Source organism: Ruficoccus amylovorans (genome assembly GCF_014230085.1).
In the GTDB taxonomy this organism is placed as follows: domain Bacteria; phylum Verrucomicrobiota; class Verrucomicrobiia; order Opitutales; family Cerasicoccaceae; genus Ruficoccus; species Ruficoccus amylovorans.
Map to the genome: position 1 here is coordinate 230,687 of NZ_JACHVB010000020.1, position 57,671 is coordinate 288,357.

The window sequence follows — 57,671 nt, forward strand, 5'->3', positions numbered from 1 at the left end:
GCCACGATCTCGCGGTCAATTTCATCAATGCGGGTGCGGACTTTTTCCAGATCCATAGAGGGTTTTGTCTTTTACAGGAGGAAAGGGTGAAAGCAGAGACTTTTTTAGCCTGAAATGCGCGGGTCGCTCACCAGCACGGCGCAAGCGGTCAAAGGCGCAGGGTTTACTGGCCGGGGGTTTCCAGTTGCTCCGCGCCGGAGCGGGGCTCTTCGGGCAGGCCCACGTCCTTGTCGGTCAGTTCCTCGTCCTCCTGGGTGGAGCGCCGGAACCACTCGGTGATCTGGCTGGGGGAAAGCACGTCGGAGGCGGGCAACTCCTCAATAGAGCGCACGCCGATGAATTCGAGAAACTTGTCCGTGGTCCCGTACTGGATGGGACGGCCCGGCAGGTCGGCCCGGCCCGTGACGAGGACCAGCTCCAGTTCCAGCAGCTTGCTCACGGCGCTGTCCACGGAGACGCCGCGAATGGCCTCCATCTCGGCACGGGTGACGGGCTGGCGGTAGGCGATGATGGAAAGGGTCTCCAGCGCGGCCTGGGAGAGCCGGGTTGGTTTGGCCTCATTGCGCAGGAGGCGCACCCATTCGGCGTAGTCGGGCGAGGTGGCTATGCGGTACCCGGCTGGCCCCTGCAGCAACCGGTAAACCTCGCGCTCCTCCTCCAGTTCGTGCGCGATGGCGTCCATGGCGTCGCGGATCTGGGTGGCGGTCAGGAGCGAGGGCACCTGCTCCATGATCGGCTCGATCACCCCCTGCCCGTCGGGGCCGGTGGCGGGCTCGTCGGCCTCCGGCTCGGGCGGCTCGGCCTCGGCCTGCTCGTGGTAACGCGTGATGACGGCCTGAATGTCACGGATGGACAAGGGCTCGGAGTTCGAGAGCAGCAGCGCCTTGAGGATCTTTTTCAGGTTGAATTCCATTGTGTCAAAGCCGCCATTTGAAGCACTTCCCCGCCCGATGGCAACGCGCAAACACGCCCGGCAACGCTCCCGTTGGACCGCAATTCCCGGTGGACGGCGATTTCAGGCCTGTCCCGAAAAAAATCGACCTTACTTTGCCGGCTTGGCCGGCGGCAGCGTGTCGAGCGGAACGGTCTTGATCTCTCCGGCGGCGCGACGCTTGGCATAGGCGGCTTCCGCGGCCTGGAGGCGGGCGTACTGCTCGTCGGATACGGCCTTCCAGGCGTCCCAGGCGGTGATGATCCGGGTCTTGTCCGGCAGCAGGTAATCCACGTCGCCGTAATAAAAATCGAGGGCCGAGAGGTTGCGCTCCTGTCCCGGCTCCGTGCCGTGGGCGGGCGTCACGATCAGCAGGTGCTGGTGCGAGAGCCGGGTCAGGCCCCCACCCTTGCGGATGGCCTCAAACAGCGTGGCCTCCTCGGGGCGAAGTTCGACCGCAGTCCGGTTCCTGAACGCGCCGTGCAGGTAGATGGTCACTTTGCCGTGGGCGGCGGAGTTGGTCGTGGTCTGCGCGGCGGGCGTGGCGGCTGCCGGGCCGGAAGCGGGAATTTCCCGCGTCGAGCCGCTGGCCACGTCTCCGGCCAACCCCGAAGAACTCCCGGCGATGAACATGAAAAAGGCGACAAGGACGGGGGCGGCAAACGGTTTCATCAGCGGGGGAGATTTAAACAGGGCTAAAAACATACAGACTGCCGCGCCCGGCGGATGTTCTCAAAAAACAACCGCCGCCCCTTTTTTCCGAAGCGACAAGGCCCCGGCCCAGCCTGCCCCTCTCACGCGATCAGGACCGGCTCCGGCCCGCCGATGAAGTCCTGTACCGCCCGGGTGAAGGCGGCGGGGGCTTCCCAGGGGGCACGGTGCCCCCCGCCGGGGAGCACGCGGTGTGTCCACCCCGGACAGAGCCCGGCCAGCTCCTCCCCCAGGGCGCGGAATTTCGCGTCGTACTCGCCCGAGAGAAAGAGCACCGGCGGCGCGGGGGGCGTTTTTTCCACCCGGTAAAGCTCTGCCAGCACCGGGCGCAGGTCATCCTGCCGCCCGAGCGAAAAGGTGTCGAAAAGCCGGGCCACCTGCCCTTTGAAAAAATCGCCTTCGCGCGGCGGACAGGGATTTTTGACCGGCTCGCCCGCATGCTGGAAAACCGGCTGCGCGTCCCAGTCGCGAACAACGCGCTCCCAGGGTTCGGACCGGAAACGCCCGGCCCAATTCTGGTCGTTTTTCAGGCGGGCGGCTTTTTCGGAACTGTTGGACAGGCCGGGGTTGGCGCCGGCCACGATGACACCGCACCACAGATCGGGCCGCTTCAGCAGCGCGTGCAGCGCCAGCCGTCCCCCGAGTGAGTAGCCCAGCAGCCAGGGGCGCGGGCGGCCTTTGGTTTCAAACTCCACCTGCCCGCAAAAATCCTCCGTCCAGTCGGAGAAATCCAGCTGGAGCGCCCCGCGCAAGTCCTCCATCTCCCAGTGCACGGGCCGCCCTGCCCTGTCGCGCAACTGCTCGCGGAATTTGTCCCAGACGGTCGGTGTCTGAAGGTTTCCGTGCAGGGCGTAGAGGGTGGATTCGGGCATCAAAAAAAGCTGCCGTCAGATGAGGCTTTGCACAAGAACCGAAAAATTCGCCGTAGAATTTTGGGCTTACGCTCACCAAAAATAAGTGAACATTTTTTCACTAAAACAACTTGCGCCCATTCCCGAATCAGCCAAAGTTTAAAGACATCAGAGGGATGTCGTTTCCCTTCGCCAACCCGAGAGAAGCCATGCCGCTGCGTTACGTTTTCGTCGATCTGGACAGCTACTTCGCCTCCTGCGAGCAGCAGTTACAGCCGCGCCTGCGCGGACGGCCCGTCGGCGTCGTCCCCTCGCTGAACGAGGGCACCTGCTGCATTGCCGCCAGCTACGAGGCCAAGGCTTGCGGCGTCAAAACCGGCACCGGCGTGCGCGAGGCGCGTTTCTTGTGCCCCCAGATCGAGCTCGTCGAATCGCACCCGCGCGAGTACGTGGAGATCCACCACCGGATCAAGGACGCCGTCGAGCGGCATCTGCACGTGATCGAAGCCCGTTCCATCGATGAGATGTACGGCGAACTTCCCTCCCACCACCGCAATGAAACCGACGCGCGCCGCATCGTGGAGGCCATCCGCGCGGACATCGCGGCCAATGTGGGCGCGTCGCTGACCTGCTCCTTCGGCATCGGCCCGAACATCCTCCTGAGCAAAGTCGCCAGCGGGATGAACAAACCCAGTGGCACAACCTTTATCCACGATCACAGTTGGCCGGAGTGTTTTTCCACCCTCGAACTGCGTGACTGGTACGGCATCGGCCGGAACATGGAACGCCGCCTGGCCGCGCACGGCATCCGCAGCATTGCCCAGCTCTACGCCGCCTCCTGCCGCGAACTGCGCAAGATCTGGGGCGGAATCGAGGGCGAACGCCTTTTCGCCGAACTGCGCGGGGCCGAGGTCGAGCGCCCGCCCACCCGGCGGCGGCACCTGAGCCATTCGCACATCCTTCCGCCCCGCAAGCGCACCCGCTCGGGCGCCTTCGCCGTCATCAACCGCCTCACCCAGAAGGCCGCCACCCGCCTGCGCCACGAGGGCTACTTTGCCGCGACCCTGGAGATGGGCGTGCGCTACGACTTCAGCACGAAGTGGACTGCCGAGACGCATTTTTTCGAGACCCAGGAGACGGCGGTCTTTCTGAAAATGCTCCGCAAACTCTGGGACAGCATGCCCGCCGGACTTGGCGACCCGACGCAGGTCTGGGTCGTGCTCGGGGGGCTGGTCGATGCCGAGCACGACGCCCCGCCGCTGTTTGCCGACTGGCGGGACGAGCGTCGCCTGCGGCTCGACCAGACGATGGACGCCCTCAACCGTCGCTACGGCACGCGCTGCCTCTACTATGCCGCCGCCCACAAGGGCCGCTCCGAAGCCCCCATGCGCATTTCCTTCACCCACGTGCCCGACCTGGAAGTCGAACGCGACTGATAGCGCTTATAAGTAGATTTGAGGGGTATGCGAGAGGGTGTTTTTTAAAAAAAACACCCTCTCGCGCTCTCCCTGAAAAACTTTTGAAACGGAACTTCGTTCCTGCGCGAGAACGGTGCTCGAGGATATTTTAGCCAAGTTCCTGGCATAAATTGAGAGTGCAACTCAGTTTGGAGGCTCCTCTGGGATTGCTGCATTCAGCGACGCTGAAAGCAGCAATCCCAGACGCGATGCGATAGCATCGAAAGTGCAGACTTCGTCTGCCGCAGGGTTTGGGGGCGCGGAGCCCCCAAAAAAGTTTTTAAAACATGCGCTAGTGTCCCGTTAGCTTAGTTCCTGATAAAAATATTTTCACCGCAGAGGCGCAAAGACGCAGAGCGAACTCTGTATCCACGAAGTTTTCTGTGCTTCTTGTGCCTTTTTGTGGCCATTAACATTTGTTAAGAACTTAGCTAACACGACACTAGTGTCCCGTTAGCTTAGTTCCTGATAAAAATATTTTCACCGCAGAGGCGCAAAGACGCAGAGCAACCTCTGTATCCACGAAGTTTTCTGTGCTTCTTGTGCCTTTTTGTGGCCATTAACATTTAGCAAGAACTTAGCTAACACAACACTAGAAATGCCAGAACAGCGGGATGAGGATCATGCTGCCGATGAAGTAGAGCACGTTTAAGGGGATGCCGACGCGGGCGAAATCCCCGAAGCGATAGCCGCCGACGCCATAGACGTAGGTATTCGTCTGGTAGCCGATGGGGGTGGCAAAGCTGGCTGAGGAGCCGATACAGGCCGCGATGATAAAGGGCCGGGGATCTACGCCGAGCATTTCCCCCAAGGCCAATGCCACCGGGGCCATCAGCACGACGGTGGCATTATTGGAAAGCACTTCGGTCATGATGCTCGTGGCCAGGTAAACAAAAGCCAGCATGACAATCGGCTGCCACGCCTGCGGAAAGCCGTCCACCAGGTGTACAAGCTGGGCCGAAGCCAGCTCGGTGGCCCCGGAGTCCTGCAAGGCCAGGCCGAGGCCAAGCATCCCGTAAATGAGGATGAGGATGCGCCACTCGATAGCGGAATAGGCGTCCTTGGGCTTGATCGTGCCGGTGACAAAGAGGATGGCCACGGCCAGCACCGCCATGGCGAAAATCGGCACGTCCAGAAAGGTCACCGCGCCGATCATCCCGGCGATCACGGCGATGACGAGCGGCATCCGGCGGCGCATGTCCTGGGCGGGGAGCTGCGGACGGTCGAGCAGGATGATGTCGTCGGTGTTGTGCATGTTCTCGATCGCCTTGTCCGTGCCCATCATCAGCAGCGTGTCACCGAAGTCCAACGGCAGGGTTTCGAGCTTTTCGCGCACATTGCGCCCGCGCCGGTGCACGGCCAGGATAATCATGCGGTAGCGCTGCCGGAAGTTGATCTCGCGGATGGTCTTGCCGACGATGGTGGACATCGGGCCGATCACGCCCTCGACGATGGCCCCCTCGTGCGCGGAGATCGGTTCCAGGTCCAGGCCGCGTTCGCCCACGAAGTCGATGCCGGTGTTTTCGCGGGCCTGAATGATGGCCGTCGGGCGGCAGGCCAGCACGAGCCGGTCCCCGGCCTGAAGGCTCTGATGCGGCAGGTCGCCGCCGAGGGCCACCCCGTCGCGGATGATTTCCAGCAGCCGGATGCCGCGCGTGCGCTTGAGCCCGGACTCGCTGAAGCTCTGCCCGTCCAGCTCGGTGCCCTGCTTGACGTAGGCTTCGGTGATGTACTCCTTGCGCTCCTCCTCGGAGAGGATGGCGGTCAGGGTTTCGCGCACGGGCAGGATTTTTTTACCGAAAAAAGCCAGGTAGGCGGTCCCCAGCACCATCAGGGGTATGCCGACCAGCGCCAGCTCAAACATGCCCAACGGGGGTTGGCCGTGGTCCTTGATAATACCGCTCATGAGGATGTTTGTGCTCGTGCCCATGAGCGTACACACGCCCCCGAAAATCGACAGGTACGAGAGCGGGATCAGCAGTTGGGAGGCGGGGGTCTTCATCTGCCGGGCCAGCGAAATGATGACCGGCATGAACACCACCACGACGGGCGTGTTATTGATAAAGGCCGAAATCCCGCCCACGCCGATGGCCAGCGCAACGATAAAAACCCCGTAGGGAAGCGCCGTCAGCTTCCCCAGTTTTTGTGCCATCAACTCGATGGCCCCGCATTTTTCCAGCGCCACGCTGATGATGAACATCGCCCCGATGGTCAAGGGGGCCGAGTTGGCAAAGACATTAACCAGCTCTCCGACCTCGGGCCAATGGTCCGAACCGCTGACCATGCTGACAACCAGCAGGACGGCAAAGACACAGACAGCCGTCACATCGACGGAGACCTTTTCGGCGATGAAACTGGCCAGCGCGGCCAGAAGAATGAACAGGACGGCTATGATTTCCCAAGTCATGACAGCAGGCGAAAGGCAGAACATGCGCCGATCCGCCCAAAAGCCAAGGTTTCTTTTTCTCGCGGGCGTGTTGTCCCCGCCTCCCTCTTCTTTCTGCTCGCCTGCATTTTAGTAAGGCCGCGCCGGGAGCGTGTTGAGCACAAACGCCGCTTAGCAGTTGTGTCCGCCAGGGAAAGCCGTTAGCGTCCATCACTTTCTCCGGTTATGAAAATCCTCAGTCTGCTTTTGCTGGGCCTGCTGGCGGTCACCGCCCGGGCCGAAACGCTTATCTCCGAAGTCACCGCCGTGGACGACGACGCCCTGACTTTTACCCTGGCCGACGGCAAGGAGGTCAAGGTCTCGCGCGGAGACGCCCGCATCGGCTACGTCGGGCGCAGAATCCAGGGCCAGTTCGAAGCGGGCGACCCGCTCCCCACCCTGACCCGGATCTGGCCCGCCACGCCCGCCGACCTGGCCCGGCTCATCTCCATCGATGGCGAACTGCGCGCCGACACCAAGGCACGGGGTCGCAAGGCCTTCCGCCGCATCGGGGAACAAATGCCGCCCTTCGCCCTCTGGGACCAGGACGGGCAACTGGTCACGGACGCCTCGTTTAAGGGGCACCCGCTGGTCCTGTCGTTTATTTTCACCCGCTGCAAAATGGCCAACATGTGCCCGGCCACGACGGCCAAGATGGTCTCGCTCCAGCGTCAGGCAACCGAAGCCGGACTCGACAACGCCCGCTTTGCGCTCATCACCTTCGACCCCGAGTACGACACGCCCGGCGTCCTCAACGAGTACGGCACCCAGCGCGGGGCGGATTTCGCCACCTTTTCCCTGCTGACCGGCCCGAAGATCGCCACTGACGACCTCATGAAGCAGTTTGGCATCCTCACCATCGAGGAGGACGGTACGATCAACCACACCGCCGCGACCATCCTCGTCGGCCCCGACGGGAGCATCCTTTACCGCAGCGAGGGGCCGGGCTGGACCGCCCAGGAGTTTCTCGACAAGCTCAAGGCCGAGTAAACACATAGACGTGCCCGGTCGGCGAATTTTTTGTTGGCAGGGGCGCGGGGGGTGGCCGATACTCGCGGGCTTTTATGGCCAAGGCATCGAAAGAAACCCCCATGATGCAGCAGTACTGGAAGTACCGCGAAGAGATTCCCGAGGACGCGCTGCTGCTGTTCCGGCTGGGGGATTTTTATGAGATGTTCCATGCCGACGCCGAGGAAGGCGCGCGGCTGCTGGGGATCACCCTGACCAAGCGCAGCAACTACCCGATGGCGGGCATCCCCTACCACGCCAAGGACAACTACCTGCCCAAGCTCCTGGCCGCCGGGAAAAAGGTCGCTATCGTGGACCAGATCGAGACGCCCCAGCCGGGCAAGCTCGTCAAGCGCGCCCTGACGCAGATCCTCACCCCTGGCACCCTGCTGGAGGAGAACCAGCTCGACGCGCACAAGAACCATTACCTGCTCGCGCTCAGTTCGACCAAAAAGGGCTTCCACGCCGCCTGGCTCGACCTCTCGACCGGCGATTTTCAGCTCGCCAGCGACACCGACCCGCGCCGCCTGCTGCCGATTTTCAACGCCCTCGACCCCCGCGAAATCGTCCTCCCCGAAACCATTTCCCCCGGCTGGGCGCACCGCGAAGACCTCCGCGACTGGCACGAGCAGTTTGACCGCTTTTGCCTGGAGCACCCCGTCACCTTCGTGCCCGATTTCCAGTTCGAGGGCGAGGATGGGGCCCGCGTCGTCATCGAGACGCTCGGTGTGCACAACCTCAACGGCTTTGGCCTGGACAAGGACCACCCCGCGCTCGGAGCAGCCGGGGCGCTCATTACCTACGCCACGGACAACCTCTGCGCCCCGCCGAAAAACCTGCGCCGTATCCGCGAGTACCGCAGCGGGGGCACGCTCCTGCTCGACCCGGCCACCATGCGCAACCTGGAGATTTTCAAGTCCGCCCAGGGCACCCGCAAAGGCTCGCTGTTGGCCGCGCTCGACCGCACCGTGACCGCCGCCGGGGCCCGCCTGCTGGAGCAGTGGCTGGCTGCGCCGATCCTCGATCTGGAGGAGTTGAACCGCCGTCAGTTGACCGTGAAGGCCTTTATCGAGTCGCCCGGCGTGGCCTCGCAGCTTCAGGAAAGCTTAAAACAGGTCCGCGACATCGCCCGCATCCTCGGCCGTCTGCAGAACCGCCTGCGCAACCCCCGCGAACTGGGCGGCGTGCGCGATACACTGGACCAGCTCCCGGCCATCCGCGAATTTTTAGGCAAAATCGACGAGCCGCCCGTCACACAGTTGCTGGGCAGCGTCGGGGCTTTTGACGAGTTGCGGGACTTTCTCTCCGCCTCGCTCAACGATGAACTCCCCGGCAACCTGACCGACGGCGGCATCATCCGCAACGGCTTCGACGCCGAGTTGGACCGCCTGCGCGGCCTGACCACAGACAACAAAACCTGGATCAGCGACCTCGAACGCGACGAGCAGGAAAAAACCGGGATCAAAAACCTCAAGGTCAAGTACAACGGCGCGTTCGGCTACTTTATCGAGATCACCAAGTCGAACCTCCCGAACGTCCCCGAGCACTACATCCGCCGCCAGACGATGGTCAACGCCGAGCGCTTCGTGACCGAGGAGCTGCGCCAGAAGGAAAAGGAAATCGTCCACGCCGAGGAAAAGGCCCTCGCCCGCGAAGAGGAGCTTTTCAAGGCCGTGGTGGCGCGGATTTTGGCTGAGTCCGACGCGCTCGGCTCCACCGCGCTCGCGTTGGCCGAGATCGACTTGTTCGTGGGCTGGGCGCAGCTTGCCCGCGAGTGGGACTACTGCCGCCCCACCCTCGACGAGGGCGACCAACTCGACATTCGCCAGGGACGCCACCCCGTGGTCGAACAGATGCTCAAGGCCGACTTACGCGGTTTTTCCACCACCCAGAGCTTCGTCCCCAACGACACCCGCCTCTCCGCTTCGGGGGAGCAGATCGCCCTCATTACCGGCCCCAACATGGCGGGTAAGTCCACTTATATCCGCCAGGTCTCCCTCATCGCGCTGATGGCGCAGGTCGGCTGCTGGGTACCTGCCGCCTCGTGCCAACTCGGGCTGGTGGACCGGATATTTTCCCGCGTCGGGGCCAGCGACGAACTGGCCCGGGGGAACTCGACCTTCATGGTCGAGATGAACGAAACGGCCAACATTCTCAACAACGCCACCCCGCGCAGCCTCATCATCCTCGATGAGATCGGCCGGGGCACCAGCACCTACGACGGGTTGAGCATCGCCTGGAGCGTAATCGAGTTCCTCCACGGCGAGTCCGAGGCTGGCCCGCGCACGCTTTTTGCCACGCACTACCACGAGATCACTCAGCTTGAGCGCACCCTTCCGCGCCTGCGCAACTACTCGGTCAGCGTAAAGGAGTGGGCCGATGAAATTCGCTTCCTCCACACTGTGACCGAGGGCGCGGCGGACCGCAGCTACGGCATCCAGGTGGCGCGGCTGGCGGGCCTTCCTCCCAAGGTGATCGACCGCGCCCGCACCATCCTCAACGAGTTGGAAAACGAGGGCAACGTCCTCCAGCAAACCCTCCGCGAGCCCAACGCCCGCCCCGCCCCGAAGCCAAAACGCAAGCCTGCTGCCGACCCCGTGGCGGGCGACGACGGCGCCGGGCAGCTTGACCTGTTCTGAGTCGTCACCGGCTGAATTAAGGGGAATTTTTCCTGCATCGGGGGGAAATCCGGTTTGCCCAGCAGACGGTTTCCCTGCTAGCAAAGCGTCATGAAAGCTCTGCTCGCGCTCGCGTTTCTGCTCAACATCTCCCCCTTTCAGGAAGCGGAGATGACCCAGTACTCCACCATCGACGCCTTTCTCTCCGGCGTTTACACCGGCGAACTCACCGTGGGCGAGTTGCGCCAGCACGGCGATTTTGGTATCGGGACTTTCGACTACATCGACGGCGAGCTTTTCATGCTGAACGGAGAGGTCTTCCAAATCCCGGCCTTGGGCAATGCACATAAAGCCGCGGATGAAATGACCATCCCCTTCGCCAGCTTCTGCACCTTTAAGCCGACCAAAACCGCCGGCCTTAACGGTCCCGCCGATGCCAAAGCTGTCCGCCAGATGATCGAACAGCGGATGTTTTCCAGGACGAACATTTTCTACGCGGTCAAGATCGACGGTACGTTTAGCGAAGTCGTCGCCCGCGCACCGCGCAAGCTCAGCTCTCCCAACGCGGCCATCAGCGAGATTACGGACAAGCAGTCGGTCTTCACCTTCCAAAACATCGAAGGCACCATGATCGGCTTCTGGTGCCCCAAATACATCAACGGGATCAACGTCGGCGGCTGGCACATGCATTTTCTCTCCCGCGACAAGACGCGCGGCGGCCACGTGCTCGATTACAAGATCGGCCAGGTCGATGTCGCCGTGATGGACATGATGAACTTTAAGGTCATCCTCCCGCGCGAGGCCAGCTACTACCAGGCCGACCTCAACCTCGACCGGGCCGAAATCCGCACCCGTCTGGAAACCTCCGGCTACGGCCCCCGCCAGCACGAATAGCCCCCCGCTCGCAAGTTTTCCGTCGCAGCGGAGATTTTTGTTTTTCACCGCAGAGGCGCAAAGACGCAGAGCGCAAACGTGGGCAAATTTCGTCCCTGGATGGGAGCATCAATAAGAAGAGGTTGCCCGCGAAGTCACGCGAAGGAGCGCGAAGTAAGGCCACTGGCAAGCCCACAAAAGATTCCCCCCCTCGCAAGACCTTTGCGTCTTTGCGCCTTTGTGGTAAATCCAGCTCTTCACCTCCGGGGACAGGCCAGCCGCAGCCAATGCCTCCGCCCGCGCACCGGAAGCCTGGCCCGGCAAAGATAGCTTGCGCCGGGGGCCGTGCGCGGCTTGCCTCTTGGCGTGAATCCCACCCACTATCCGGAAACCGTCCGCGACTGGCTGCTGAGCCTCCAGAACCGCGTCTGCCATGCGCTGGAGCAGGAGGACGGCAGCGCCCGCTTTCGCGCCGATGCGTGGACCCGCGACGAGGGCGGCGGCGGGGAATCCCGCGTGCTGGCCGACGGCCCCGTGCTGGAAAAGGCGGGGGTGAATTTTTCCGACGTGCGCGGGAAAGGGCTTCCTCCCTCGGCCACCGAACGCCGCCCCGCGCTGGCGGGCAAGCCCTTCCGGGCCATGGGCGTGTCTGTCGTCGTCCACCCGCGCAACCCCTACGCCCCCACCTCGCACATGAACGTGCGTTTCCTGAGCGCGGGCGCGCCCGGTGAGGAGCCGATCTGGTGGTTCGGCGGGGGCTTCGACCTGACCCCGTACTACGGCTTCATCGAGGACGCCCGGCACTGGCACGCCTGCGCCCGCGACGCCTGCGTCCCCTTCGGCGATGGGGGGTATGACGAGTTCAAGGAGTGGTGCGACCGGTATTTTTACCTCCCCCACCGCCGCGAAACCCGCGGTATCGGCGGGCTCTTTTTCGACGACTTCAACGCGGGCGGCTTCGAGCAGGCGTTCGGTTTCGCGCAGGCCGTGGGCGAGGCCTACCTGAGCGCCTACATCCCCATCCTCGCCCGCCGCAAGCACATGCCCGCCACCGAGCGCGAACGCACCTGGCAACTCATCCGCCGGGGCCGTTACGCGGAGTTCAACCTCGTCTATGACCGCGGCACGCACTTCGGGCTCCAGTCCGGCGGACGCACCGAGTCGATCCTCATGTCCCTACCCCCGCTGGCCCGCTGGGAGTACGACCACCACCCTGCCCCCGGCAGCCCCGAAGCCGACCTGCTGGAGCATTTTTTAAAACCCCGCGACTGGCTGGCCGAGGAGTAAGCACCATCAACAATCGTCCGCATGAAAATACCCGCATTAATGTTTGGTTTCGGTGCCCTCTATTTCGCTCTCACCGTCTATTGTGCCTACATCGGCGATTATGGCAGAGCTATCCTCATCTCAATTCCCACCAACGTGTTCCTGACTGTAGGGCTGGTGGTAATCTATGTTGATCGAAAGCTTAAGAAGCCCCAACAGGACTAAACTACTCATACCTAAAGACCTTCAAAACAACCACCAACACAGCTGCCGCTCGTCCTTTTCCCCCTCTGCGTCTTTGCGCCTCTGCGGTAAAAACACCTCTTTCCACTTCGTATCCATTTTCCACGACACCATGACCTCACGCGAACGTTTTCTCGCCGCCGTCCGGGGCGAAGTCCTCGACCGCCCGCCCATGTGGCTGATGCGCCAGGCCGGGCGTTACCTGCCCGAGTACCGCGCGCTCAAGCAGAAGCACGACTTCCTCACGCTGGCCAAGACGCCCGCGCTCGCCACCGAAGTCACGCTCCAGCCGATCCGTCGCTACGGCTTCGACGCGGCCATTATTTTTTCCGACATCCTCGTCATCCCCGAAGCCATGGGGCAGCCCTACCATTTCCGCGATCAGGGCGGGATCGGGATGGACTACGCGTTGGAGACCGCCGCGCAGATCGACGCCCTCACCCCCGAGGCCGTGCGCGAACGCCTCAACTACGTGGCTCAGGCCCTGCGCCAGACCCGCGCCGAACTCGGCCCCGACCACGCGCTGCTGGGCTTCGGCGGCTCGCCCTGGACCCTGGCCGCGTACATGATCGAGGGCGGCTCGGCCGAGGGCTTCCCGAAGCTGCTCGCCCTCTTGGAGCACGAGCCCGTGCTCTTTGGCCGCCTGATGGAAAAGCTCTGCGCCGCGCTCGCCGAGTATTTCCAGATGCAGATCGAAGCCGGAGCCGACGCGATCCAGATTTTTGACAGTTGGGCGGCGCTGGCCCCGCAGGGGCGTTACGAGGAGGTATCCGTGCGGTGGATATGCGAGTTGATCCGGGCGCTGCCGGCGGACTTCCCCGTCATCCTCTACGCCAAGGGCCGGGCGCACGAGCGCGACGCCCTCGTCTCCAGCGGGGCCGCCGTGCTCAGCCTGGACTGGACGGTGAACCTGCCCCGCTACCGCGACGGCCTGGCAAACCCGCCCGCGCTTCAGGGGAATCTCGACCCGGCCATCCTTGACACGACGGAGGAGGCCACCCGCTCCGCCGTGGGCGCGTTGCTGGAGTCGATGCGCGGTCAGGGCGGCTACATTTTTAACCTCGGGCACGGCATCCACCCGCAGGCAAAGGTTGAAAACGTGGCCGCGCTCGTCGATACTGTAAAATCCTTCCGATGAGCACGACCGCCTTTCCCGCCGACGACCTGATCCGTAAATACAACCGGCCCGGCCCCCGCTACACCTCCTACCCGCCCGCCACACAGTTCTCGCCGGAGGTTTCGCGGGAGGCCCTGCTCGACGAAGTCCGCTCCGGCACCGGCCCCCTCTCGCTCTACCTGCACCTGCCCTTTTGCGAAAGCCTGTGCTGGTTCTGCGGCTGCCACACGATCACGACGACGAACAACTCCCGTGCCGATGCCTATCTGGACGACCTGGAGCGCGAGCTGGCACTGTTCACGCCGCTGTTGCAAGCGGGCCGACGCGCCGGGCAACTCCACTTCGGCGGGGGCACCCCGAACTTTCTCACCCCGGCGCAACTTGACCGCCTCGGGCAAATACTGCGGGCGCGTTTTGAGTTCGAGCCGCAGGCCGAGTGCAGCGTGGAGCTTGACCCGCGCCGCCTGACCCGCGAGCACGTCGAGGCGTTTGCCCGCATGGGCGTGCGCCGGGCCTCCTTTGGCGTGCAGGACTGCGACCCGCAGGTGCAGGAGGCCATCCACCGCGTCCAGTCCGTTGGGACAAACCGCCAGTGCGTCGGCTTTCTGCGCGAGGCCGGGTTTACCTCGCTCAATATCGACCTCATCTACGGCCTGCCGCACCAGAGCCCCGAATCCTTTAAAAAGACCCTCGACGAAGTGCTTGCGCTGGAGCCGGAGCGCTTCGCTATCTTCAACTACGCGCACGTTCCCTGGATCAAGCCCGCGCAGAAGCTCCTCGAACGCGCCGGGCTGCCCTCTCCGCAGACCAAGCTCGCCCTGCTGCGCCTGATCGTGGAGACACTGACCGGGGCCGGGTACGTCTATATCGGGATGGACCACTTCGCCCGCGCTGACGACGAACTGGCCGTGGCCCAGCGCGCGGGCACGCTCCAGCGGAATTTCCAGGGCTACAGCACCCGCGCCGGGCTCGACATCTGCGGCTTCGGGCTGTCCTCGATTTCCCAGACCGCGGGCAGTTACCGCCAGAACCTCAAGGCGATGGCCGATTATTCCGCCAAACTAGCCGCCGGGGAACTGCCGCTGGAGCGCGGCTACCTGCTGAGCGGCGAGGACCGGCTGCGGCGCGAAGTCATCACCCGCCTGATGTGCGACATGGGGCTCGACTTCACCACCTTCGGGGAAAGGCACGGCGTGTGTTTTACCGAAAAATTCGCTGACGCGCTGGCGCAACTCGCCCCCATGCAGGCCGACGGGCTGGTCGAGCTTGGGCCGGACTCCCTGCGGGTTACACCGACCGGGCGCTTTTTCATCCGTAACCTCGCGATGTGCTTCGACGCCACGTTACAGTCCTGTGAAAATCGTTACTCAAAGACGGTTTAGCCGAAGCCGGGGCTTCCCATTTGGATAAACACAGCCTAGACTCCCTCCCTATGAAGTCTGCCGTTGTGATTGGAGCCGGTGTCACCGGTCTCGCCGCCGCCACCACCCTGAAAAAGGCCGGATACGAAGTCGTCCTGCTGGAAAAGCACGACCGCACCGGAGGCTGCATCCACACCGTCCACCAGGACGGCTACCTGGTCGAGACGGGACCGAATTCGATGATGGTTAACAATCTGCAGGCCGCCATGCTGATGGGCGAAATCGGCCTGGCCGACGAACTTCTCCTCCCTTCCGACCTCTCTAAAAATCGCTATATCTTCAAGGAAGGCGACATGGTGACTGTCCCCGGCGGCCCCATGAAGTTCATGAAAAGCGCCCTGCTCTCCGGCGGCGGCAAGCTGCGGCTACTCAAGGAACCCTTTATCAAAAAGCCGGACAACCTGGCCGAGGAGTCGCTGGCCAACTTCATCCTGCGCCGACTGGGCAAGGAAGTGCTCGACTTCGTCGCCGAGCCGCTGGTTTCGGGGATTTTCGCGGGCGACCCCAAGCGCCTCTCCGCCAAGCACGCCTTTCCGCAGGTGACAGAGCTTGAGCAACAACACGGTTCACTCCTGCGGGGCGCGATCAAGGGTGCCAAGGCCAAACCGCCCGGCAGCTTCAAGGCCGTCATGGCCACCTTCCGCAACGGGATGCAGTCGCTCACAGACAAGCTCGCCGCGCAACTCGGCGACTCGCTCGTGCTCAACGCAACCGTGAAAGAAATCTCCCACCGGGGCCGCTGGCAAGTCTCCTGGGAGGCCAACGGCGAGATCCGCACCACCGAGGCTAACACCGTCGTCATCGCCGTCCCGGCCTATGTCGTACGCGACCTTCCTCTGCCCCGCGACGTGCTCGACACCCTTTTCGACCTCCATGAGATCCCCTACCCGCCGCTGACCTCGATCTCCGTCGGCTACCGCCGCGAGCAGATCCAGCACTCGCTGGAGGGCTTCGGCGTGCTCGTGCCCGGCGTCGAAGAGCGCAAGGTGCTCGGCGTGCTTTTCCCCTCCTCGGTCTATGCCGGGCGCGCCCCCGAAGGCCATGTCCTGCTGACTGTCTTCATCGGCGGTATGCGCCAGCCGGCCCTGGCCACCCTCGACGAGCAGGAACACCTTGACCTGGTTAAATCCGAACTCAAGGCCATCCTCGGCGCCACCGGCGACCCGGCCTTTGTCCATCGCACGCTCTGGCGCAAGGCCATCCCGCAGTACAATGTCGGGCATGGCGACTTCCTGGCCATGATCGAAAAGGCTGAGGGCGACCATCCTGGCCTCCACCTGGCGGGCAACTACCGCAGCGGTATCTCTGTCGGCCAGTGCCTCGCCAACGGCATCGAGTTGGCGAAGAAAATCGCCAGCGCCTGAGCCGGCCTCCTGCTCCGCACCGGCGCCCTTTCTGACCGCACGGAGCGCCTCTTCGCAGTCGGTGAACCCCTGTGCAGGCACACCCTGATACGGTTCGCCCGGCGGCAGCTTTTCCTTTTCCAGAGTTGTCTTGGCGGCTAAAATGGGCTTTTGTATCCCATTAGCCCCTTTCAAAAATGCCAGCATACAGATCCCGTACCACCACCCACGGTCGCAACATGGCCGGAGCCCGCGCCCTGTGGCGCGCCACCGGCGTCAAGAACGAAGACTTTGGCAAGCCGATCATTGCCATTGCCAACTCGTTCACCCAGTTCGTGCCCGGACACGTCCACCTGAAGGATCTCGGCCAGCTCGTCGCCTCGGAAATCGCCAAGGCCGGCGGCATCGGACGCGAGTTCAACACCATTGCCGTGGACGACGGCATCGCCATGGGCCACGACGGCATGCTCTACAGCCTGCCCAGCCGCGAAATCATCGCCGATGCGGTCGAGTACATGGTCAATGCCCACCGCGCGGACGCCCTGGTGTGTATTTCCAATTGCGATAAAATCACCCCCGGCATGCTCATGGCCGCGCTGCGCCTGAACATTCCCACGATCTTTGTCTCCGGAGGCCCGATGGAGGCCGGCGTCACCGTCATCAACGGCGAGACACGCAAGCTCGACCTGGTGGACAGCATGGTGGCAGCCGCCGACGCCAATGTCAGCGACGCCGAGATTGACGCCATCGAGCAGAACGCCTGCCCGACTTGCGGCTCGTGCTCGGGCATGTTCACCGCCAACAGCATGAACTGCCTGACCGAGGCCCTCGGCCTGAGCCTCCCCGGCAACGGCACCGTCGTGGCCACCCACAAGGACCGCGAAGGGCTTTTCCGCGAGGCCGGACGCCGTATCGTCGAACTGGCCAAGGCCTACTACGAGCACGACGACGAGAACGCCCTGCCGCGCAACATCGCCACCTTTGAGGCTTTCGAGAACGCCATGAGCCTCGACATCGCCATGGGCGGCTCCACCAACACCGTGCTTCACCTGCTGGCCAGCGCCCAGAGCGCGGAGGTGGACTTCACGATGGACGACATCGACCGGCTCTCGCGCAAGGTGCCGTGCCTGTGCAAAGTCGCCCCCAACACCCAGAAGTACCACATTGAGGACGTTCACCGTGCCGGGGGCATTATGCGCCTGCTCGGGGAACTCGACCGCGGCGGCCTCCTGCACCGCGACATCCCCACCGTCCACTCGGCCAGCATCGGCCAGGCGATTGACTACTGGGACCTGCGCAGCAAGGCCACCGAGAGCGCGAAGAAATTCTACTCCGCCGCCCCCGGCCGCAAACGCACCACGAGCGCCTTTTCACAGGAAGCCCGCTGGGAATCCCTCGACACGGATCCGGCAAACGGCTGCGTGCGCGACGTGGAGCACGCCTACTCCAAGGACGGCGGGCTCGCCGTGCTCAAGGGCAACATAGCTCTCAACGGCTGCATCGTCAAAACCGCCGGGGTGGATGAATCCATTCTCAAGTTCACCGGGCGTGCCCGCGTCTTTGAAAGCCAGGACGCCGCCGTCGAGTCTATCCTCACCGATCAGGTCGTGGCCGGTGATGTCGTCGTCATCCGCTACGAAGGTCCCAAGGGCGGCCCCGGCATGCAGGAGATGCTTTACCCGACCAGCTATCTGAAGTCCAAGGGCCTCGGCAAGCAGTGCGCGCTCATCACCGACGGACGCTTCTCCGGCGGCACGAGCGGACTCTCTATCGGCCACGCCAGCCCCGAAGCCGCCGCCGGTGGTGCCATCGGGCTGATTCGCGAAGGCGACACCATCGTGATCGACATCCCGGCCCGCACGATCAACGTCGCCATCAGCGACGAGGAACTGGCCCAACGCCGCGCCGCCGAAGACGCCAAAGGCCCCGAAGGCTGGAAGCCCAAGCGCAACCGCGTCGTCAGCACCGCGCTGCAAGCCTACGCCCTCCTGACCACCAGCGCCGACCGCGGCGGTGTGCGCGACCTCAACCAGCCCGGCCTCTCCCGGTAGTCATACCGTTTTTTAAAGAGTAGTTATGAGGTTTATGCGAGAGGGCGTTTTTTGGAAAAAACACCCTCTCGCGCTCTCCCCAAAAAACTTTTAAGACGGAACTTCGTTCCTTCAGAAGGACGGCAAGCCTCAAGGTCCTCGCATAAGTGCTTGGGGCAACTCTCTTTAGATGCTCTCTGGGATTGCTGCTTTCAGCACTGCTGAAAGCAGCAATCCCAGACGCGATGCGGTAGCATCGAAAGTGCAGACTTCGTCTGCCGCAGGGTTTGGGGGCGCGGAGCCCCCAAAATATCTAGCAAGGACTCTGGGAAGGGAGGGCACTAATTGCCGGTGGGCTCGTCCATGTAGTGGCCTTCGATGAGGGCGTTGTAGGCCGCGTACTTGTAGAGTTCGTGGAGGGTCGGGGTATTATAGACCCGGCTGACGATGCGCCCGAGCGTGTCCTCGTTCTGTACGAGGTCCATGCCGTAGTGGATCAGCTCGGTGGCGATTTTCCCAAAAATGTGCACGCCGAGCACCTTGCGGGTCGGGCGGTCAACGACGAGCTTGAGCAGGCCTTCCTTGGCCCCGATGATGCGGCCCCGGGGCATGTCGCGGTAGCGTGCGCGTCCGATGCAGTAGTCGATTTTTTTCTTCTGGGCCTCGTCCTCGGTCATGCCATAGACGCTGACTTCGGGGATGGTGTAAATGCCGTAGGGGAACTGCTCGCTGATCTTTTCGTCGCCCCAGAAGTTGAACATGTGCGTCACGGCCACACGGCCCTGGTCCATGCTGGTGGAGGCCAGCGCGGGGAAGCCGATCACGTCACCGGCGGCGTAAATGCTCGGCACCTTGGTGCTGTACTTCTCATCGACCACGATGTTCTGGCGGTTGTCAATCTCGACGCCGAGGGCTTCCAGCCCGAGGTTGTGCGAAGCGCCACTGCGCCCGGCGGCATAGAGGAACATGTCCGCCTCGATGGGAGCGCCGTTGGTCAGTTTGGCGTGGACGTTGGAGGTGTGCTCTTCGGGGAGGATTTCGACCTGCTCGATACGGCTGCCGAAGACGAACTCGATGCCTATCTTTTCCATGTCGGCCGTCAGTTCGCGGCAGATCTCGCGGTCGAGGAAGCCAAGGATTTCCTCGTGGCTGTTAACGAGCTTCACCTTCGTACCCATGACGGCGAAAATGGTCGCGTATTCACAACCAATGACACCGGCCCCAACGATGACGATGCTGCGGGGGATGCGGTTGATATTCAGGATGGTGTCCGAGTCGTGGACAAACTTGCCGTCAAAGGGGATGCCCGGAGGCTGGAAGGGATAGGAACCGGTCGCCACGAGGATAAACTCACCCTCGATCTCGGCGGCATCCTTGCCCTCAATCACCACTGTGTGCGGGTCCTTGACTGTAGCGGTGCCGATGTAGGTGTCGATGTTGTGCAGCTTGAAGTTGGCGGCTATGCCCTGTTCCTGCTGTTCGACGACCTGGTTCTTGCGGAAAAAGAAGTCGCGCACATTGGCGGCGCGTTCCAGCTCCTTGTCCACCCCGAAGAGACCCCGTTCGTTCAGGCCCGAGTAGTACAGCGCGGTTTCCTTGAGCGTTTTGGAAGGCAGCGTGCCGGTGTTGGTACCCGCGCCGCCCAGGTCGGCCCGCTTTTCGACGACCGCGACCTGCTTGCCATAGTAGGCGGCCTTGACCGCCGCTTTCTCCCCGGCCGGACCGGAGCCGATGATAATCAAATCGTATTTTTTCATGAGAGAAGTAATCAAAGGGAAAGAAGTGAACGTGACCGATACACTTGCCTAATCTCAGGCTCGCTTGCAACCCTTTAAGCTTACGGCGGAGCAATCCCCGGAAAGCCTCATGGTCAAAAAACGAAATCAAGAAATCGCGGTGGCAAAGGCGCTACCCACGGGTAAACATCAGGCGAATTTCCGAAGCTGACGGTCGGGGACGCTCAACAAAACAAGCGTCAACGGCCTGATTGATATTCGCATGCAGTTCGCGCAGGTCGGCTCCGTTCGCCTGGATGAACTCGGTCAGGCAGACGGCTTCGTAGCCGCCGCTTTCCTGAGCCATAACTTCAAATATCAATCCCATACACCCTCTCTTAACCACCAGTACCGGGCAAACCCACCGTTATACGTCCTTTGCCGTGAAGAGCCGACAGCCTGCCAGATTTTGGTAAAAAAAGCCAGCCTGAAAAAATGTCTCACCTTGGGAGTTGGTAAAAAGCCCCGTCTATTTCAGATCTTTCCGTTCTGTAATTTTTATGGGAAAAGTGTTTGGCTTAATTCCCGCAACTCTATAACAGCTAAAAACTTGCCGATGAGTTCGCACGAACGCCCGCCAAAACCAACCATCATCACCGTCCTGCGGTTGCTAATCGGGATCGGTGTCATTCTGGCTGTTGTGCTGGCCGGAAAGGAGCTCGCCCCGCATTTACCCGTAGCTGAGAAGTGGATCGAAGAGCAGGGCATGCTGGCACCGGTCTATTATATTCTGCTGTTGAGTGTGCTCACGTTCTTGTGTGTTCCGCTGGACCTGATGCTAATTGCCGCCGGCATGATGTTTTCGCTCGGAAAGGGATTTTTATACATCGTCACCGGGCTGTATCTCAGTCAGAGCCTGATCTTCTGGGTGTCGCGGCTGTTTCTGCACAAGCACGTCCAGCGCCTGGTAGCCCGCAAGCCCAAGCTGCGCAAGCTCAACGCCGTACTCGACCAGCAAGGAATCAAGCTGCTGGTGCTGATCCGCCTGGCACCGATCCCGGCCTCCCCTGTCAGTTATCTGATGGGGGCGAGCCCGATGAGTTTCCGGCACTTCAGCATTGCCAATCTGGGACTGCTTCCGATGGCCTTTGTCTCGCAATACCTGGGCTACGCGGCCATCCATGCCACCCGCACGACATATTCTCCCCACCACGTTTTCAATCTCCACGATGCCGTTACCTACGGCGGATTGCTTATCGCCGTCGCCGTCGTTGGCTTCATCGGCCACCTCGCTCATAAAACTCTTAATGATGTTGAAGAGAATGCTTAAATAGCATTCACTAAATAATACTTTCCATAAAGCCTTCTTATGGAAATATTCCGTCACTCCCTCCAGATGAACCGAATATTTGCCCTGATATTCGGCTTGGTGGCTGTTATGCTATCGAGTTGCAGCCGACCGGACATGCCAGTCGTCAAGCTGGCTATCAATCATTGGCCCGGATACGAGTTCCTGTTTCTGGCGAAGGAAAAACACTATTTCGAGAAAGAGGGTGTCCGGGTGCAACTGGTGGAGTTTACTTCGCTGCCGGATGTACTGGAGGCGTATCAGTCCGGCGATGTGGATGGGATGGCTTGCACACTGGTCGAGACCCTGGCTGCGGCCGGGCAGGCCAGACGGCAGCCGCAGATTTTTCTGGTGACCGATTATTCAAACGGGGGCGATGTCATTCTGGCCCGAAACGAGATCCGCATTCCGGACGGACTTTCCGGGCTGGCCGTTGCCTGTGAGAGCAACCATCTCGGAGGCTATATGCTCTATCGAGCCTTGCAGAAATACAATCGCACCCTGGCTGACGTGAAGCTTGTCAATCTCGACCAGACCGAGATGGAAAAAGCCTTCCGCAAAGGCGAGGTCGATGCGGTGGTTGCCTATCCCCCTGTCTCGACCAGCCTCCTGCGCGACGGACAGGCGCAAGTCATCTTTTCCAGCGCGAATATACCTGGTGAAGTACTCGACGTGCTCGTGGCCGATAAATCTCTCATTGATGGCAAGCCGGACGCGGTCAGGGCCATCATTCGCGCCTGGGGCCGGGCCCACAAGTTCCATACGCGTAACCGCGAAGATTCCCACCAGATCATGGGACGTCACATGGGGCTGATGCCAGAGGAGTTTGCCCAGATATTGGACAAACTGAAGCTCATTGCTCCCGACGAGCAAGTCCCTTACTTCGAGCCTGAGAACGGACGCTTACTTGAAATCGCTCGCAACACTCACGGCATTCTGCGGCAGATGGGATCATTGAGCGGAGACTTGGATATTTCAGTCCTGATCGCTCCCGCCTCCCTTCATCCAACCCCATGAAGTCAAAGTCCTCCAGCCGTCCCCGGGGCCTGACGCTCTGGTCGAAGCTCCTCATACCGCTCGTGTTGATCGGTGTCATCGGGGGCCTCATTGGCATCGCCTGGAACAAGCTTTTCATCCGCGAACACCTCGGGGAAGGTACTGCCTATCAGGCGTCAGTCATGGCCTCCGCCGTCCGGCAGAATTTTTATCTGGAGAGCAGCGCAGAGAAACGGATTCGCGCGGTCAACCGCTTTGCCGCCGAAGATGGTGTGGACCGTATTGTCGTCGTTGCCGGGAGCCCGGCAGTCATCGTCGCTTCCTCCGAACTCTCACTGATCGGCAAGTCCATTAACGAACTGGAACCCCAGGCTGTGGATATCCTCAGGAAAACCATGAACTCGGGACTGGGCCAGCAGAGCCACCCCGAGGAGGAACGGCGTTGGGGCTTCACCGAGGCCTTTGCCACCTCCCTGCCCGGTCGCGATGAACTGGTGCCAGCCGCCGTCCTCGTGGATATCGACTCGATGGCGATCAAGGCGCAGCTTGTCGCCCTAACCAGCAAGATGATTCTCCTGTGGTACGGCGCGATGACGCTGGTCATTGTGCTGACCTTCATCGCGGTGGACCTGATCGTCCTGCGCCCGACCAAGCAGATCACTGAAGCCATCGACCGGCAGGCCGAAGGGGACAGCCATGCCAAGGCTCCCGTACTCGCCAACGATGAAATCGGCGAAATGGCCCGTCGGCTCAACCGTATGCTTGAAAGCCTCTACGAGGCCCAGCATCTCACGCGCCGCCTTTCCATGGTTGCCGCGCGCACCATTAACGGCGTAGCCATCACGGACGCCGAAGGACGGATCGAATGGGTCAACGAAGGTTTTACCCGGATCACCGGCTACACCTTGCATGAGTGTCGAGGCCGCAAGCCGGGCGACTTCCTCCAGGGCAAGGATACCGACCCGGTGGCAGTCGATCTCATGCGCACAGGCATCCGCAGCCAAAGCGGTTTCAATGTAGAGATTCTCAACTACAACAAGAACGGCACCCCCTACTGGGTCAGCATCGAGACCCAGCCCATCCACGACGATCAGGGGCGGCTCTCGGGCTTTATGGCCATCGAGGCAGACATCACCGAGCGGGTCGAGTCCGACAAGGCGATCAAGGAAAACCAGGAGCGCTGGGACCTCGCGCTTGAGGGTAGCCGGGACGGAGTCTGGGACTGGAACCTCCAGACCAACGAAGTCTTTTTCTCCGCCAACTGGGCGCGTATGTTCGGCTACGACCGGGAAGACATTTCCAATCGCTTCGAGGAACTGACGAGCCGTATTCATCCCGACGACCTCCCCCGCACCATGAATGAGGTGCGCCGTCACTTTGCCCGCGAGACCCGGATCTACGAGTGCACCTACCGCATGGTTCGCAAGGACAAATCTGTCTGCTGGGTGCTCGACCGCGGCAAGGCTGTCTTTGACGCCAACGGGCGGCCCTACCGGATGATCGGCACCCACACCGACATCACCCAGCAGATGGAGCGCGAGGAGGAACTGCGCAAGGCCAAGAACAAGGCCGAGGAGCTTAACGCCAAGCTCAAGGAAGTCGTCAAGACCGCCTGGGATTCCACCCTCGAAGCCAAGCGGGCCAACCAGGCGAAAAGCGCCTTTCTGGCGACCATGAGCCACGAAATCCGCACCCCGATGAACGGCGTGATCGGCATGACCGGGCTTTTACTGGACACCCCGCTCAATCCCGAGCAGCGCGACTACGTAAAAACCATCCAGGGCAGCGGCGAAGCCCTCCTGACGATCATCAACGACATCCTCGACTACTCCAAGATCGAAGCCGGCCGGATCGAGTTGGAAAAGCTCCCCTTCAGCATTGCGGACTGCATTTCCGAAACCCTCAACCTGCTTGCCCCAAAGGCGGACCGAAAAGGGCTCGAACTGACTTATTCCATCTCCGAGAATGTCCCGCACATCCTGATCGGTGACGCCACCCGGCTCAAACAGGTCTTGGTCAACCTGCTGGGTAACGCGGTCAAGTTTACCGAGCAAGGCCGCGTGGTCGTCAGTGTCGAAAGCGAACACCTTGGCAATCACCTGCACCAGATCCGTTTCACCATCCGCGACACCGGCATCGGCATCCCCAGGGACCGCATGGACCGGCTCTTTGATTCCTTCTCGCAGGTGGACGCCTCTACCAGCCGCCGCTACGGTGGCAGCGGCCTGGGACTGGCCATTTCCAAGCGGCTGGTCCGGCTCATGGGCGGTGATATTTCCGTCCTCAGCGAGGAAGGACAAGGCTCGACCTTCAGCTTCCATGTCCAGTTCCCGGCCAAGCCCAATCAGGGCACCATCAGCGCCGGGGACGCATCCAGCCCGCTTCAGGAAAAGCGTATCCTCATCGTGGTGGCCGATCCCATCGAGCGTGGTGTCATCAGCCGGGCAGCTGAGTCCTGGGGAATGAGCGCGATGAGTGTGGACTCCACCCAGGCCGCCTTTAACCTGTTGGAGAACCGCCAGCCGGTGGACATTATTCTGTTGGATTCGGACATCTCCCAGCTCAACAGCCCGGATATTGGACGAAAAATTCGCGCACTCCCTGGCCTTGGAGAAATACCCATAACACTCATTTGCTCGACCGTCTGCAATGGCTGCGCGGATGTCTTTCAGGCCGTCCTGAGCAAGCCGGTCAATATGCCGCTGCTGCGCACGCACCTGGAGCGTATCATCAGGTCGAGTCCGGCCTCACCGCCACCGGCACAATCCGCCCCTCCGCAAATAACGCTGGATTACGATACCGGGGTGCGCCAGCCCCTGCGAATCCTGCTGGCCGAAGATAACCTCGTAAATCAGAAAGTCGCCAGCCTGATCCTCAACCGCTTCGGCTACACCGTCGATATCGCAAACAACGGCAAAGAAGCCGTCGAAGCCGTTGCGCATACCCCGTACGAGGTGGTCCTGATGGACGTCCAAATGCCCGAGGTGGACGGCTATGAAGCCACTCGCCGCATCCGCCAGCAACAAAGTGCACGCCGCCCCTACATCATCGCCCTGACGGCCGGAGCCATGCAAGGCGACCGCGAGGCCGCGATCGAGGCGGGCATGGACGATTATCTGAGCAAACCGGTCAAGCAAAAGTCTCTGCTGGAGGCCTTGAGCCGTGCCTACCAGGCCATCCATACCTGATGCATCTCTCACAGGATCAAAATCGGTGCAGCGGTCGATGATGAGTGGCATTTCAGAGCGTGATAAGGCGGAGGTGTTTTTATTTTTTTCTCCGCTTACGGGTTGCGCAAAAGGAAGGCATTCCCCAATCTCGCGGCATGAAAGTACTTGTTGTGGGGGGAGCCGGTTATATTGGCAGCCATTGCGTGCGGCAACTCGTTGCCGCCGGGCATCAGCCGGTCGTTCTGGACAATCTGGTCTTTGGCCACCGTGCCGCGGTCGCCGGGAATATTCCGTTCTACACGGACAACCTCGGCGACAAGGAAGCCGTTCGGGCCATCCTCAAAAAGGAAGGCATCGAACTGGTCATGCACTTCGCCGCCTACGCCTACGTGGGCGAGTCGGTGGACAAGCCGCTCAAGTACTACGATAACAACCTCGTGGCCACCCTGCGGCTGCTCGAAACCATGCTGGAGGAGAACGTGAAAAAGTTCGTCTTCTCCTCGACCTGCGCCACCTACGGCGTCCCTGCCGGACTGCCCATTGTCGAGACGATGCCTCAGGCTCCGATCAACCCCTACGGCCAGACCAAGCTCGACGTGGAAAATGCCCTCAAGGCCCTCGCTCACGCGCACGGGTTGAGCTTCGCGGCCTTCCGCTACTTTAACGCCGCGGGCGCGGCGACTGATGGCTCCATCGGCGAGGACCACAACCCGGAGACGCACCTCATCCCGCTCATCATCGACGCGGCTCTGGGTAAGCGCGAAAGCATCAAAATTTTCGGTACCGACTACGATACGCCCGACGGCACCTGCCTGCGTGATTACGTCCACGTGGATGACCTTTCGCGCGCCCATATCGCCGTCTTTGACAAACTCGGCCACCCCGGCACCGGCCTTTTCTACAACCTCGGCACCGGCACGCCCTACAGCGTGCGCGAAGTCATAGACGCGGTGGAAAAAGTCTCCGGCAAAAAGGTCAAGGTGGTCGAGGATGTGCGCCGTCCCGGCGACCCGCCCGCGCTCTACGCTGACTCAAGCAAGGCCAAGACCGAACTGGGCTGGAAGGTCGAGTTCGACAGTGTGGAGAAGATTGTCGAAACCGCCTGGAACTGGCACTCGACCCATCCCAACGGCTTCGCCGACCGCTGACCGGGCTACTCCCGGTAGCGCTCCGGCTGGAGCAGCATACAGGGGCATTGCCCTCTGCGGATCCAGAACGGCTCCGCTCCCCGACAGCGTCCCTGACCCAGCAGGAGTCCAGAGCGTGTCGTTCGTCGCTGCCGCCTTCGGAACGGGATGTCTGCCTTTAGATCGTTTTTTTTATAACCACGCAGCGTCTTTCATCAGCCCAAGTCCAGAGCCTCATTTAAGAGCCCCGACAAGGCAGCCCACACCCAGGAAACGTCACGTGTCTACCCGAAGTAGGCGCGCAGGGCGGCGCAGACCGTGTCCTGCTGCTCCAGCGTCATGGTCGGGAACATCGGCAGGTTGACCGCTTCGCGGGCGGCGCGTTCGGCGGCGGGGAGGCTGCCCTCCTTGTAGCCCAGGTCGGCGTAGCAGGGTTGCAGGTGCATGGCGCGCGGATAGTGGTTGGAGGTGCCGACGCCCTGCTCCTTGAGCGTGGCAATCAGCTTGTCACGTTCGGGCGCAAGCACGGTGTAAAGGTGGTAAACGCTCTCGCAGCCCTCAGCCTCGCGGGGCAGTTGCAGCGGCAGTCCGTCGAGCAACTCGTGATAGCGGTGGGCCAGGCGGCGGCGGGCCTCGGTCCAACCTTCGAGGTTGGGCAGGAGCACACCGAGGACGGCTCCCTGAATCGCCTCCATCCGGTAGTTGTATCCGACTTCCTCGTGAAAATAGCGCACCGTCGAGCCGTGATTGCGCAGCGAACGGCCACGGGCGGCCAGCTTGTCGCAATCAGTCGTGAGCGCCCCACCCTCGCCCGCGCAAGGCAGGTTCTTGGTCGGGTAAAAGCTGAAACAGCCCATGTCGCCGATTGCTCCCACGCGCTTGCCCTTGTAACGGGCTCCGTGAGCCTGGGCCGCGTCTTCGATCAGCGCGAGATCATGCTTTTGGCAAATGGCCTTGAGCGCGTCCATTTCGCAGGGGTGCCCGTAAAGGTGGACGGCTACGATAGCCTTGGTACGCGGGGTGACAGCCGCCTCGACCGCTGCCGGGTCGATACAGAAAGTGGCCGGGTCAATATCCACAAAAACCGGGGTCGCTCCCTGATAGGACGCGCACCAGGCCGAGGAAGCGAAGGTGTAAGGGGTGGTGATGACCTCGTCGCCCGGCCCGATGTCGAGCAGGCGCGTAGCCAGGTGGAGTGCGGAGGTGCCGCTGTTGACCCCGATGCAGTGGGCCGACTCGCTGTAGGCGGCGAAGGCCTCTTCAAACGCTTCGACTTTCGGGCCGAGCACGTAATGGCACGAGTCGATGACTTCGGCCACGGCGGCGGCGATAGCCTCGCGGTGCGGGGAAAGCAGGGATTGAAGGTCCAGCGGCGGTACGAACGGTTGGCTCATAAAACCGCCCATTCTGACCGCCGACACCACTCCGGTCAAGGCAGGACAGGGCGAAGCCCTTGAACCGTGATCCTTCGGGTCACTGATGACTCTGCCAACGCGGAGTCATGGGCCACGCCGGCTCAAACGAACTTCGCCCATCCCGCGTCTTTAGAGGGCGAAACCTGCGGCAACATTACCATAGACAGTGACGCGCAGGGAGCCATGCCCCCTTGCTATCCAGCGCGGCCACGCGCCCGGCTACTTTAGGAAATACTCCCAACCGTCCTCGCGCTCATCTGCGGGAATGGTCTGGACAAAGGGCCGATAGCGCGGGCGGTCGGGCTTGCGGTTGAGGTGCATCCCGGCCTGGTGTGGCAGGCGGTTGGCCTTGCGGGTGTTGCACCTGATGCACGAGGTGACGATGTTTTCCCAGGTCGTGCGCCCGCCCATGTCGCGCGGTATAATGTGGTCGAGGTTCAGTTCGCGCTCGTGGAAATGCCCGCCGCAGTACTGGCACACGTGCCCGTCGCGCTCGAAGACATTCTGCCGGTTAAACTTCACTTCCTTGGTCGGCACCTTGTCGTACTGGCGAAGGAGCATGACCCCCGGCAGACGCAAGCGCAGCCGGACTGTATGGATGGCGTCGGCATCGTGTGCGGGCGGGTTGGCCAGCGAGTAGTCGATCCACTGCTCGGCGTCGAGGATGTTGAAGTTTCCGTCCGAGGTATCAATCACCTGGGCGTGCTCCTGCATGAGGAGGCTCAGCGCCCGTTTGACGCCGACGATATTGACAGCTTGCCAGAGGCGGTTGAGAACCAAGACCCTTCTGGACAGCGTGTCATTCATAGGTTGGCACCTTCGATAAGCTGCCCCTGTGAATAAGTCAAAGAAAATCTTTCCCGTCACCGCATCGTGACAGTTTTTATGCGGGCTGAGCGCCTACCCGCTTTTTTTTCCCTCTGGGAATAACTCCTCCCGGCATCTCAACGCACCCACTTCCAAGAAAATCCAGTGTGCGACTTCCGGGGCAGCGGCCTTTCTGGCCGCGATGGGCAAGCATCGAGGGTGAAGGGCATGCCCTTCAGTAGCTGCGGCCTTCTTTTTTCTCGTAGTAGTAGATGTAGGCGCGGTTGACCACGGCCATGCCGCCGGGGGTCGGATAGTCCCCGGTGAAGTACCAGTCGCCGCTGTTGAGCGGGCAGGAGGCGTGGAGGTTGTCAATCGTCTGGTAGAGGACCTGAACCTCGCCTTTCCATCCGTTTTTCTTCGGTGTGACCAATTGCGCGATCTTGGCCGAAATCTGCTCGTCGGTGAAGGGCTCGTAAAGGCGTTTGACGCAATTGCGGACTTCTTCGGCGGGCTTCTCCAGCTCGCTCACGCACTCGGCGTAAATTTCCTGAAGAATGGCCTCGTTGCCGCTTTCGCGATTCAGCTCGACGGCGGCCTGGAAGGCGATGAACTTGCCCAGCTCGGACATGTCAATCCCGTAGCAGTCCGGGTAGCGGATCTGCGGAGCGGTCGAGGCGATGATGATCTTTTTCGGATTGGTCTTGGAAAGGATGCGGATGATCGAACGCTTGAGCGTCGTGCCGCGCACGATGGAGTCGTCCACCACCACAAGGTAGTCCTCGGGCTCCACCACCCCGTAGGTGATGTCATAGACGTGGGAGGCCATCTGCACGCGGTTTTTCTCCTGTGAGATAAAGGTGCGCAGCTTGATGTCCTTGTGGGCGATTTTTTCCATCCGCAGCCACTTATCGGCGAGGATTCTCTCAATCGCGTCGCGGTCGAGGCGGCCCTCTTCCTGGGCCTGGAGGATGTCGTCCACGTAGTGCTGGCGGCAGCGGCGGCGCATCTCATCGACCAGCCCGTAGTAGGCGATCTCGGCGGTGTTGGGCACGAAGCTGAAAACGCTGTGCGAGATGTCGCCGTGCACAGCCTCGATCACCTGGTCGGCGAGTGCTCCGCCGAGGGCCTTGCGCTCGGCGTAGATTTCCGGGTCATTGCCCCGGGAGAAGTAAATCCGCTCAAAGGAGCAACTGCGGCGCTCCAGCGGGACCATGACCTGTTTCTCGTAAAACTCGCCCGTGTTCTTGACCACGACGGCGTGGCCGGGGCGGACTTCGTTGACCTCGTCAGCGGTTTTCTCGAAAATAGTCATCAGGGCGACGCGCTCGGAGGCCATCGCCACGACCTCGTCGTCCTGGAAGAAATAGGCCGGGCGGATGCCGTGCGGGTCGCGCAGAAGGAAGGCGTCGCCGTTGCCGATGAGCCCGCCAAAGGCATAGCCGCCGTCCCAGTCGCGGGAGGCCTCGGCCAGGATGTCCGCCGGTTCGAGCTTTTGGCTGATGGTGCCCGCGATCTCATCATTGGGGACGTTGCGGTCGCGCAACTCGTGGTAAAGCCGGGTGTGCTCCTCGTCCAGATGATAGCCGATCTCCTCCAGCACGGTCTGGGTGTCGGTGTCGAAGATGGGATGAGCCCCGCGCCCGATCAGCCGCTCGTTAAGCTGATCGACATTGGTCATGTTAAAGTTACCCGCCAGCATGAGGTTGCGGGTCGGCCAAGGACTCTTGCGGAAATACGGCTGGCAAACGGCCTTGTCGTAGCCACCGGAAGTGCCGTAGCGCAGATGCCCGATGAGCACCTCGGCCCCGAAGGGCCAATGCTCCTTCACCGTCCAGGGGAACTCCGGCACGATGATGTTACGCTCAAGCAGGTCGTTGTAGAGCTTGAGCTGCTTGCTGATTACCTTGGAAATCGGGTTGCGGCTGTTATCGCGCTCGCGGAACATGTAGGCCTCGCCTGGGGGCATCCCGAGCTTGACCGCGCCGATCCCGGCTCCGTCCTGCCCGCGGTTGTGCTGCTTTTCCATCAGCAGGAACAGCTTGTTAAAACCCCACAGCACGCTCCCGTACTTCTCCTGATAGTAACTCAGCGGCTTGAGCAGCCGTACGATGGCGATCCCGCACTCGTGTTTGATCAACTCGGACATCGGAAGTAAAGCCCCGGAAGATTACCCCGCCCCGTCCACCTTGCAACGAAATAGACACATTTGCCCGGAGAAAACCCCGTATCCCGCTTCCAGTGGGGGTTCGCCGGGTTGATGGCGTGCCTGGGCCGTCCGCACCCGCGGCGCAAGGCCGCACGGGACAACGAGCAACCGGACCTCCGGCCCAGAACGGGCACTACTGCTCAATCCTGGGCGTAAACGCGGGTGTTTTCTTCGGGTTCCTCGTCCTTTTCCTCGAAGTCCGGAAAGAGGAAACCCGTGAACTCCTCCGCCGTGGTCGGGACCGAGCCGGTCCCCTCCATCTCGGGGCGGGACCAGGCAAGATGCCCCTCCTCAGCGCGGACGAGGAGCAGTCCCTCGCTGTCACGGAAAAAAAGTTCCGGGGCGGTGTGGGTGCCGAGCCCGATGGAGGATTCGCGAAGGTCTTCGAGCAGGTCGAGCAGATCGTCGGCGTCCACCCGGCGGGCAAACGGCTGGTCCCCCTTGCGGGGCGTGCGCATATCTTCCTCCAGATAGCGGATATTGACTTCAAGCATAGGGATAAAAAGGGAATGACGGGGGAAAGCCCCCTGTTACTAGAGTAAAGATACCCCTGTCCCCGACTCCAACAAGTCGAATCCCCACTTCCCGCGCAGGTTGACATTTTTTTGACTGCTTTGCCCCGGTATCGACACACGCGGTCACTCCACTGCCGTCCCAAGGGGGCCAACCATCGCTCTTTTATCATCCTTCCTGTTATATAAAGAACACGCCGGGCGCGGTGGGCAATTTTCATTCGGGTATAGACTGGACAGCGCGTGACGAATGCCGATGATGGGGCGCCATGCGGGTGGCAATCCTACAGTTTCCCGGCTCCAACTGCGATACCGACGCACTCCACGCCATGCGGGATGTGCTCGAAGTGGACGCCCAACTAGTCTGGCACAAGGAAGACTCCCTCTCGGGGTACGACGCGGTCGTGCTCCCGGGCGGCTTCTCCTACGGCGATTATCTGCGTTGCGGCGCGATCGCACGTTTCTCGCCCGTGATGGCGGCGCTGAAGGACTTCGCCGAGGCTGGCGGGCCGGTCATCGGCATCTGCAACGGCTTCCAGATCCTCTGCGAGGCCGGGCTCCTGCCCGGAGCGCTCGTGCGCAACACCGGACTGGAATTCCGCTGCCTGACCTCCGAACTGGTCGTCGAGGCCAGCAACGAGTACTTTAATCCGGAAAAACTCGGCTCGCGCATCCACATCCCCATCGCCCACGGCGAGGGTAACTACCGGATCGACGCCGAGGGACTCGAAAAGCTGGAGGCAAACAAGCAGGTGCTTTTCCGCTACGCGGAGAACCCGAATGGCTCCCTCAACGACATTGCGGGCATCCGCTCCGAGCGTGGCAACGTCATCGGCATGATGCCCCACCCCGAGCGCGCCGTCGAGGCGTTCATGCCCAGTTGCGACGGGGTGCCGGTCCTGCGGGCCTTCCTCGAACTGGCCGCCGTCGCCCCCTGAGTCATGCACCGGGGCATGGGATGCGCCGGGCTGGTCTGCGGGGTCTTCGGGCTGGCCGCCGGCTTGAGCGCGCTGTTTTTCAACTACTTCGTCTCGCCCGGGCTCGACTACGACAGCCCGCTCAACGACCTGACGACCGTCTTCTGGCTCTTCAACACACTCTTGATCGGGCTGGCCGTGTGCTTCGTCTCCGGCGGACTCATGATGAAGGACAGCCCCGCCGACAAGGCTCCCGCTCCCGGCGCACCGCCGCCGCTGCCCGTCAAACCCCAACCGGCCCCGGTAGCCTTTACTCCGGCCCGGTCGGTCCCCGCCCAACCGGTTCAGACGCCGACGCAGGCTTCGAGCGCTCCGCCCGCCCTTCCCTCCGAAGACGCTGCGACGGCTGCGTCGCCCACCACCGAACAAACGCCGCGGAATCCCTTGGGTTGACGTCCGCTGCCGCATTTTTCATTTTTTGAGCAAAACCATGTCCACGACTTCCGAACCTCTGCCACCGAATCCTGATCCGGTCCTGAACGTAGCCATCACGCCCGAACTGGTCGAAAAACACGGCCTCACGCCCAAGGAGTACGAGCTGATCAAGGAAATCATCGGCCGCGAGCCGAACCTGACCGAACTGGGCATCTTTTCGGTCATGTGGTCGGAGCACTGCTCCTACAAAAACTCGCGCCCCTTGCTGAAGACCTTCCCCACGCAGAAGGCCGACGCCGACTCGCCCAATCAGGTGCTGATCAAGGCCGGGGAAGAAAACGCCGGGGTCATCGACATCGGCGACGGCTGGGCCATTTGCTTCAAGATCGAGTCGCACAACCACCCCAGCGCGGTCGAGCCCTTCGAGGGTGCCGCCACCGGTGTGGGCGGCATTATCCGCGACATCTTCACCATGGGCGCCCGCCCGGTCCTGCTGACCAATTCCCTGCGCTTCGGCGACCTCTCGTCCGCCCAGTCCAAGCGGCTCTTCCGCGGCGTCGTGCACGGCATCTCGCACTACGGCAACTGCATCGGCATCCCCAATGTCGGGGGCGACGTGTACTTCGACGAGTGCTACGAGGGCAATCCGCTCGTCAACGCACTGTGCCTGGGCGTCCTGCGCCACGACCAGATCAAGCGCGGCGCGGCCAAGGGCGTGGGCAACCCCGTTTACTACGTCGGCCCGCCCACCGGACGCGACGGCCTCGGCGGAGCCAGCTTCGCCAGCCGCGAGCTTTCGGAGGAATCCGCCGCCGACCGTCCCGCCGTCCAGAAGGGCGACCCCTTCATGGAAAAGCTCCTCATCGAAGCCTGCCTCGAAATGATGGCGGTCGATGGGCTCGTGGTCGGCATTCAGGACATGGGGGCAGCCGGTTTGACCTGCTCCACCTGCGAAACCGCCGGACGTGGCGGCAGCGGGATCGAGATCGAGCTGGACAAGGTTCCTCAGCGCGAGACCGGAATGAACTCTTACGAAATCATGCTCTCCGAGAGCCAGGAGCGCATGCTCGTCATCGTTCAGAAGGGCCGCGAAAAGGAGCTGGAAGCGATTTTTGAAAAATGGGACCTGCACGCGGTCGAGATCGGCACCGTGACCGAGGGCGAGGACATGGTCGTCAACCAGCACGGCTCGCCCGTGGTCAAGCTCCCGGCGGCCAAGCTGGCCGACGAGGCGCCCGTCTATGTGCGCGAGGCGCAGGAACCCGCCTACATGGCCGAGTGCCGTACCTGGAGCGCCGACTCCCTGCCCGCCCCGGACAAGGCCACTCTCGAATCCGCCCTGGGCAAGCTGCTCTCCCACCCGACCATCGCCAGCAAGCGCTGGATCTACAGCCAGTACGACCACATGGTCATGACCGGCACCGTGGTTGAGCCCGGCTCGGATGCCGCCATCGTGCGCCTCCGCCTGGATGGCAAGAAGGAGAAGCTCATCGCCATCGCCAACGACTGCAACAACCGCTTCTGCTGGCTCGACCCGTACACCGGGGCCAAGATCGCCATGGCCGAATGCGTACGCAACCTGGCCTGCTCTGGCGCGCGCGCCTTGGCCATGACCAACAACCTTAACTTCGGCAACCCGAACAAGCCCGAGTCCTTCTATATGCTGAAGGAGTCCGTGCGCGGGCTGGCCGAGTCCTGCCGCACCTTCGACCTGCCCGTCGTGGGCGGCAACGTCAGCCTCTACAACGAGAACGTGAACCAGAAGATCGACCCCACGCCGGTCGTCTCGCTGGCCGGGATCGTGGACGACCCCGCGCACGTCACCACGCAATACGTCAAGGGCGCGGGCGAACAGCTCATCCTGCTCGGCGGCACCCCGGACGAACTCGGCGGCAGCTACTACCTGAAGATAATGCACGGGCTCAAGACCGGGGCCGTCCCCGCGGTGGACCTGGAGGCCGAAAAGACCCTCGTGGCCTGCGTGCTCTCGCAGATCGCCGCCGGTCGGGTCAAGGCCGCGCACGACCTCTCCGAAGGCGGCCTGCTCACCGCCGTGACTGAAATGCTCTTCGCTCCGGAAGCGACCTACGGGGCCAAGCTCGACCTTTCCGCTTTAACCGGCAAGACGGGTGCCGGGGTAGCCGCTGGAAGCGGCGTAGGGGGCAAAGCCCCCTCAGTGCCCGCGGGTGCAACCCGCCTGGACGCGCTCCTCTACGGCGAAAGCCAGGGCCGTGTGCTGCTGTCGGTTTCGCCGGACAAGGCCGAAGCCGTCCTCGCCGCCGCCAGGGACGCGGGTGTCCCCGCCTCCGTCATCGGCGAAGTCCAGACCGAGCCGACGCTCACCTGCCAGACGGCCGAAACGCTCTCCTGGGATGTCGCCTCCCTCCGTGACGGTTGGGAAACCACCATCGAAAAGGCCATGTCTCCGCAGGCCTGACCTTGGCGTTTCGAGCGTTTTTAAGTAGATTTAAGGATTATGCGAGAGGGTGTTTTTTGAAAAAAACACCCTCTCGCGCTTTCCCCTGAAAACTTTTGAAACGGAACGTTATTCCTTCGAGAGAATCGGTACTATCTTCGCTTGCCGGTTGTCTGACCACAGGTACTGGTCATTTTCTCTGTGTCCTCTGTGCCCTCTGTGGTTAATCCCAAAAACTGGCTACACGTCGCGGACGCAGCGGAAACCGCAATTGGTCGTGCCGGTATCGGGACCGTTTGAAGTGCGGGCGCCGACCCGGTAGCGATTGCAGTAGCTCTCGTGGCAGAGGAAGGAGCCCCCGCGCATGACTTTGTTTGTCCCGGAGAGCGGGCCGCGCGGATTTTCCCGCGTATCGGGGCGGGCGGGCACATGCCAGCGTGCATCGAACCAATCCCCCACCCATTGCCAGACATTGCCCGCCATATTGTAGAGGCCATAACCGTTTGCGCGGAAAGACCGGGCCGGAGCCGTCCAGGCGTAGCCGTCCTCGGCGGTATTTTTGTCAGGAAAATCCCCCTGCCAGATGTTACAGCGGTGCTTGCCCTCCGGGGTGAGTTCGTCCCCCCAGCAATACTTCTTGCGCTCAAGCCCGCCCCGCGCCGCGTACTCCCACTCGGCCTCGGTCGCAAGCCGCTTGCCCGCCCACTGGCAGTAGGCGATGGCGTCGTTCCACGAGACGTGGATGACCGGGTGGTCGAGGCGTTTTTTGATATTCGAGCCCGAGCCCTCGGGCTTGCGCCAGCAGGCTCCCTCAACAGCCACCCACCATTGCAGCCCCTGCACGGTCTGGGCCTTGAGCTTGCGCTGACGCGAGGCCGGGAGCTGCCCGGCGAAAACATAGGACCAGCCGTAACGCTCGGAATCCGTGCGATAGCCGGTCGCCTCGACAAAAGCGGCAAACTGCGCGTTGGTCACTGTGGTGACATCGATCCAGAACGGATCGACCCGCACCTGGCGCACGGGCCCTTCGCCGTCCTCGGGCCAGGCATCCTCGTCCTCGTTGCCCATCCAGAAAGTTCCGCCCGCGAGCTGGACCATGCCCTCGGTCGAGCCTGCGCGAGCCTCATGGATATTCTCCACCGCACCGCCTTCGCCCGGCGCCATGCCGGTGCGGCATCCATCCCCCAGCGGCAGGCTGACCTTGGGAAGTTCGGGGGCGGCGGAGGCCGGCGGGGCGCAACAGGATTTGGAACTCTCGGACATACGAACATGCCAATAAACTTAATTCTGGCCCCAGCGCAAACCTGCGTTAGCATTCATAATATGAAAAACGCGCTGCTCTTATGTTCGCTCCTCGGGTTTGTGATACTCTCAACCGGTTGCCCACGTCAGCCCGCAACCGCGCCGGGCGAATCGCCAGAGGGCTATGCGCTGCTCTACAACGTGGCCAGCCAGGAGCAGGACGTGGACAAGCTGCTGTGGATCAAAGAGCCGGGCCCCGAAATTTCCGCCTGGGTCAAGGAGATCGCCACCTTTAATAAAGAAGTCGCCACGCAGCTCCAGGCTTGGAAAAAAGATGGTTCAGTCGAAAACCTCGACAACCTCGCCCTCCCCCCCGCGGAAATGAAAGCCCGCGCCCGCGCCGCCAGCCAGACCACCGGCGATTTGCTTTTTGACACCGATACGGACCTGCGCGTGGTCATGATCTACTCCCAGCTCCAGTCGCTGGGCTATTGCTCTGACCTGTGCTACGCCATCGCCGAACTCCCCTACGGCAAACCCCACGCCGACACCTTGCACGAATGGGAAAAGCGCTATCACGAGATTCAGGACACGGGCTTTAAAATGCTCAAGACTGGCGCCATCACTGCAGCCACAGCATCCTCCAAAGACGCGACCAGCACTGATTCCTCATCTACCAAGAGCAACACAGGCTCCACTCACGGACCTTCACAGAACTAGGGCTGTTCAGATAAACGGAAAGAATGGGAAAGCGAGGAGTTTTTCGAGCCCGAGCTGAGACCTTAGCCCCAAGACCTTACCACTGGTACTCCCGCCGGGAGTCGAACCCGAATCTTCGGTACCGGAAACCGACATTCTATCCATTGAACTACGGGAGCAGCAGAAAAAGACACGATGGCGGCTTGCTGAACGATGACAAGCCGAAACACGCTTATATTTTGGGAGAAAACCCAAATCCGCGATACACGTGGTAAACCAGAACAGCCTGAATGCTGGCATCAGCGAATATCATCTTCAGCGCCAAGTTCGGTCAGGTGATGGGTGTCGCCCCAGGTGTGGAGCAGCCAGCGGCCGTCCTCGCAGGTGAATTCCGTAAAAGCGCAGTTGACGAACTTGTAGGCGCGGCGGTGGTTCAGCGGGATGCCCAGTACATAGCGCAGGAACTGCCCCAGCACTCCGCCGTGGGTAACGATGCACACTGTCTTGCCCTCGTAACGGGCTGCCCACTCGTCCAAAGCCGCAGCCGTGCGGTCGTAAACATCGCGCAGGCTCTCGCCGCCGGGGATGCGGTAATCCGGATCGTGGCTGAGGTAGCTTTTCTCCTCTTCGGGGTATTTTTCGAGCGCTTCGGCCCGGGTCATCGCTGTGAGTTTTCCGAAGTCACGTTCGCGCAACCGCTCATCGCTAAAGCGCGGAGTCTGCGGATGCCGCGCAGCGATGAGGTCGGCGGTATCGACTGCCCGCTGGAGATCGCTGGAAATAATCGCATCGAGCGGCAGCCCGGCCAGGCGTCCAGCCACGGCCTCGGCCTGGGCGACGCCACGGGCAGTCAACGGGGAGTTCTCTTGCCCCTGATAGCGTGCCTGAAGATTCCATTCGGTTTCGCCGTGGCGGATGATGATGACTCGGGTCATGGCGTTGGGTGAGAGGGTTGGGATTTATGCGCAATCAAGGCCGTTATCGCGCGGACATCGTTCAATAATAAGTCGGAAGAATCAGAGCGGCGCAGCGTCAGGGCGTGTCAGTTTCCTCCCGACGGTAAATCACCTCAAGCAGCTTACTGTCGGCGTCCACGGTTTCGATCCGCTGGAGACTGGATTCACCAGCCTCGCTCTGGAGCAGGGCTTGCAGGGATTTGCGGTCGAGGTGCAGCTCTTTCAGCCGGACGTTGCCCTGGGAAAACTCGACCCGATAGGCACTTTCACCGGGTTCGAGCGGGCGGATTTTCAGTGCGGTCGGGCGGGCTGCCGTCGAAGCTCCCTTGCCCTTCGGGGGCGCTTTTTTTCGGCCTTGGGAAGACGCTGCCACGGGCTCCGGCGAAGCCGGAAACGGGAACTCGTCTCCGAAGATTTCAGTCACAGCGACCTCAAGCGCATAGACACGCGCATACGCAGCCTCCCGCTGAAGCAGGAGGTGTTCGAGCTGGATCTGCTGCTGCGGACTGAGCGCCATGCGGGGTTAATCCAACCGGGGCACTCAGGACTCGCGGCTGGGCTCGTCGGTGTCGGAGTCGCTCTCAGGCTCGGCGCTGGAACCGTCCTGGCCCGAAGACCTGGCGGACTTGTCGTCCTCACTCCCGGCAGCCGTATCGGCCGAGGCGGGCTTGTCAGAGGCGGACGCCGGAGTCACAGCGGCGGATGCGGTAGCTGCCGGTGACGCCGAAGCTTGTTTCGGGGCGGCGGCGGGCTTGGCAGCGGGCTTCTTTTTGGCGGACTTCGGCTGCGGAGCGAATTCCGCTACCGGCAGTTCCGGCTCGGGGAAGGGAAACTCAGCGTCGTCGCCGATCACCTCGTCCACCTGGGCCTCAAGCTCGGCAATCTTGCGGTAGGCCTCGGCACGCTCAGCCAGGAGCAGGTCGATTTTTTCGCGAGCTTCGAGAGCGGCACGAATCGTATCGGCATCGGCTCCCAGAATGATGGCGTTCCGGTCGAGCTCAACGATTTTGGTCGGTTTTTTAGCCATAATAAAAAAGGTTCAGGTTATGGGCTGAAGAGAGAAAATGGAGGATTAAAAGGGGCGGACCGTTTCCGGCTCGGCCATAGAAGCGGCGGTGGAATCTGTACCGGCGGAAGGCGAGTCATCGATGGAATCGGACGCCGCAGGCGGGACGTCTTTCACGGGCCTGGAGGTGCTTTCCTTTTCACTACCCGGAGACAGCTCCGAAGACGCCGCCCCTGCGGGCTGCTCTTCATCGACCGCGTGCCCGTTCTGGCAAGCAACGCTGACATCGGACGCGTCCACGGCGGAGTCGTCGGTAGCTGCGGACGCCTCAGACGCATGCTCGACAGAGTCAGCCACGCCGGGGAGATCGCCCCGGATGAGCGCGTCCAGCTCCTCCAGGCAGCGGCGAATGGCGTCCACCGTCGCGCCAACGGCGCGAGCCTCCGGCGCAGGCAGAAACTCGTAGGCCAACGTGCGCACACGGGGCGCAGGGTCGTCGCGCAGGCGGTTGCGGGCAGATTCGGAAAGTTTTAACGAAGTTGCGGCCAGTGCCCGCAGAGAGGGCAACTCGTGGCGGGCAAGCGCGTTGGCCAACTCCCCCCGGAGCCAGGGCGCGGGGCGGCGGGCGATGGCCATGTGGGCCAGCGCCACGGCGGAGAATTGCTCGTTGGTCAGGTATTCGAGCACTTCCTGCGGCGTGCCCTCGTGGGTGGCGAGCGCCGCCGTCACCTCCGGCTGGTTGAGCCAGCCAAGTTCGAGAAAGAGCCCCTCGGGCATGGCGGGGTTCTGCAGCATGGCCAGGCAGGCGGGCACGCATTCGCTGGTCACGATAAACTCGGCCACCTCGGGCCAGATGGCGGGGTTTTGCGCCAATGCCACGCACAGGTCGGTCTCCTCATCCTGCACGAGCTTGTGCTGGAGCCCTGCAGGGATGTCCTCGCAGGCGGCGACAAAGAGGCGGTCCTCCTTATCCTCCGAGCGACTGAGAAAGAGCAGGTCCACCTCGTCGGGCTGGCGGCTGGCGCAGACGGCCTGACGCACGCGGCGGTGGGGCGACATGAGCAGCGAGTGCCAACAATCCTCGGGGAGTGAGCTGCGGGTCATGAGCGCGAACTGGATGTCCTCGCGGTCACTGTCGGCCCAGAACTGGAGCACCTCGTCATCGGCGGCGGCGGTGGCCACCAGCGTGTGGCGCACGAGCGGGCTCGGGTCGCCGGAAAGCGCCACCAGCAGGTCCGGGTGGAGGTTTTTGTTCTGGACCAATTCAAGCCGGGCGGCGGCGTCTCCACGGGCGGCGATAATGGCCTGGGCGCGGAATTTCAGGGCCGGGTTTGCGGCCATGTGACGCCAGACCACCGGATTCTTTTCCTCCAGCAGACCCTCGGCGGCGTGGGCGGGCAGGTTGGCGTTGACGGCCACGGCGGCGCGGACTTCCTCGTCTGGGTGCTGGAGCAGTTGCAGAAGCGTGCCCGGCGGCGTGCGCGGGTTCTGGGCCAGCGGGACGAGCACGGCAGGCTCGTAATCGGCGGCGTGCGCCCCGATGTCCTCCAGCAGGCTGCTGGGGGTGAGCGCGTAGGTGGTCAGGAAAATCCAGGCCGCCAGCGGCGGGTTTTCCAGGGAAAGTTCACGCAGGAGCTGGCTCGAAATAGGCGGCTTGCGGAAGCGGCGCGCCACGGCCTCCGGCCCCTCCTGGCGGATGAGCCCGAGCAGTTCGGGTATGTTTTGCGGGGCGTCCATCAGCGGGGAAGATCGTTAGGGGTGACGAAGACCTCACGCGGCGAACTGCCGACCTGCGGGCCGATGTGGCCGCGCACTTCCATCTCCTCGACGAGGTTGGCGGCGCGGTTGTAGCCGATCTTGAGCTTGCGCTGGAGAAAGCTGGTGCTGGCTTTGCCGGTGGAGGCGACGACGGCGAGCGCGTCCATCAGCATCGGGTCGGCCCCGTCGGCGAACTCTTCGCCGGAGCCTTCGCCGCCGCCGGGCACGTCCTCGGGGTCCAGCTCCACGCGGTAGCGCGGCGGGGCCTGCTCACGGATGAAGTCCGTCACGCGCAGGATCTCGTCGTCGTCCACGAAGGGGCTCTGGAGCCGCCGCAGGCGCGACTGGCCCGGGGGCGTGTAGAGCATATCGCCCTTGCCCTGCAGGGTTTCCGCGCCCTTGCCGTCGAGGATGGTGCGGCTGTCGATTTGCGAAGAGACCTTGAAGGCAACACGGGTCGGAAAGTTCGCTTTGATGACGCCGGTGATGATGTTCACGCTCGGGCGCTGGGTGGCGAGGATGAGGTGGATGCCGACGGCGCGGGACATCTGCGCGAGCCGGGCGATGGGCGTCTCCACGTCGTCCTTGGCCGTCATCATGAGGTCGGCCATCTCGTCGATGATGAGCACGATGTAGGGCATCGGGGAAAAACCCTCCTGCCGGGCCTTGGTGTTGAACCCGGCGATGTTGCGCACACGGCGTTCGGCCATGATCTCGTAGCGCGTTTCCATCTCTCGGACCAGCCACTTGAGTGCCTGGCAAGCCTGCTTGGCGTCATCAACCACCGGGTGAATCAGGTGCGGGAGTTCGCGGTACATGGCCAGTTCGACGCGTTTGGGATCGACGAGGACCAGCTCCAGCTCGCCGGGCTGGAAGCGGTAGAGCAGCGAGAGGATAATGTTGTTAATGCAGACGGATTTACCGCTGCCAGTCGAACCGGCGATGAGCAGGTGCGGGGCCTTGGCCAGGTCGCAGAACTGGAACTGCCCGGCGATGTCCATCCCGAGTGCCACCGGGATGGCGGCGGTGCTGTTTTGCCAGACTTCGGACTTGAGCGCCTCTCCGAGGGTGATCGTGCGGCTGCGGGTGTTGGGCACTTCGACGCCGACGTAGGGCTCGCCGGGGATCGGGGCCTGGATACGGACGGCGCTGGCCTTGAGCGCGAGGGCGATATTATTGTCCAGCCCGGCAATGCTCTCGACGCGCACGCCATAGCCGGGCTTGACCCGGAACTGCGTCACGCGCGGCCCAACCGTGGAGTCGCACACGAGTGCATCGACCGCGAAGTTGTCAAAAGTCTGCTGGAGCCGCTGATGCAGGTCGTCCAGCTCGGCTGCGCTCATGTCCGCGTCCGGGTAATCCCCGTCGGCACGCAGGAAGGCCGTCCCCGGCAGGGAGTAGCCGTCGAGCTCGCCGCTCTCGTAGCCAATAACCGGCTCGACAGCAGGAGCGGAATCCGCGGGCATGGCCTCGGCTTCCGGTTCGGGCTCGGGGTCCTCCTCGCTGGCGCGGGGGGCCTGAAGGATCATTTCAATGTTGTACAGGCAGTCCCCCATCATCTGGGCCTGGGCGTTTTTGCGCTGTTCGCGGAGGGCCTGGCGCTCAGCCAGTTCCTCGCTCCATGCCTCTACCCTGGCCCATTCTCGCTCCCAGGCCTGTTCACGCTCTCGGTACTGGTCCGGCTCCTCGACGGGCGCGGGTTCGGCAACGGCGGCAGCGGGCTGGACGGGGGCTTTTTCCGGAGCCTCAGGGGCGGATTCAAGCGGGCCGTCTTCCTCTTCACGCGCAAAGGAATTCACCCACTGCTTCAGACGGTCAGTGAGCTTTGACTGCGTGAGGGCTCCGGTGATACTACGAAACATTCAGGAAGATTAAAAAACCATCCAGAAAGCCGTCCGGAGGGCACCTTCGCAAGCCTCTTCTTCGATTCAATTCCTGACATGTCCGAAAAACAGTCGGCAGCGAACAAGCCAGCGGCAGACCTTCCCCGCCACGGTCCTCGCAAGATACTCCTCCACTGGATACTGTCCGCTAAAAAACAGTGCAAACACCCCCACAAATCCAGCTCGTAAATATTTTGTATAAAGCGGTGCAACCGAAAGACGGAAACGACAGAGAATCCTTAACCAAAAATGTCTTAAGTATTTCACTAAAAAGGTTATTCGCTTATCTTTAATGTACTTAAACCAGCATCCCTGTCGCCAGGTCTCACCCCCGTATCTACCCATAACCATAGGGAATTGACAGCAAAGCGCAGAGTCCTGTTTATACCCGGGTACGCATTCGCGAACCTTATAAAAACCATTAGCTTAGGCATTCAGAGACAAGAGAAAGCCGAATGAGAACTTTACTCCTCTTCACCTGCTCCCTGCTCGGAGCCACCCTCAGCGCCCAGAAAGTTGACTGGGACAAGGCCCCGATCAACCCGGTCCCGATTAAGTACAAAGCCGAGCACTTCAACCTGAAGGGGCCGATCTTTTCGGCGGACAAGAAGGTCTTCAACGAGCAGGGCCTGCTGATCAAGGACATCAGCTACCTGCGCTACGAGAACGGCCTGCCCACCGGCAAGGGCTCCGTCGAGTGGGAAACCGACGCCGAGGGCAACGTCATCCGGCAAACCTTTGAGAGCGGCCGCGTGGACGCCTACACCTATAGCAACGGCTTGCTCGTCGAGGAGAGCTACGAATACGACAAGAAAAAAGGCACCAAGCGCTACAGCTACGACGAAGCCGGACGCCTGGTCCGTCTGGAGCGCGATGACAATGGCCAGACAGAAACCACCACCTACGCCTACTCCGTGGACGGCGACAGCGTGACCGTCACCGAGACCACGCAGAGCGGTACCTCCGCTGCCCGGCGCAGCTTCAAGACCTACAAGGGTGGCCTCCTCACCGCTTCGAGCACCGAGGGCGAGTCCATCGAGTTGAATGTCGAGTACACCTTCGACCCGTATGGCAACCCGACCAAGTGGGTTTATGCGCAGAACAATGGCGTGCGCGATGAGTTCGCCACCCGTTATCAGTACTACCCGGAACTGCGCAAGGCCAACCAGCTCAGCTATGGCTCCATCTACGAGGACCGCGTCACGCCCGTCGCCGTCTTCCGCAACGGCCAGATCGCCGAGGACATCACCTACTCCGAGCGCGCGGACGGCAGCGGCTACGCCATCTACGACGACTTCAGCAACAGCTACTACCTCGCCAGCGCCGGCTCCGGGCTCAAGCCCGGCGAGCGAATCGACGCCAAGCTGCTCGTCAAAGACGCCGACGCGATCGCATTCCTAAAGGGCAAGATCCTCCAGCCTCTTTACCGGGGCACGGCGATTTTTAAAGACTCCAAGAACGAACTCCTCGCTACCCAGAACGGCGATATCCTCACCTACTCCCGCCACAATCTCCTGAAACTGCACACATCGATGGCCTTCGTTCTGGTGCCCGGCGCGGAGGTCCTCAGGGGCCAGATGCTTGAGCAGACACGCCGCTATTTCGCCGTCCATATGTTTTACTCGGTCAGCGAGTTCGGCGAGCTGGAGCTTTTTCATAACGCCGGGAGTATTCCGGACCCAGCCTCTTTGCGCATGGGCAAGATGGGGGAAAGTGACCTCGTGCTTTACGTCAACGACGAGCCCTACTACCTTCTCCCCGGCGCCCTGGCCGAGCCGGAGCCGGGTCTGCACCTGGCCCGCTATTACGGCAAGAAGGACACTGACAGCGTCGAGCCGCTGCCGGAGGACTTCAAGCTCAGCTTCGACTACCTCTCCAAGGGGGCGAAGCCCGCCGCCCCCAGCCCTGACCAGAAGGATGTCGTCCCCGGCTTTAGCGAGCAGGATGTCGCCGCGCTCTACAACATCACAGCCGAGGACATGAACTCCCGCGTGTCCCCTTATATAAGCCGCACCGACGCGCCGCTGAATCCGGTTCCCTACGTGGGCAGCCTGTGGGACATCAACCTCGACGGCGATGTCGCCTACGCCTACGACAAAGACAACAGTTACTTCTTCGACGAAAACGGCCACCGCATCCACCCGCATCAGGACGTCTTCACCGACGAGGAAACCGCCCGGCGCGAGAAGGCCGTTTACCGGCTCTTTGACAACGCCAACAAGCTCCTCATGCACAAGGCGTTTTATCCGGGCGGCTGGGACACGATCTACAAGTACAACCCCGACGGCACCGTGCAAGCCACCTACATCATCGAGGGCGGCCAGGTCGTCGATCACTACGCCTACGTCTACGACAAGCAACGCCGGCTCGTGGAAACCGTGACGCGAAGGGGCGGCGAAACCACCACCGAGACCTTCACCTACCGCGAAGAGGACGGCCAGCTCCACGTCACGGCGAAATTAAAGGACCCTGAAGGCGAAATCATCCGCACCTACGTCTATGGCAACGGCCGGACCGTGCGCTTCACCGAGGATTCGTCCAACTACCACACGGACAAAACCTACCAGTACATGAACGACGATTCCGGCAACCCGTACGTTCGCCTGGACCAGGACGGCAAGGAGACCGACCTGCCGCTCTACTACCACACCGACACCTGGCAACTCGACCGCTGGCACTGGATCAACGAGGAACGCTACGGCCAGTACTCCCCCATCGTCTATGTGGACGACCGGCAGGTGACTGAGCTTTACGGCGCTTACAACGAGCAGAACCCCTTCCCTCACGGCGTGTTCTACGAGCCGATCGGCCAGAACTACTTCATCGCCGAAAACGCCTTGCTGCCCGCCACCCGCCAGGACCCCGACGCGCGCGGCAAGATGAAGCTCAAGATTTCCTCCCCCGCCATGCTTTACCTGACACCGTCGGGCATGTTCAACTTTTACGTGTACGGCAGAGCCATCGGCGACCTCAAGCAGTTCCGCCTCGGCAACAACCTTCTCATTTATAACAATAAAAACGGGCACACCTACCTGATCACGGACTTCGAACTCGGAGAGGAAAAATTCTATGCGGCCGAGGACCTCGGCTCCGACGTCACCACCTGGTTCCGCACCAGCAAAGAAAGCGACTTCTACTTCATCAAGAACGGCGAGCGCCCAACGGGACTGTCCAACGGCGGTTTCTACGACAACCGCGATCTCCTTATCAATAAGGACGGCAAGCCCTGGGGCATCCTCGACGCCGCCGACCTCAACGGCCCCTCCGGCAAGATTTATAAAATGACCCCGCTGGGCCAGCGAAGCCTCCCCGGCGAAGCCCCGCGCCCGCTCAAAAATGGCAACGTCCCCATTCAGAAGTATGGCTTCGGCGTCCCCATCACCCTGGAGCGCGAACGGGGCAAGGTCCGCTTTTACCAAAAGGGCCAGCCGATCTTCGAGCCAGAGTCCTTCGAGGTCGGCGACACCGGCAACGCCTTCGCCTTTTACGGAACGAGCAGCTACCACCTCTTCAAGCAAGCCTGGGGCTTGGCTGACGGACAGTCCTTGCTGGAGGAAAAGGTAATCATCGATCCGCTGCTGGTCGAAAACACCGGCTCGCAGACGCGCGTCTGGTGGAAGGGCAAGCTTGTACCGGAAAGTGAATACAAACTCTTCCCCTGCGACAACGGCAGCCGCTTTCTCACTCTGAGCAAGTTCAAGGAGTACTACGAGCTCAAGCCCACCACCGCCGCCCTCAACTACCAGGTCGGCTCCGTACTCGGCTCGTCGAATGCCCTGATCCAGAACACGGACGGGTTCACCGTGCTCGAGCGGGGCCTCCCCCTGTCCGGCGAAGAGGTCCAGCTCTACCCCAGCGACGGTAACCTCTTGGTCTATGTCGGCACAGACCCCGTCTATATCCTGTACGACATCGGTTCGCCCGACGAGCTCGCCCCCGGCATCTACCCGCTGTCCGACTTCAGCTATTAGCGACCGTTACCGAAGTTCTTGCACTATTTTTTTGGGCGTACAGCCCCAAAACCTAAGCCAAAAAGCTGGCTAGCGAAAATCAGCTAAACCCGCGTTCGCTGCGGGCGGTGAACTCCAGCATGGCCGCCACGAGGGCGTCGTCGGCCTGCGGGTGAGCCTTGAGCTTCTCGACGGCCTGGGAGCGGTTCAGCCCCTGCCGGTAGAAAATCCGGTACATCGAGCGGATCAGCTCGATCTGTTCCGGCGTAAAGCCCCGGCGCTCCAGCCCGATCTTGTTGATGGTGCGGACTTCGGCGGGGTTCCCGTCGGCGATCATGTACGGGGGCACATCCTGGACGATTTTCGAGCAGGCACCGGCCATCACATGCGAGCCGAGCCGGCAGAACTGGTGTACCCCGACGCCCCAGCCGATGACCACATGGTCGCCGACCACGACGTGCCCGCCGAGCGCCGAGTGGCTGCTCATGACGAGCCGGTCACCGATGATGCAATCATGGGCGATGTGGCTGTAGGCGAGGACGACATTGTCGTTGCCGAGCACCGTGTACTCGGCGTCCTTGGTGGCGAGGTGCACATTGGTGTACTCGCGGAAAACATTGCGGTCGCCGATTTTCAGGCCGGGGTTGCCGCCCTGGAATTTCAGGTCGTGCGTCTTCGCCCCGATGTAGGCGTAGGGGAAAACCTGGTTGTCACACCCCATCTCGGTGTTACCCTCGACGGTGGCGTGGTGCGAGATAATCGACCCCGCGCCGACCCGGACCTCGGCCCCGATGTAGGCGTAGGCGCCGACACGCACGCCCTCGCCGAGCTGAGCGCCGGACTCGATAATCGCGGTGGGATGAATCATCGTGGAATCTTCATCCGCCTGCTGCCTCGCACAATCCGCTTCCATTGAACAACTTTAAACTCTCAAACGTTCAAACTCTCAAACCTCTTCTTCTTACATGTCCCCACCGGCTTCGGCGATGGTAAACATGAGCTCGGCGGAAGAAACGACCTTGTCATTGACCTTGCAGATCCCCTCGGCCACGCCGATGCGATTGCCGCGGTTCTTGGTCAGGCGGACTTCGATCACGATCTGGTCGCCGGGGATGACCGCGCGGCGGAACTTCACCTTGTCGCAGCTCATGAAGAACGCGATCTTGTTCTCCGAGCTGATGCGGCGAAGCATCAGGATGCCCGCCGACTGCGCCATAGCCTCGACCTGGAGGACGCCCGGCATGACGGGCTGCCCCGGGAAGTGCCCGAGGAAGTACGGCTCGTTGTAGGTGACATTTTTGACCGCCACCAGCCGATCTCCGTTATCGGTGATCTCGATGACCCGGTCGATCATGACAAAGGGGTAACGGTGTGGCAGCGTGTCCAGAATCCGTCGGATATCCAGCTCGGTCTCGCCGGGCAGCACCTGTTGCGGGCCGCGGGTGTCTTTTTTCGCCTTGGGCTTGTTCAGGCTCTTGACGATGGCCTCGCACAGCCGGGCGTTGAGCGCGTGGCCCGTGCGTACGGCGATGATGTGCGCCTTGAGCGGCTTGCCCAGCAGGCAGATGTCCCCGACCACGTCGAGGACTTTGTGACGGGCGAACTCGTCCTTGAAGCGCAGGGGCTCCTTGGAGAGGATCTTGTCGCCTTTGATGACGATGGCTGAGTCGAGGCTTCCGCCCTGGATCTTACCCAGCTTGAGCAGTTCCTCGATGTCCTCGTAAATGGTAAAAGTGCGGGCCGGGGCGATCTGGGCTACATAGGTCTCCGGGTCAATATCCATCGAGACGTGCTGCGTGTGGATACCCCGGTCGTCGGCGCTGGTGCAGGTGACCTTGAGCCCGTCGTAGGGCAGCGCGATGAGCGAGCTGGAGCCGTTGGTGACCGAGACCGGCTCGGTCAGCTCGATGTACTCGCGCTCGGCGTCCAGCTCAACCGGCTCGGCCTGCTGGATCAGGTTGACAAAGTGCTTGGCAGACCCGTCAAGGATGGGCGGCTCACTGGCGTCCATTTCGATCAGGACGTTGTCCACGGCCATGCCGTTGAGGGCGCTCAGCACGTGCTCGATCGTGTGAATCTTCGTATGCCCGCTGGAAATGGTCGTGCTACGGATCAGTTCGCTCACGAGGGAAACGTCGGGCTTGATCTCAGGCTTGCCGTAGAGGTCCACGCGCCGAAAAACGATCCCGTGGTTGGCTGGGGCGGGCTTGAGAGTGAGGTTGACTTCCTCGCCGGTATGCAGGGCTTTGCCCTTGATACTGACGTCTCGGAGGATACTGCGTTGCTTCATGCGGGCGGGAAAAATACGTAAAAGAGTCAAGACCTTAGGGCCTTCGTGGCAATTGTAAAGAACGTGTTGCACCCACCACCGCGCAAAAACACCCTCCTAACCGGCACGGATAATCCGCGAAACCTCCTCGGGAGCCGTGAAAGCGGCGTTGACAGCGGGGCGGTTTTCTCCCATTGATCCGCCTTTTCCTTCTTTAAAGAACCCTATGGCATCACCCACCGAAATCCGCAAGGGCCGCGTCCTCACCTACCAGGATGCGCCGCACCTCGTTCTGGACATGCAGCACCGCACGCAGGGCCGCCAGGCCGGCTTCGTGCAGGTCACCCTGCGCAACCTCAACACCGGTTCGTCCACCAATGTGAAGTTCCGCTCGACCGATAGCGTCGAGTTCTGCCACACCTCGACGGCCAAGCTCGAGTACTCGTACATCGACGACCTCGGCTACCACTTCCTCGACCCCGAGACCTTCGAAGACAGTGTCCTGCCCTCGGAAATCTGTGACGAGATCGCCAAGTTCCTCATCGAGACCAAGGTGTACGACGTCCTCCTCGTCGACGACAAGCCGGTCGAAGTCAACCTCCCCGCCGCCGTCGAAATGAAGGTCGTGGACGCCCCCGAAGGCGTCAAGGGTGACACCGCCAGCAACGTGCAGAAGCCCGTCATCACCGAAACCGGCCTCTCCGTCCAAGTCCCCCTCTTCATCAAGAAGGACGAAGTCATCCGCGTCAGCACCGAGACCGGCGACTACCTCGGCCGCGCCTAGCCGCGCTGCGGCCCGCACAAAACATTTATTTGGCAAAAAGCCCCGCTCAATTCGAGTGGGGCTTTTTTGTGAAAAATCCGGACGCGCGTGGCGCGGATGCCGCCCGGGCACCATCCGTTCAGGCCCTTTAAAAAGGTTTAACAGGAAGGCCGGGAAGTGAGAAAGAAGATACCTCCGCTCTTACTTATCGTCCTTTCCGCTCTTCCTGTTAAATCCCTTGCTCCGTCGAGACGGTTGGAAAACGGTCCCATTCCTGTTGAGCAACGGTATTAATCCGCCGCGGTAAGATTACCGTCAATGGCCAGCCTGCGACCATTTTTGCAGGGTCACTCGCCGGAGGTGGCGACAGAGGACGCCGGGACCACGCGGATCATCACGTAGGAGGAGTAGCCGAGGTTCGCGCCCGAGCCGCCGACGGGCGTGCTTTTGTCGAGAGCTTCCACCAGCAGGGAGTAGAGCCCCGGACGCGTGGGTGCGCGCACGGTTATCGTGCCCTGGATATTGCCGGCCCCACGCTCCTCCCCCACCCCTTCCGGGTCTTCCGCCATGATGAAGGTGTCCGTCACTCCGGTGTAGCCGGAAGTATCGGGCGTGGACCACGAGAACGGCGAAAACACGTACGATAAATCGATATCCTTAAACGCTGGGAGCGACTGGCGAGAGTCGATGTCCACCCAGACTTTAAATGGCTCTCCAGCCGCCACCGGCTCGGAGGGCGGTGTCAATGTGATATGGCTGTCGAGGTTCCGCCCCAGCCCGTAAAAGCGCAGGCGGCCCTTGTCATTAGTACCGTACATCCGGTGCGGCGAGATGCGCTCGCCCCAAGGGGTCTGCTGCCGCAGTAGTTCCGGGGCAGTGCGGTCGGTCTGGATGTTGATCTGCTTGCGGGCAAATTTCGGACAGGTGCCGTCGTCCACAAAAATGGCGAAATTCCACGCCGAGGGGTTTGCCTCGTTCACGCTCCACTGCGAGGGCGGCAGGCTGCCGTCGAGTCCGAGCTTGTCCATGAGGGCCGGTGTCACCCGCAGGTAGCGCGAGCCGAGCTTTTCCTTTTGATGGTAAAAACTCATCCCCGGCTCGGTCGCCAAAATCACATAAGGCGCGGAAAACAGCCACACCGCGAAGCCTGCCACTGCCAGTGCCAAGGCCCCCAGGCCGATCCCGCCCAGCAGCAGGATCCAGCGGGCCCAGAGTTCGGCCATGCGGTTGCGCGAGAATGGAAGCGCATCCCAGCGCGCCATCACCAGGAACCAGGCCCCGGCCAGGATGGCTCCGAAATTGACCCCGTAGGCGCGGTAACCGGTCGTAAAGGGGAGATTCCCGCGAGTGGTTAACTGGTAGTGATCGATGTAAGTCAGTTGCAGCCCGAGCAGGGGCTTGACCAGCTCCAGGCTCCGGTCGAAGCCGAGAACGGGGATGGCCGTGACCACCCAGAGCGTCAACGCGATCCGACCCGAGCGCAGGCCGAACAGCACCCACATCAGCCCGTACAGCCCCAGCAGGGCGTGGAGGGGGCGGGTCAGCGTGGCCAGGCCGGGCGTGTAGAGACTCACGCTGGCCAGTTCGAAACCGGCGGACACGAGAATACCGAGCACGGTGAGCACGCCGAAGGCGTTCTGCCACGACGAACGATTCCGCTCCAGCTGGATGCGGGAGTGCCAGTTGGAATGCCCGTGGGGCCCGCTCCAGTTCCTGTCATCCATTGCTGTTTTTCATGAAAAACTCCCCCTTGCCGAAAGCAAGCGATAAGCGTAACAAGAGGCAGTTTTAAATACAATCATTGCAGTGTTTTGGTTCCGGGGAATCCCGGCAACCGCCCTCAGAGCCACACAAATAAACATGAAAATAAATTAAACGAGGGGGACTCATCATCACCCCCCAAAAAGGGCGGGACGCCACTCCGGAGAGTAAGACGTCCCGCCTGCAATAATCTACCTATGAAAAAGGCTTATTCAGCCGTGACTGCCTCCCAGTCCACATCGTGCATATTGCCCGTCTTGAGGAACTGCTGGTGCATGGCGTAGGCCAGGTTGAGGGTCTGCGGGGTGTAGCCGCCCTTGGCATGCTCGCAGTAGCCCTTGAGGATGGCCTTGTACGAGGGGCTGGCACACTTTTCGATGATGGCCTCGGCGCGGAGCTTGGGGCTCTTGCAGCGCAGGTTGGCGTAGCCCTGCTCGGTCACGACGGCCTGCACGGAGTGCTCCGAGTGGTCGATGTGCGAGCATTGCGGGACGATGGCGCTGATCTTGCCCCCTTTGGCCTCGGACGGGCAGGTGAAGATCGAGAGGTAGGCGCTGCGGGTAAAGTCGCCCGAGCCGCCGATCCCGTTCATCAGGCTCTTGCCGAGGATGTGGGTGCTGTTGATGTTGCCAAAAATGTCCACTTCAATCGCGGTATTGATCGAAATGATGCCAATGCGGCGGGCAACTTCCGGGTTGTTGGAAATCTCCTGCGGGCGCAGAACCATGCGCTTGCGGAACTCGTCCAGGTTGTCGTAGATGAGCTGGAGCTTGGCGTTGCTGACGCTCAGTGAGGTGCCGCTGACGAAGTTGATCTTGCCCTCCAGCATCATGTCCACGACGGAGTCCTGCACGACCTCGCTGTACATGTCGAAGGCCGGGATGTCCGGGTGCTCGCCCAACGCACTGAGCACGGCATTGGCGACGTTGCCCACGCCGGACTGGATCGGCAGGAAGGTCTTCGGGATGCGGCCCGCGTGCATTTCCCTGGCCAGAAACTCGGCCACATTCTCGCCGATCTTTTTAGTGGTCGGATCGAGGTCCTTGAAGGGGCGGGCTTCGTCCGGGATGTTCGTATGGACGATACCGACGATCTTCTTCGGGTCCACCTTTACGGCCTCGGTGCCGATGCGGTCGCTGACCGAATAGACCGGGATCTCGCGGCGATTGGGCGGGTCGAGCGGTTCGTAAATGTCATGGATGCCGCGCAGCGCGGCCGGATGGGCGCTGTTCAGCTCGATGATGATCTTGTCGGCGTAGCGGCAGTAGGTCGGAGAGACGCCGACCGAGGTGGTCAGGACGATCTCGCCCTCGGCAGTCACGTCGCAGGCCTCGACCACGGCCCAGTCGATCTTGCCGAAAAAGCCGTAGCGCACGTACTGCGGAACGACCGACAGGTGCATGTCGAAGAAGTTCGTGTCGCCCTTGTTGATGAGCGCACGCAGGTCAGAGTCGGACTGGTAGGGCGTGCGCCAGGAGATGGCGTTGGCGCGGGCCAGCTCACCGTCGAGCGAAGCCCCGGTCGAGGCTCCCGTCAAAACACCGATCTGAAAGGGGCGTCCGGCCTCGTGCTCGACCCGGGCCTTGGCGGCGAGGGCGCGGGGCACGGCCTTGGCGGCTCCGGCGGGGGTAAAGCCGCTGAAGCCGATGACCTGGTTATGGTTTACCATTTCCGCCGCTTCCTCCGCACTCAGGACGGGAAAGGGCAGGCTGGACTTGGATTTGTCGAGGGTTGCCTCCATTGTGACTTGATAATTAAAACTATTCCTGCGTTTTTACCCTATCAGTAAAAATAATGCAATAAGCATCTTTAATTTTCACCGAATTCTTTCAGCAAAACGGATCATTAGCAAAGCAAATAGGGCGCCGAGGTCCATCCCGTCCGGCTTCGCGGACGCAATAAGCAGCACGGCGCATGGGCACTATTAGCAATGCCCTGCCTTAACAGGTTATGCTCAAGCTGCCTTGACTAGCAACCGGGTTCACCCTAGCCTTTGCAAAACCGCCGCAAGCGACAGGCGACTTATAGAATGAAGGTCATTTCCAGAAAAAAACCCTCCTACCCTATCAGCCGGGACTTTCGTTCCTATCTGCGCCAGTATAATCGCGACTGCGAACTGCCCGTCGAGTATGCCGACCTGATGCAGTTCCGCGAAGGCATTCCGCTGACCGACCGTAACGGCAAGGACACGCTCTGGGAGACGGTTTTTTACGAGCCGCTGACCTTCCGCCGTATCAACGAGGCGCTCATCCGCATCTACGCCATGCTCAAGGCCGCCGGCAACACCGGCGTCATGGAACACCTGCTGATCGACCGGATCGACTTCTGCGTTTTTGGCAACTCCTGCCCCTTCCGCATCCGCATCGTCAACCAGTACAACGACAACGCCGACTACTTTTACGTCAAAAAGGCCGACGCCTCCCGCATCTACGGCCTGGAGCTGGAGGAGCTGCTCTCGCCCAATTCGATCAACTTCCTCGTCCACCATGAGACTCTGATCGAGCAGCATATCATCGGCATCCCCGGCGATACCTTTATCCGCGACTACTTCAAGCGTCCCGAGCTGAACAAGGTCCGCGTGGCCAAGGAGTTCATCCGCTTCAACGAGCGCTGCTTCGTGCGACTGCTCGGTGACATGCGGGCCTATAACTACGTCGTGCGCGTGACCCCTGACTTCGAGGACGAGCAGTACCGGGTGCGGCCCATCGACTTCGACCAGCAGAGCTACGAGGGCCGCCGCACCATCTACCTGCCGCAGTTCTTCAAGGACAACCTCGCCGTGGTCGAGCTGTGCACCGGCCTGCTCAACTACGAGACGATGGTCCAGTACCAGAACGAGGAGCGCGCGCTCATCGCCCGGCGAGCCAACACCGCCCCCTACCGGCTCAACAACCTCAAGGTCTGCATGTGCGAGGACAACCTATCCGAGGAGGAAAAGATCCACCAACTGCGCCGCGAACTGGCCGACTACCACGACAACAAGGAATTTCTGCGCTGTGAAACCATGGGCGAAGTCGTATTTACCAACATCGAATACTGTCTTTCCGTTGCCAGCGACATGGGACTTATCCCTTGACACCGAGTAATACGGAATGACAATAGTCTTACCCCCAACCGCCATTAATTTTCCATCCGTCCGCTTATGCCAGTTACCGAAATCGATACGATCCTTATCCGCCGCTACCCCAATCGCCGCTTCTACGACACCTCGCGCAGCGGCCACGTCACACTTGAGGAAATCCGCGACATGGTGGCCGAAGGCTACAGCATTCAGGTCGAGGACTCCAAGACGGGAGAAGATATCACCACCCGTATCCTGCTCCAGGTTATCATGGAGTTTGACGCCCCTAAACTCGATATCCTGCCCCGCCAACTCCTGTGCGAGATGATCCGCATCAACGACCGTCTCGCCCGCGAATGCCTGGGCCAGTACTTCGCCAGTGCCTTCAGTTCCTTCAATGAACTGCGCGAGCGTACGGCGGCTATTCAACGCCTGCCCTCCCCCAAGATCCCGCCGCGCCTGAGCGCTCCCGCCGTCGCCGACTCACGGCCCCATGAGTAAAAACAGGCAATCAGCTCGCCACTGAGACGATTGTCGCCTGCGCTCGCCGCTCCGCTTAGTGGGCGGCACTGATTGTTGCCCTGAACGCAATTTTCCCCCGCTCCTTTCCGGCCATGTCTTTCAGTGTTATTTTCATTTTTATCGGGTTCGCTGTTCTCGTCCTGATTATCCGGCTGGTCGCTGGTTCGCTCGATGATGACCGGGTCGAGCAGTATGTCCGCGACATGGGCGGCGAGTTGCTGGACAAAAGCTGGGCCCCCTTCGGCCCCGGCTGGTTCGGCGAGAAGAACGACCGCATCTATGAAATCGTCTATCGTGATCGGGCCGGACTCGTCCACCGCGCGCACGTCAAAACATCGATGTTCAGCGGCGTTTATCTGACCCGCGACCGCATCATCGAAGGCTCTCCACCCAATCCCGCACGAGCCCCCCACCCCGATCCGCTGGCTCCAAACACATCCTTGTCAATCGAGGAAGAAAAAGCCGCCCTGCGCCGCCGCCTGGCCGAACTGGAAAAGCACTCTACCAACGGAAACTGAGGCCACCACGGACTCGCTCCGTACGTTGTCCACGTAACCGAGTGTGCTGTTAGCTTAGTTTCGGGCATAAATTTGGGGATGCAACTCAGTTTGGATGCTCCTCTGGGATTACGGCTTTCAGTGAAACTGAAAGCCGTAATCCCAGACGCGATGCTGCAAGCATCGAAAGTGCAGCCTTCGGCTGCCGCGGGTGCGGGCTGCGTAAGCCCGCAAAATTAAAGCGAACATGCTCTAGAGAAAAGCCGCGAGCAGATTGAGCAGGTAGCCGGTCAGGATGATCGCCAACGTGGTGATCCCGAAAAACAGTGCGATGAGCGGTAGCTGCATCGTCCGGCGTAGCATGACCGCTTCGGGCAGGCTCAGTGCCGCCATCGCCATCATAAAAGCCAGCGCCGTCCCAAGCGGAATGCCTTTTTCAAAGAGCACAACCGCCACCGGCACGATCGCCGCACAGCTTCCGTACATCGGCACTCCTAGCAGAACCGCGATCGGGACCGAGAACACCCCCGTCGAACTGATCGCGCGCTGGATCATTTCCTGGGGCACGTAGTTGTGGATAAAGGCGCCCACGGCCACCCCGACCAGCACCCAGAGCCAGATCTGGCGGATGACTCCCCACGCCTCGCCCACGCCGTGTCGCAGGCGTGAGCCGAAGCTGTCGAAGTTCTCCGCTCCTTCGCCCGCCGCCATTCCGGCGATGTCCGGCTCGATCCAGCGTCCGATCTTCATCCGTCCGAGTACAGCTCCGGCCAGCGTGCCCATGATCAGCCCGCTGCCGACATATGCCGCCGTGATCGGCAACCCGAACTCGCCCGCCATCAGGATAACGAGGTATTCATTGATAATCGGGGAAGTGATCAGAAACGAAAACGTCACCCCAAGTGGTACGCCGGCCCTCAGCAGGCTGATAAAAATCGGGATCGACGAACAGGAACAGAACGGCGTCAGCGCCCCGAAAAGTGCCGCGATAAAGTTTCCGGTGATCCCGCCCGTCCCCATCCAGCGGCGCAGGCGCTCCTGTGGCAGCCAGGTGCGGATGACGCCGATCACGAAGATCATCACCGCCAGCAACAGGAATATCTTGGCCGTGTCGTAGAAGAAGAAATGGACCGCCCCGCCGAGCCGTGACTCGGGATCGAGCCCCAGTCCGCCGTAAACCACGAAGTCCGCCAACCGCTCAAGCGGCCGCTCCGGCAGGTTCAGCAGCATTTGCCGCCCTTGTCACCGGAGCCGCTACAGCAGCCCGACGCGGCCTTCTTGTCCGCCTTCGCTTTCAGGCCCCGGTCGAGACGTTCGATCAGGCGTTTAAAGAGGCCCGGCTTTTTCTGCGGGGCATTCGATATGTTTTTTTGGGCAGGGCTCATTGGTTGGTAAAAGACAGTTTTTCCAAAAAACCGGATATTTTCCGGCCCCTCAGGCCTCAGCCCGGATCTCGGGCACAGACTTGCAAAGGGTTTCATCCAGACGCCCGCGAGCGGTGACTTCACGGCGCTTGCGCAGGTCTGCGGCAAAGGCAAGCGATTCTCCGGCGCAGTCTTGCAGGCATTTTAAATTTTCCACCAGCAGCGGGTTTCCGCCATCGGCCAGGCGGTAAATCATCCACTGTGCGCAACGCTCGGATTCCACCATCCCAAGTTGCTTCATGTAGCGCAGTTGCTTGGATATCTTGACCTGGTCGGCCTCCAGAATCTCCATCAGGTGGCACACACACAGTGGCCCTTCCTGCAGGAGGTTGAGAATGCGTAACCGCTGCTCATCGCAGAGGCATTTGTACACCTGAATAACGCTCACGCCTTAAATATTCCACAAATGGAATATGCGCGCAAGCGAAAATTTTCTGTCGGAAGGACTATCTGTACCGCCATTAAGCGGCTAGTCGTCAGAGCTGTCGCCCGCGCCGCGCTTCTCTTCCTGCAGCTTAT

The 57,671-nt window shown here is 61.5% G+C and carries 47 protein-coding genes and 1 tRNA gene (2 of these 48 running past the window's edge); 23 read left to right on the forward strand and 25 right to left on the reverse strand.

What is annotated here, in order from left to right:
• From pheA to H5P28_RS07470, 4 genes are all read right to left on the reverse strand, one after another.
• On the reverse strand, positions 1-56 hold the start of the coding sequence (gene pheA / locus H5P28_RS07455; RefSeq protein WP_185675079.1) for a prephenate dehydratase. 1,012 nt of this gene lie to the left of the window's left edge; only the first 56 of its 1,068 coding nucleotides appear in the window; its start codon is at positions 54-56; the stop codon falls past the left edge of the window.
• Between the two features lie 107 nt (positions 57-163).
• Positions 164-913, reverse strand: a complete 750-nt coding sequence (gene scpB / locus H5P28_RS07460; RefSeq protein ID WP_185675080.1) for an SMC-Scp complex subunit ScpB — start codon at positions 911-913, stop codon at positions 164-166.
• Positions 914-1,042: 129 nt separating this feature from the next.
• A complete protein-coding gene (locus tag H5P28_RS07465; protein WP_185675081.1) occupies positions 1,043-1,603 on the reverse strand; it encodes a hypothetical protein in 561 nt (186 codons plus the stop codon).
• A 122-nt stretch (positions 1,604-1,725) separates the two neighbouring features.
• On the reverse strand, positions 1,726-2,514 hold the full coding sequence (locus tag H5P28_RS07470; protein WP_185675082.1) for an alpha/beta fold hydrolase: 789 nt from the start codon (positions 2,512-2,514) through the stop codon (positions 1,726-1,728).
• 188 nt (positions 2,515-2,702) lie between these two features.
• Between H5P28_RS07470 and H5P28_RS07475 the strand changes: the two genes are divergently transcribed.
• Positions 2,703-3,929 carry a Y-family DNA polymerase gene (locus tag H5P28_RS07475; RefSeq protein WP_185675083.1) on the forward strand — a complete coding sequence of 409 codons (1,227 nt, stop codon included), beginning with the start codon at positions 2,703-2,705 and terminating at the stop codon, positions 3,927-3,929.
• Between the two features lie 613 nt (positions 3,930-4,542).
• Here the strand turns inward: H5P28_RS07475 and H5P28_RS07480 are convergent.
• The gene (locus tag H5P28_RS07480) at positions 4,543-6,357 is read right to left on the reverse strand and encodes an SLC13 family permease (protein WP_185675084.1); all 1,815 of its coding nucleotides are present in this window, start codon (positions 6,355-6,357) and stop codon (positions 4,543-4,545) included.
• A 204-nt stretch (positions 6,358-6,561) separates the two neighbouring features.
• Here H5P28_RS07480 and H5P28_RS07485 point away from each other — a divergent pair, with 204 nt between their 5' ends.
• The 9 genes from H5P28_RS07485 (at position 6,562) to ilvD (ending at position 18,315) form a co-directional block, all read left to right on the forward strand.
• On the forward strand, positions 6,562-7,365 hold the full coding sequence (locus tag H5P28_RS07485) for an SCO family protein (protein ID WP_185675085.1): 804 nt from the start codon (positions 6,562-6,564) through the stop codon (positions 7,363-7,365).
• Between the two features lie 101 nt (positions 7,366-7,466).
• Positions 7,467-10,022 (forward strand): DNA mismatch repair protein MutS, encoded by a 2,556-nt coding sequence (gene mutS, locus H5P28_RS07490; protein WP_246455915.1) that lies wholly within the window; start codon positions 7,467-7,469, stop codon positions 10,020-10,022.
• 90 nt (positions 10,023-10,112) lie between these two features.
• Entirely contained in the window at positions 10,113-10,895 is a 783-nt protein-coding gene (gene budA / locus H5P28_RS07495) for an acetolactate decarboxylase (RefSeq protein WP_185675087.1), read from the forward strand.
• A gap of 345 nt (positions 10,896-11,240) precedes the next feature.
• Complete coding sequence (gene hemF / locus H5P28_RS07500; protein ID WP_185675088.1) at positions 11,241-12,161, forward strand: oxygen-dependent coproporphyrinogen oxidase; 921 nt, start codon at positions 11,241-11,243, stop codon at positions 12,159-12,161.
• A 21-nt stretch (positions 12,162-12,182) separates the two neighbouring features.
• Positions 12,183-12,365, forward strand: coding sequence for a hypothetical protein (locus H5P28_RS07505; RefSeq protein WP_185675089.1), 183 nt, complete (start codon positions 12,183-12,185; stop codon positions 12,363-12,365).
• Between the two features lie 130 nt (positions 12,366-12,495).
• Complete coding sequence (hemE, locus tag H5P28_RS07510) at positions 12,496-13,521, forward strand: uroporphyrinogen decarboxylase (protein WP_185675090.1); 1,026 nt, start codon at positions 12,496-12,498, stop codon at positions 13,519-13,521.
• Positions 13,518-14,882, forward strand: coding sequence for an oxygen-independent coproporphyrinogen III oxidase (hemN, locus tag H5P28_RS07515; RefSeq protein WP_185675091.1), 1,365 nt, complete (start codon positions 13,518-13,520; stop codon positions 14,880-14,882). Before hemE ends, hemN begins: the two co-directional genes overlap by 4 nt.
• A gap of 20 nt (positions 14,883-14,902) precedes the next feature.
• Positions 14,903-16,285, forward strand: coding sequence for a protoporphyrinogen oxidase (gene hemG / locus H5P28_RS07520; protein ID WP_343075470.1), 1,383 nt, complete (start codon positions 14,903-14,905; stop codon positions 16,283-16,285).
• Between the two features lie 176 nt (positions 16,286-16,461).
• The gene (ilvD, locus tag H5P28_RS07525; protein WP_185675093.1) at positions 16,462-18,315 is read left to right on the forward strand and encodes a dihydroxy-acid dehydratase; all 1,854 of its coding nucleotides are present in this window, start codon (positions 16,462-16,464) and stop codon (positions 18,313-18,315) included.
• A gap of 320 nt (positions 18,316-18,635) precedes the next feature.
• On the opposite strand, the gene sthA is transcribed toward ilvD, so the two are convergent.
• Complete coding sequence (gene sthA / locus H5P28_RS07530) at positions 18,636-20,051, reverse strand: Si-specific NAD(P)(+) transhydrogenase (protein WP_185675094.1); 1,416 nt, start codon at positions 20,049-20,051, stop codon at positions 18,636-18,638.
• Between the two features lie 241 nt (positions 20,052-20,292).
• On the opposite strand from sthA, the gene H5P28_RS07535 reads away from it, so the two are divergent.
• The 4 genes from H5P28_RS07535 (at position 20,293) to galE (ending at position 26,671) form a co-directional block, all read left to right on the forward strand.
• Positions 20,293-21,339: a TVP38/TMEM64 family protein gene (locus tag H5P28_RS07535; protein WP_185675095.1), complete on the forward strand. Its 1,047-nt coding sequence runs from the start codon at positions 20,293-20,295 to the stop codon at positions 21,337-21,339.
• A 135-nt stretch (positions 21,340-21,474) separates the two neighbouring features.
• Positions 21,475-22,374 carry an ABC transporter substrate-binding protein gene (locus H5P28_RS07540; protein WP_185675096.1) on the forward strand — a complete coding sequence of 300 codons (900 nt, stop codon included), beginning with the start codon at positions 21,475-21,477 and terminating at the stop codon, positions 22,372-22,374.
• Positions 22,371-25,541: a PAS domain-containing protein gene (locus H5P28_RS07545; RefSeq protein WP_185675097.1), complete on the forward strand. Its 3,171-nt coding sequence runs from the start codon at positions 22,371-22,373 to the stop codon at positions 25,539-25,541. Before H5P28_RS07540 ends, H5P28_RS07545 begins: the two co-directional genes overlap by 4 nt.
• 137 nt (positions 25,542-25,678) lie before the next feature.
• Positions 25,679-26,671, forward strand: coding sequence for a UDP-glucose 4-epimerase GalE (gene galE, locus H5P28_RS07550; protein ID WP_185675098.1), 993 nt, complete (start codon positions 25,679-25,681; stop codon positions 26,669-26,671).
• Between the two features lie 263 nt (positions 26,672-26,934).
• Here the strand turns inward: galE and H5P28_RS07555 are convergent, their stop codons facing one another.
• The 4 genes from H5P28_RS07555 to H5P28_RS07570 form a co-directional block, all read right to left on the reverse strand.
• Positions 26,935-28,044 carry a DegT/DnrJ/EryC1/StrS family aminotransferase gene (locus H5P28_RS07555; protein WP_185675099.1) on the reverse strand — a complete coding sequence of 370 codons (1,110 nt, stop codon included), beginning with the start codon at positions 28,042-28,044 and terminating at the stop codon, positions 26,935-26,937.
• A 240-nt stretch (positions 28,045-28,284) separates the two neighbouring features.
• Positions 28,285-28,872 carry an HNH endonuclease gene (locus tag H5P28_RS07560; RefSeq protein WP_185675100.1) on the reverse strand — a complete coding sequence of 196 codons (588 nt, stop codon included), beginning with the start codon at positions 28,870-28,872 and terminating at the stop codon, positions 28,285-28,287.
• A gap of 235 nt (positions 28,873-29,107) precedes the next feature.
• The gene (locus tag H5P28_RS07565; RefSeq protein ID WP_185675101.1) at positions 29,108-31,021 is read right to left on the reverse strand and encodes an amidophosphoribosyltransferase; all 1,914 of its coding nucleotides are present in this window, start codon (positions 31,019-31,021) and stop codon (positions 29,108-29,110) included.
• 200 nt (positions 31,022-31,221) lie between these two features.
• Positions 31,222-31,575, reverse strand: coding sequence for a hypothetical protein (locus H5P28_RS07570; protein ID WP_185675102.1), 354 nt, complete (start codon positions 31,573-31,575; stop codon positions 31,222-31,224).
• 287 nt (positions 31,576-31,862) lie between these two features.
• Here H5P28_RS07570 and purQ point away from each other — a divergent pair, with 287 nt between their 5' ends.
• From purQ to purL, 3 genes are read left to right on the forward strand one after another with little or no spacing between them, the layout of a single operon-like run.
• Positions 31,863-32,531: a phosphoribosylformylglycinamidine synthase subunit PurQ gene (gene purQ / locus H5P28_RS07575; protein WP_185675103.1), complete on the forward strand. Its 669-nt coding sequence runs from the start codon at positions 31,863-31,865 to the stop codon at positions 32,529-32,531.
• A 3-nt stretch (positions 32,532-32,534) separates the two neighbouring features.
• On the forward strand, positions 32,535-32,963 hold the full coding sequence (locus H5P28_RS07580; protein ID WP_185675104.1) for a hypothetical protein: 429 nt from the start codon (positions 32,535-32,537) through the stop codon (positions 32,961-32,963).
• Positions 32,964-33,000: 37 nt separating this feature from the next.
• Positions 33,001-35,382, forward strand: coding sequence for a phosphoribosylformylglycinamidine synthase subunit PurL (purL, locus tag H5P28_RS07585; protein ID WP_185675105.1), 2,382 nt, complete (start codon positions 33,001-33,003; stop codon positions 35,380-35,382).
• A gap of 219 nt (positions 35,383-35,601) precedes the next feature.
• Here the strand turns inward: purL and H5P28_RS07590 are convergent, their stop codons facing one another.
• Positions 35,602-36,624 (reverse strand): formylglycine-generating enzyme family protein, encoded by a 1,023-nt coding sequence (locus H5P28_RS07590; RefSeq protein ID WP_185675106.1) that lies wholly within the window; start codon positions 36,622-36,624, stop codon positions 35,602-35,604.
• Between the two features lie 60 nt (positions 36,625-36,684).
• Between H5P28_RS07590 and H5P28_RS07595 the strand changes: the two genes are divergently transcribed.
• On the forward strand, positions 36,685-37,323 hold the full coding sequence (locus tag H5P28_RS07595; protein WP_185675107.1) for a hypothetical protein: 639 nt from the start codon (positions 36,685-36,687) through the stop codon (positions 37,321-37,323).
• A gap of 83 nt (positions 37,324-37,406) precedes the next feature.
• Here H5P28_RS07595 and H5P28_RS07600 read toward each other — a convergent pair.
• From H5P28_RS07600 to H5P28_RS07625, 6 genes are all read right to left on the reverse strand, one after another.
• Positions 37,407-37,481 (reverse strand) — tRNA-Arg (locus H5P28_RS07600).
• Positions 37,482-37,601: 120 nt separating this feature from the next.
• The gene (locus tag H5P28_RS07605; RefSeq protein ID WP_185675108.1) at positions 37,602-38,237 is read right to left on the reverse strand and encodes a histidine phosphatase family protein; all 636 of its coding nucleotides are present in this window, start codon (positions 38,235-38,237) and stop codon (positions 37,602-37,604) included.
• A 97-nt stretch (positions 38,238-38,334) separates the two neighbouring features.
• The gene (locus H5P28_RS07610; protein WP_185675109.1) at positions 38,335-38,775 is read right to left on the reverse strand and encodes a hypothetical protein; all 441 of its coding nucleotides are present in this window, start codon (positions 38,773-38,775) and stop codon (positions 38,335-38,337) included.
• Between the two features lie 24 nt (positions 38,776-38,799).
• A complete protein-coding gene (locus H5P28_RS07615) occupies positions 38,800-39,285 on the reverse strand; it encodes a hypothetical protein (protein WP_185675110.1) in 486 nt (161 codons plus the stop codon).
• Positions 39,286-39,330: 45 nt separating this feature from the next.
• Entirely contained in the window at positions 39,331-41,001 is a 1,671-nt protein-coding gene (locus H5P28_RS07620) for a hypothetical protein (protein WP_185675111.1), read from the reverse strand.
• Positions 41,001-42,884 carry a DNA translocase FtsK gene (locus tag H5P28_RS07625; RefSeq protein ID WP_185675112.1) on the reverse strand — a complete coding sequence of 628 codons (1,884 nt, stop codon included), beginning with the start codon at positions 42,882-42,884 and terminating at the stop codon, positions 41,001-41,003. The genes H5P28_RS07620 and H5P28_RS07625 overlap by 1 nt, the downstream gene beginning before the upstream one ends.
• A 476-nt stretch (positions 42,885-43,360) precedes the next feature.
• Between H5P28_RS07625 and H5P28_RS07630 the strand changes: the two genes are divergently transcribed.
• Positions 43,361-46,876, forward strand: coding sequence for a hypothetical protein (locus H5P28_RS07630; RefSeq protein ID WP_185675113.1), 3,516 nt, complete (start codon positions 43,361-43,363; stop codon positions 46,874-46,876).
• 79 nt (positions 46,877-46,955) lie between these two features.
• Here H5P28_RS07630 and lpxA read toward each other — a convergent pair whose 3' ends face one another.
• Both lpxA and H5P28_RS07640 read right to left on the reverse strand, forming a co-directional pair.
• Positions 46,956-47,723: an acyl-ACP--UDP-N-acetylglucosamine O-acyltransferase gene (gene lpxA, locus H5P28_RS07635; protein WP_185675114.1), complete on the reverse strand. Its 768-nt coding sequence runs from the start codon at positions 47,721-47,723 to the stop codon at positions 46,956-46,958.
• A 93-nt stretch (positions 47,724-47,816) separates the two neighbouring features.
• A complete protein-coding gene (locus H5P28_RS07640) occupies positions 47,817-49,145 on the reverse strand; it encodes a bifunctional UDP-3-O-[3-hydroxymyristoyl] N-acetylglucosamine deacetylase/3-hydroxyacyl-ACP dehydratase (protein ID WP_185675115.1) in 1,329 nt (442 codons plus the stop codon).
• 205 nt (positions 49,146-49,350) lie between these two features.
• Here H5P28_RS07640 and efp point away from each other — a divergent pair, with 205 nt between their 5' ends.
• Entirely contained in the window at positions 49,351-49,908 is a 558-nt protein-coding gene (gene efp, locus H5P28_RS07645; RefSeq protein ID WP_185675116.1) for an elongation factor P, read from the forward strand.
• A 326-nt stretch (positions 49,909-50,234) separates the two neighbouring features.
• Here the strand turns inward: efp and H5P28_RS07650 are convergent, their stop codons facing one another.
• Both H5P28_RS07650 and H5P28_RS07655 read right to left on the reverse strand, forming a co-directional pair.
• Entirely contained in the window at positions 50,235-51,611 is a 1,377-nt protein-coding gene (locus H5P28_RS07650) for a hypothetical protein (protein ID WP_185675117.1), read from the reverse strand.
• Positions 51,612-51,856: 245 nt separating this feature from the next.
• Complete coding sequence (locus H5P28_RS07655; RefSeq protein WP_185675118.1) at positions 51,857-53,389, reverse strand: butyryl-CoA:acetate CoA transferase; 1,533 nt, start codon at positions 53,387-53,389, stop codon at positions 51,857-51,859.
• 288 nt (positions 53,390-53,677) lie between these two features.
• On the opposite strand from H5P28_RS07655, the gene H5P28_RS07660 reads away from it, so the two are divergent.
• The 3 genes from H5P28_RS07660 (at position 53,678) to H5P28_RS07670 (ending at position 55,749) form a co-directional block, all read left to right on the forward strand.
• Positions 53,678-54,724, forward strand: a complete 1,047-nt coding sequence (locus H5P28_RS07660; protein ID WP_185675119.1) for a hypothetical protein — start codon at positions 53,678-53,680, stop codon at positions 54,722-54,724.
• A gap of 66 nt (positions 54,725-54,790) precedes the next feature.
• On the forward strand, positions 54,791-55,210 hold the full coding sequence (locus H5P28_RS07665) for a polyhydroxyalkanoate synthesis regulator DNA-binding domain-containing protein (protein ID WP_185675120.1): 420 nt from the start codon (positions 54,791-54,793) through the stop codon (positions 55,208-55,210).
• 113 nt (positions 55,211-55,323) lie between these two features.
• Positions 55,324-55,749, forward strand: a complete 426-nt coding sequence (locus H5P28_RS07670) for a hypothetical protein (RefSeq protein ID WP_185675121.1) — start codon at positions 55,324-55,326, stop codon at positions 55,747-55,749.
• A gap of 231 nt (positions 55,750-55,980) precedes the next feature.
• Here H5P28_RS07670 and H5P28_RS07675 read toward each other — a convergent pair whose 3' ends face one another.
• The 4 genes from H5P28_RS07675 to H5P28_RS07690 all read right to left on the reverse strand — a co-directional run.
• Complete coding sequence (locus tag H5P28_RS07675) at positions 55,981-56,958, reverse strand: permease (protein ID WP_185675122.1); 978 nt, start codon at positions 56,956-56,958, stop codon at positions 55,981-55,983.
• A complete protein-coding gene (locus H5P28_RS07680) occupies positions 56,949-57,113 on the reverse strand; it encodes a hypothetical protein (RefSeq protein ID WP_185675123.1) in 165 nt (54 codons plus the stop codon). The genes H5P28_RS07675 and H5P28_RS07680 overlap by 10 nt, the downstream gene beginning before the upstream one ends.
• A 49-nt stretch (positions 57,114-57,162) precedes the next feature.
• Entirely contained in the window at positions 57,163-57,540 is a 378-nt protein-coding gene (locus tag H5P28_RS07685) for a metalloregulator ArsR/SmtB family transcription factor (protein WP_185675124.1), read from the reverse strand.
• A gap of 81 nt (positions 57,541-57,621) precedes the next feature.
• Positions 57,622-57,671: the 3' end of an HU family DNA-binding protein gene (locus H5P28_RS07690; protein ID WP_185675125.1), read on the reverse strand. 298 nt of this gene lie beyond the right edge of the window; only the last 50 of its 348 coding nucleotides appear in the window; its start codon lies beyond the right edge, outside the window; it ends in the stop codon at positions 57,622-57,624.

Excerpts from the sequence above, each read along its gene's own strand:
- scpB (WP_185675080.1), bottom strand. The coding sequence starts at position 913 with ATGGAATTCAACCTGAAAAAGATCCTCAAGGCGCTGCTGCTCTCGAAC.
- H5P28_RS07465 (WP_185675081.1), bottom strand. The coding sequence starts at position 1,603 with ATGAAACCGTTTGCCGCCCCCGTCCTTGTCGCCTTTTTCATGTTCATC.
- H5P28_RS07470 (WP_185675082.1), bottom strand. The coding sequence starts at position 2,514 with ATGCCCGAATCCACCCTCTACGCCCTGCACGGAAACCTTCAGACACCG.
- H5P28_RS07475 (WP_185675083.1), top strand. The coding sequence starts at position 2,703 with ATGCCGCTGCGTTACGTTTTCGTCGATCTGGACAGCTACTTCGCCTCC.
- H5P28_RS07480 (WP_185675084.1), bottom strand. The coding sequence starts at position 6,357 with ATGACTTGGGAAATCATAGCCGTCCTGTTCATTCTTCTGGCCGCGCTG.
- H5P28_RS07485 (WP_185675085.1), top strand. The coding sequence starts at position 6,562 with ATGAAAATCCTCAGTCTGCTTTTGCTGGGCCTGCTGGCGGTCACCGCC.
- mutS (WP_246455915.1), top strand. The coding sequence starts at position 7,467 with ATGATGCAGCAGTACTGGAAGTACCGCGAAGAGATTCCCGAGGACGCG.
- budA (WP_185675087.1), top strand. The coding sequence starts at position 10,113 with ATGAAAGCTCTGCTCGCGCTCGCGTTTCTGCTCAACATCTCCCCCTTT.
- H5P28_RS07505 (WP_185675089.1), top strand. The coding sequence starts at position 12,183 with ATGAAAATACCCGCATTAATGTTTGGTTTCGGTGCCCTCTATTTCGCT.
- hemE (WP_185675090.1), top strand. The coding sequence starts at position 12,496 with ATGACCTCACGCGAACGTTTTCTCGCCGCCGTCCGGGGCGAAGTCCTC.
- hemN (WP_185675091.1), top strand. The coding sequence starts at position 13,518 with ATGAGCACGACCGCCTTTCCCGCCGACGACCTGATCCGTAAATACAAC.
- ilvD (WP_185675093.1), top strand. The coding sequence starts at position 16,462 with ATGCCAGCATACAGATCCCGTACCACCACCCACGGTCGCAACATGGCC.
- sthA (WP_185675094.1), bottom strand. The coding sequence starts at position 20,051 with ATGAAAAAATACGATTTGATTATCATCGGCTCCGGTCCGGCCGGGGAG.
- H5P28_RS07535 (WP_185675095.1), top strand. The coding sequence starts at position 20,293 with ATGCAGTTCGCGCAGGTCGGCTCCGTTCGCCTGGATGAACTCGGTCAG.
- H5P28_RS07540 (WP_185675096.1), top strand. The coding sequence starts at position 21,475 with ATGCCAGTCGTCAAGCTGGCTATCAATCATTGGCCCGGATACGAGTTC.
- H5P28_RS07545 (WP_185675097.1), top strand. The coding sequence starts at position 22,371 with ATGAAGTCAAAGTCCTCCAGCCGTCCCCGGGGCCTGACGCTCTGGTCG.
- galE (WP_185675098.1), top strand. The coding sequence starts at position 25,679 with ATGAAAGTACTTGTTGTGGGGGGAGCCGGTTATATTGGCAGCCATTGC.
- H5P28_RS07555 (WP_185675099.1), bottom strand. The coding sequence starts at position 28,044 with ATGAGCCAACCGTTCGTACCGCCGCTGGACCTTCAATCCCTGCTTTCC.
- H5P28_RS07560 (WP_185675100.1), bottom strand. The coding sequence starts at position 28,872 with ATGAATGACACGCTGTCCAGAAGGGTCTTGGTTCTCAACCGCCTCTGG.
- H5P28_RS07565 (WP_185675101.1), bottom strand. The coding sequence starts at position 31,021 with ATGTCCGAGTTGATCAAACACGAGTGCGGGATCGCCATCGTACGGCTG.
- H5P28_RS07570 (WP_185675102.1), bottom strand. The coding sequence starts at position 31,575 with ATGCTTGAAGTCAATATCCGCTATCTGGAGGAAGATATGCGCACGCCC.
- purQ (WP_185675103.1), top strand. The coding sequence starts at position 31,863 with ATGCGGGTGGCAATCCTACAGTTTCCCGGCTCCAACTGCGATACCGAC.
- H5P28_RS07580 (WP_185675104.1), top strand. The coding sequence starts at position 32,535 with ATGCACCGGGGCATGGGATGCGCCGGGCTGGTCTGCGGGGTCTTCGGG.
- purL (WP_185675105.1), top strand. The coding sequence starts at position 33,001 with ATGTCCACGACTTCCGAACCTCTGCCACCGAATCCTGATCCGGTCCTG.
- H5P28_RS07590 (WP_185675106.1), bottom strand. The coding sequence starts at position 36,624 with ATGTCCGAGAGTTCCAAATCCTGTTGCGCCCCGCCGGCCTCCGCCGCC.
- H5P28_RS07595 (WP_185675107.1), top strand. The coding sequence starts at position 36,685 with ATGAAAAACGCGCTGCTCTTATGTTCGCTCCTCGGGTTTGTGATACTC.
- H5P28_RS07605 (WP_185675108.1), bottom strand. The coding sequence starts at position 38,237 with ATGACCCGAGTCATCATCATCCGCCACGGCGAAACCGAATGGAATCTT.
- H5P28_RS07610 (WP_185675109.1), bottom strand. The coding sequence starts at position 38,775 with ATGGCGCTCAGTCCGCAGCAGCAGATCCAGCTCGAACACCTCCTGCTT.
- H5P28_RS07615 (WP_185675110.1), bottom strand. The coding sequence starts at position 39,285 with ATGGCTAAAAAACCGACCAAAATCGTTGAGCTCGACCGGAACGCCATC.
- H5P28_RS07620 (WP_185675111.1), bottom strand. The coding sequence starts at position 41,001 with ATGGACGCCCCGCAAAACATACCCGAACTGCTCGGGCTCATCCGCCAG.
- H5P28_RS07625 (WP_185675112.1), bottom strand. The coding sequence starts at position 42,884 with ATGTTTCGTAGTATCACCGGAGCCCTCACGCAGTCAAAGCTCACTGAC.
- H5P28_RS07630 (WP_185675113.1), top strand. The coding sequence starts at position 43,361 with ATGAGAACTTTACTCCTCTTCACCTGCTCCCTGCTCGGAGCCACCCTC.
- lpxA (WP_185675114.1), bottom strand. The coding sequence starts at position 47,723 with ATGATTCATCCCACCGCGATTATCGAGTCCGGCGCTCAGCTCGGCGAG.
- H5P28_RS07640 (WP_185675115.1), bottom strand. The coding sequence starts at position 49,145 with ATGAAGCAACGCAGTATCCTCCGAGACGTCAGTATCAAGGGCAAAGCC.
- efp (WP_185675116.1), top strand. The coding sequence starts at position 49,351 with ATGGCATCACCCACCGAAATCCGCAAGGGCCGCGTCCTCACCTACCAG.
- H5P28_RS07650 (WP_185675117.1), bottom strand. The coding sequence starts at position 51,611 with ATGGATGACAGGAACTGGAGCGGGCCCCACGGGCATTCCAACTGGCAC.
- H5P28_RS07655 (WP_185675118.1), bottom strand. The coding sequence starts at position 53,389 with ATGGAGGCAACCCTCGACAAATCCAAGTCCAGCCTGCCCTTTCCCGTC.
- H5P28_RS07660 (WP_185675119.1), top strand. The coding sequence starts at position 53,678 with ATGAAGGTCATTTCCAGAAAAAAACCCTCCTACCCTATCAGCCGGGAC.
- H5P28_RS07665 (WP_185675120.1), top strand. The coding sequence starts at position 54,791 with ATGCCAGTTACCGAAATCGATACGATCCTTATCCGCCGCTACCCCAAT.
- H5P28_RS07670 (WP_185675121.1), top strand. The coding sequence starts at position 55,324 with ATGTCTTTCAGTGTTATTTTCATTTTTATCGGGTTCGCTGTTCTCGTC.
- H5P28_RS07675 (WP_185675122.1), bottom strand. The coding sequence starts at position 56,958 with ATGCTGCTGAACCTGCCGGAGCGGCCGCTTGAGCGGTTGGCGGACTTC.
- H5P28_RS07680 (WP_185675123.1), bottom strand. The coding sequence starts at position 57,113 with ATGAGCCCTGCCCAAAAAAACATATCGAATGCCCCGCAGAAAAAGCCG.